Origin of the sequence: Pseudomonas fluorescens, from assembly GCF_005938625.1 — a bacterium.
Classification (GTDB): Bacteria; Pseudomonadota; Gammaproteobacteria; order Pseudomonadales; family Pseudomonadaceae; genus Aquipseudomonas; species Aquipseudomonas fluorescens_BD.
Genome location: NZ_VCNJ01000049.1, coordinates 1 through 55,589, shown reverse-complemented (window position 1 = coordinate 55,589; position 55,589 = coordinate 1). Strand labels below are relative to the sequence as shown.

The window sequence follows — 55,589 nt, the reverse complement described above, 5'->3', positions numbered from 1 at the left end:
CCGCTTCATACAACACCCAATTCACACACCACCCCTTATGTAACCCGAAAACACGCCGATAGCGTCCAGCAGCATGGAAGCACCGCAGCAGCAATGACTCCCTAGAAGGCAGGAACCCGAACAATGTTGGAACACCTCTGGCGCAGCATCCATTCCCCGGACTACTTCCCCAACGTACTGGAGTGGATGCTCCATATTCTTCTCAGCCCGTTCATGGTGATCATGTGCCTGATGGTCGGGGCGTTGGCCGGTAAATGGTGGAGAGCCCTGCCCTATGGCAGCCTGACTTGTTATGTGGTCTTTCTGAGCCGGTCTTCTTTCTATCGGTGGGAAAGCATTTTCCCCCTAGCCGGTCTACCTGCGCTGGCGATCGATGGCGCGCTGTTGGCGCTCCTTGGTTTTTATTTGAAAGGCGTACTCAAAACCCGCGCAGACGCAAATCCCGAAGGCCATTGGCTGCGCAGGCTTTATCAAGGCCTTAAGGTCGTCCTGCTGACAGTCATGGTGATGTTCTGGGGAGTCGTCGCGCTGTTTGTCGTGGTCTTCACTGTCTCGGTCGCGACCCAACCGTCATTGGCGCATTGAGCAGCCTTCTGCTCGATCAGACAAATCGCGACTCCGGATCGCCGGAAACAGCGCTCGAATGAGCTGCCGGTTCGACAAGGTGAACTTCCGTGGCATTGCGCCCCGCCAGCCAGGCCAGCACAGACGCGGCGACCAGGACCGCAGCACTGAGCTCGAACGTGGCTTTGTATCCGCTCAGGTCAAAAGCCAGACCGCCAATGATTGCGCCTCCGGCGATCGCCAGCTGGACAATGGCGACGAGCAAGCCGCCTCCGGCCTCGGCATCATCCGGAAGCGTCTGCGCCAGCCATGTCCACCAGCCGACCGGCGCGGCGGTGGCAACCAGTCCCCAGAGGCCGAGCAACACGGCGGTCAGCAGCGGTGATTTGCCGAAGCTCACTAAGGCCAGCGCGATGGCCGCCATGATCAGCGGGATGATGGTCAACGTGCGGTAGAGGCCGCGCCCCATAAACCTTTCGATCAGAAAGGTACCGATAAAACCGGCCAGTCCCAACCCCAGCAGCATCAAGGACAAGGTTGAGACACTGACGCCAGTCACACCCTCAAGAAAGGGACGCAGGTAGGTGAACAGCATGAACTGGCCCATGAAAAAAACGCTGACGGCGACCATGCCCAAGGCTACCGGCGGCTGCTTCATCAGGCGCAGAACGTTGCCGCTACCGGCATGGCGCTCAGCCTTGAAGGATGGGAGGCTGATCAGCAGCCAGACGGCGGCAAGCACCGCGACCGGAACCACACAGAAGAATGCACCACGCCAGCCGATCAGCGAGCCGAGAAAGCTCCCCGCCGGAGCGGCGATGACCGTCGCCAGCGCGTTACCGCCATTGACGATAGCCAGCGCTCGCGAAACCTGTGCAGGCTGCACCAGACGCATTGCGGTCGCCGCCGACAATGACCAGAAACCACCAATCGCAATCCCGATCAACGCACGCCCGAACATGAATGACGGGTAGCCCGGCGCGACCGCGACGACCGTACCAGAGACGATCATCAGCAAGGTAAGGCCCAGCAGCAGCTTCTTGCGTTCGACGCGAGCGGCGACCGAGGCAATCAACAGACTGGTGATCAATGCAAAGGCACCGGACACGGAAATGCCCTGCCCGGCCTGACCTTCGGTGATGTGCAGGTCTGCCGCAATCGGCGTCAGCAGGCTGACCGGCATGAACTCTGAAGCGACCAAAGCGAATGCGGCCAACGACATCGCCAGCACGGCGCTCCAGCCGCCTGTTCTTTTAGAGGGATCTGTAGAAGGAAACGTCATGGGAACTACCTGTGATGCGAAAAACCTGTGGATGTGATGCGCAGGGGCAAGCAGTTTTTTGCCCATCCGGGCACTGCCCCTGTAACAGATAGACACATTCTCCCGGTCAATCCGCCCCTTCCCTAGCGCATTCCTCTTGAATGCTTGCCTGATCCTCTGAGGATGCAGGGTGATGGATAGGAAACGTCTCGCGCGCGGATTAGTGTTCGGTCAACAGGAGTGACCCGCCATGATCGATACCCCACTGCGCCATGAATCACCGCTGGCGTTGAACATTGACCCGCGCGTGAGCGCACCGGGTGACTTCGCCACGGCCATCCCCGGCTTGTCGTTGTTTCGTCGCGACCAGCCGGCGGCGCCCGTGGTGTGCATGATCGAACCCAGCCTGATTCTCGTCGGTCGTGGTGAAAAGCGCTTATGGGTGGGTGGCGAGGGTTACAGCTATGACCCTTCGCGGTTTTTGGTCACCTCACTGGATCTGCCCGCCAACTCCGAGGTGATGCTCGCCAGTCCCGCACAGCCCTGTGTCGGCCTCGTACTGAAACTGGATGTCAGCATGCTCGCCGAGGTCATCACCAGGAGTGGTTTGCCGGCCAAGCGGCAGCCATCGACGGGCACGGGCGCCGCGATTGGCAGCCTGTCGTCTGCGCTGGAAGGCGCGCTTGATCGCCTGCTGGCATTACTGGATGAACCCGAGGCGATCCCGGTGTTGGCGCCGCTGATTCTGCGGGAAATCCACTATCGGCTGCTGCATACCGATCAAGGCACACGGCTGCGGCAGATTACTGCCGTCGATGGTCAGGGTTACCGCATCGCCAAGGCGATTGACTGGCTCAAGGTCAACTACACCAATGCCTTGCGCATCGACGACCTGGCCGCGCGAGTGCAGATGAGCGCGCCGACCTTTCACCATCATTTCCGCCAGCTCACCGGCATGAGCCCGCTGCAGTACCAGAAATGGCTGCGGCTGAACGAAGCGCGTCGACTGATGCTGGTCGATCGCCTGGACATCTCGCGGGCGGCGTTTGCGGTCGGCTATGAAAGTCCTTCGCAGTTCAGCCGCGAATATGGCCGCCTGTTCGGCACCGCGCCAAGTCGTGACATCGCCCTCCTGCGCGGGCAGCCATTCGAGGCAGAAGCCCTCGGCACAGTAGCGAATTGAACGAAAAACGCTGATGCGCCTCGCCGCGTGTCACTGAACATAACAATGCACGTCAACCGATGATCAGCGGGTGAACCATGGAACTACGAATCAACCAGAAGACCTATCAGGTCGATGCCGACGCCGATACGCCCTTGCTGTGGGTGATCCGCGATGATCTGGGCATGACCGGCACCAAGTACGGCTGCGGCCTGGCGCAATGCGGTGCCTGCTCAGTGCTGGTGGACGGCAATGTGGTGCGCTCCTGCGTCACGCCGGTGGCGGGTGTGGTTGGCCGCGAGGTCACCACCATTGAGGCCATCGAAAGCGATGACGTGGGCAAGCGAGTGGTCTCGACCTGGGTCGATCTGCAGGTCGCGCAGTGCGGCTACTGCCAGTCCGGGCAGGTGATGGCGGCCACCGCACTGCTTAAACAGAACCCCAAGCCAAGTGATGCGCAGATCGAGGCGGCGATGGTCAATCTGTGCCGCTGCGGCACTTACAACGCGATTCATGCCGCCATGCATGAGCTTGCCGGCAAGGGGGAAGCGTGATGAACGTTCGTATCGACCCTTCACTGCAAGCCTCAGCACTGGATCTGCACGAACCAATCAATGTATCGCGCAGGCGTTTTCTGACCGGGACCGCCGTCGGCGCACTGGTGCTCGGTTTCGGCCTGCCGCTGGGTGCGACACGCGTGCAAGCTGCCGTTGCGGCAGCGACGGCCGAGCGCGGCACGCAGGTCCCGGCGTTTCTCGAGATCCGCCCGGACAACCGCGTGCGTCTGCTCTGCCCGTTCATGGAAGGCGGGCAAGGCACGTTCACCGCGATGGCGCAGATTGTCGGTGAAGAACTGGATGCCGACCCGTCGACCTTTCTGGTCGAAGCCGCACCGCCCGGTGAAGCCTACGTGGTGTTGGAAAACGGTATGCGCATCACCGGCGGCAGCATGTCGGTGCGCATGAGCTACCCGGTCATGCGCCGCCTCGGCGCCCTCGCCCGCGCCATGCTGCTGCAGGCGGGCGCGCAACAACTTGGCGTGCCAGTCAGCGAGTTGAGCACCGAGCCCGGCAAAGTCGTGCATGCCAAGTCGGGCCGCTCGCTGGCCTACGGTGAACTGGCCGAGCGGGCGATGGATCTGCCGGTTCCTGATCCGGCCTCTGTGAAGCTGCGTGATCCGAGCCAGTTCCGCTGGATCGGCAAACCGGTGAAGCGCCTCGATGCCTACGACAAGTCCACGGGCAAAGCGCTGTACAGCATCGATCTGAAGGTCGACGACATGCTCCATGCTGCTGTTCAACATGCCCCGCGACTGGGAATGACCGTGGGCAATCTGCGCAACGAAGATCAGGTCAAGGCAATGAAAGGCGTGCATTCCGTGCACCGTCTGCCGGGTGCCGTGGCGGTGCTCGCCGAGCGCTGGTGGCACGCCAAACGTGCGGTCGAGGCGATCCAGGTCGACTGGCAAGAGCCAACGGCCGACAGCCAGGTTCGGCCGATGCCCGCCGACTTTTCCAGCGATGCCTGGTTCAAGCGCCTCGCTGAAGATAAAGGCCCGGCCAAAGATGATGAAAACCAAGGCGACGTGACGTCGATCCTCAAGGAAACCAAGACCCGGATCGACGCCACTTACCACAACCAATACCTGAACCACGGGCAGTTGGAGCCCCCTTCAGCACTGGCCCGATTCAACCCGGACGGTTCGCTGGAAGTCTGGTTACCGAATCAGGCGCCGGACATGTACCGCGCGGACATCGCCAAGCGTACGGGCCTCGATCTTTCACGCATCACCTTGCATTCGCCGCTGCTGGGCGGTTTTTTTGGCCGGCATTTCCTCTACGACTCGGCCAGTCCCTATCCCCAGGCGATTGCGCTGGCGAAAGCGGTTGGCCGGCCGGTCAAACTGATCTGGAGTCGCGAAGAAGAGTTCCTGCGTGACGTGCTGCGCCCGGTTGCTGCAGTGAACTTCCGTGCCGCGCTGGACAACGACGGCTGGCCGCTGGCAATCGAAGCGATCAGTGCCACCGAAGGCCCGACCGAAGCCCTCGCCGGCAAGCAAGGTGAGAAACTCGACCCGACGGCGCTTGAAGGCTTGTCTGGCAAGTCCTACTCGATCCCCAACAAGCGCATCGCGCAGATCTACGTCAAAGGTCCGGCGATGCTCGGTTATTGGCGTTCGGTGGGCAATTCGCTCAATGACTTCTTCTATGAATCGTTCCTTGATGAACTGGCCGACAAGGGTGGCAAAGACCCGTTCGACCTGCGTCTGCATCTGCTGCGTGACAACCAACGCCTGACCACGCTGCTGCAAGCGGTGGGTGAACTGTCCGGCGGCTGGAAGCGCGGGCCGTTTACCGCCGAGGACGGCAGCAAACGTGCGCGCGGTGTGGCCATGGCTTCACCGTTCGGTACAGAGACGGCGGTGATCGCCGAGGTCTCTATCGAGAACGGTCAGGTCAAGGTGCATGACATCTGGCAGGCGATTGACCCGGGCAGCATCGTCAACCCGGCGATTGTCGAGGCCCAGGTCAATGGCGCCGTGGCGCTGGGACTGTCGCAAACGCTGGTGGAGGAAGCCGTGTGGGTGGATGGCAAACCCCGGGCGCGCAACTACGACTTGTATCCGATCCTGCCGCCTGCGCGGATGGCCCGGGTCCATGTGCGTGTGGTCGAGAGTGGAGAAAAAATGGGTGGCATCGGTGAACCGCCGCTGCCTGCGGTCGCGCCCGCCGTCGCTAACGCAGTGGCGGCGCTAACCGGTCAGCGGGTGCGTAGCCTGCCCATGAGCCGACACACCTTCACTTGATCAGCGCCGGAGCGTCCATGAATAACAGCCGATTCGCAAGAACCGCTGGCTGGCTGGCAGTGCCGTGCCTGGTCGCGGCAGGCCTGCTGGCCTGGTATGTCACCCGCGAGCCCGTCTCGCGCCTGGAAACCCATCAGATCGCCGTGGCCGGCATTGACCCGGCACTGGTCGCCCGTGGCGAATACGTCGCCAGGCTCAGCGATTGCGTGGCCTGTCACAGCGTGCCGGACGGCGCGCCATTCGCCGGCGGCCTGGAAATGGCCACGCCGCTGGGCTCGATCCATGCGACCAATATCACCCCGGACACGGACACCGGCATTGGCCACTACAGCCTGGCGGACTTCGACCGAGCGGTGCGTCACGGCATGGCCCCCGACAGTCGCCGTTTGTACCCGGCGATGCCCTACCCGTCCTACGCCAAGCTCAGTGACGATGATGTGCGTGCGCTGTATGCGTTCTTCATGAAAGGCGTGGCGCCGGTCAAACAGGCGAACATCCCCAGTGCGATTCCGTTTCCGCTGAACCTGCGCTGGCCGATTGCACTGTGGAACGGCGTGTTTGTCGACGCCGAACCCTACGTAGCCAAACCGTCGCAGGATGAACAGTGGAACCGTGGCGCTTACCTCGTTCAGGGCGCCGGGCACTGCGGCAGTTGCCACACGCCGCGCGGCCTGGCGTTCAACGAGAAGGCACTCGATGACACCGGTAAACCGTACCTCGCCGGCGCCTTGCTCGATGGCTGGTACGCGCCGAGCCTGCGCGATGACCACAACACCGGGCTGGGCCGCTGGAGCGAACCAGAGATCGTGCAGTTCCTCAAGACCGGTCGTAACCAGCACGCGGTGGTCTACGGCTCGATGACCGAAGCGTTCAACAACTCCACGCAGTTCATGAGCGATGACGATCTGAGCGCGATTGCCCACTACCTGAAGTCGCTTCCCGGGGATCGCGAACGGGACGGCGCGCCGTGGCAGTATCAAGCGGTTTCGGCAGCGCAACGTCTGGACTCGCCCGGTGCGCATACCTACGTGACGCGCTGCGCTTCGTGCCACGGCCTGGACGGCAAGGGTCAACCTGAATGGATGCCGCCGCTGGCGGGCGCCACCTCGGCACTGGCCAAGGAGAGCGCTTCGGCAATCAACATCACCCTGAATGGTTCGCAGCGTGTCGTCGCGGCTGGCGTACCGGACGCTTATCGCATGCCGGCCTTCCGCGAGCAGCTGTCAGATCAGCAGATCGCCGACGTGCTGACCTTCATGCGCAGCACCTGGGGCAATCAGGCCAGCGCTGTCGATGCGCAGACCGTGGGCAAACTGCGTGAGCACACCGATCCGGCCAGCAGCAGCCCGATCATCCTGCAGATGCGCTAAGAGGAGACACTGATGGAAAGCATCGACTTGCTGGTCTTGCGCACCGCGCGGGACTGGCTCGCCGCTGGCGAGCGTGTGTTGCTCGCCACGGTGGCGCGCACCTGGGGTTCTTCACCGCGTCCGACGGGGTCGATGATGGCGTTGCGTGACGATGGTCGCGTGGTGGGCAGCGTGTCCGGCGGCTGCATCGAAGACGATCTGATCCATCGCTACACCACGGCCCATGGCGGCAGCGCTTTTAGCGACAGCGCGCCGCAAGGGGTGCGCTATGGCGTCAGCGCCGATGAAGCGCATCGCTTTGGCTTGCCATGCGGTGGCACGCTTGAATTGATCCTTGAGTTCAACCCGGCGTGGCAGTCACTCGACGCTTTGCTGGTGCAACTGGACGCCGGGCAACTGGTTCGCCGTCGCCTGACGTTGGAGTCGGGTCAAGTCATGCTCGAACCGACTGCGACGCCGGAACAGTTCAGCTTCGATGGCGCGCAGATGCTCAACACCTTGGGGCCGGGCTATCGGATGCTGATGATCGGTGCCGGCGCTCTGGCCGAGTATCTGGCGACCATGGCCTTGTTCAACGGTTTCAAAGTGGCGGTGTGCGATCCGCGTCCCGAGTACATCGAGACCTGGGCGGTAGATGGAGTGGAACGTATCGTCGGCATGCCGGATGATGTGGTCCGCGACTTCGCGGTCGATCTGCGCACCTGCATCGTCGCCTTGAGCCATGACCCCAAACTCGACGATCTGGCCCTGCTCGAAGCCCTTCACGGCCCGGCGTTTTACATCGGCGCCATCGGCTCGCGGCGCAACAGCCAGCTGCGCCGCGAACGCCTGATCGAGCATTTTGGTGAAAGCGAGGCGTCACTTCAGCGCCTGCACGGACCGATCGGCGTCTACATCGGCAGCAAGACGCCCGCGGAAATCGCCGTCAGCGTGATGGCCGAGATTCTTGCAGCCAAGAACGGCGCAAACTTGCCGAGTGAACTCAGCATCGCCCAGGCTAAACATGCCATCGAATGGGCGCCCTCGACGTCCTAGATCTGTAGTTGCAAGATCCGATTGTTGCGAGGTCTGCGGCAAGCCGCACTATCAGATTTCGATCGAGCAGATGACGCAGGCATCCTGATGGGCTTTTGTTACTCTGGCGCCTCAATTGCTTCGGGACGTACGGCACATGGAAATTGCCCCGCACTTCATTGTTCATGAAACCGACCATTGGATAATCAACCACCACTTGGCAAGCGCGCTCCCGGGCTATCTGATGCTGGGGACGAAGATCGACACCACGTCGCTGGCTGAGTTATCGCTTGATGCCCTGGCCGAGTTGGGAGGTTTGCTCGCCAGGACTCAGCAGGTTATCGAGCGGCAGTTGAAACCCAAACGCCTCTACATCAGTCGTTTTGGGCATGAGCCGGGATTACCCATCCACTTTCATTTCATACCCGTCTACGCCTGGGTCGAAGACCTGTTCTGGAAGGACGATCGGTACCGGGCACTGGAAACGTTTGCCTATGCGCAAGGTGGGGTGTCAGCGACTGACGGTGCAGAGCTGACGTTGTTTATCTGGCGAGAATTTGGGGAAAATCCGATACCGCCGAAGGTTGAAGGTAAAGCAATTGCGGAAGTGATCGAAGACCTTCGTCGTGCATTCCTGTCGGACTGATTTGAGTAGAGGATCGAGGTAGTTGGGAGAGTGGCCGCTTTCGTCCAGGAGCGGTAGCCCAACTGCTTCACCCTCGCTTAAGGATTAGCCAAGCGATATTCCGCGCTTGCGTCTAATACATCACAAAAACAGGCGTTCTCATAATGCGATTTTCAATTTATAGCGGACTGGTTTTGGTGGGCTACTCGGCGCTCGATTACGGAGATCCCTCGATGGGCGTTGTTTTCGGTCAATTCGAACCTGCCGATGGGTACACAACTATCCAGAACCAGTGCTCCACGAACCATCATGACCAGACCGTTCTGGATCTTTCTGTTCAGACCGAGGCGGGTCTGGTCATTCCATGTGCGGGTCTGGCCATCTTGGATTACTCCGAAGAGCTCGCGCCACCGTGCATCGAAGTGAACATTTTCGGCATTCCACATCCACACTATGGCGAGCTGTTTCCTCATCACGTCACCCTGTATGAGCGTCGATTCAGCTAGTCGAAACGTCCCGCCGATGTCCGCTTCGGGTAGTGGACTCAACCGGCCTTTTGCCGCCATTCGAGATCGACAGCAGTTGGCCATTCGCTGAACAGCTTCTACTGTTGAAGCCGTTACCCTGCGGGTTGAACGAGGTCTCGTCGCCAAAATCGCAGACACCGGCGGCGCCGCAGTCGGATGCTGCGCCTGTCGCGACAACTGTCATCGTTTGGCGCAGTTTGATGCTGATGCAGTAGACACCGCATCTGGCGCGAGCATGACACGGTACGCCTGCGCGTCAGGTCCGGCTGAAAGGAACGTTGTGCGATACCGGCGGAGAAAAAAAATTAACCCGCGCCGGTCGCCGGCTATAGTGAGACATCAAAACGCCATAGGGAGCGCTTTATGCGCAGCGAAAAGGACAATTCATTCCAAGTCGTGCTGTCCCATCGAGAGGAGAAGGAAGGTCACGATCAGTCAAAAGCGGCGGTTTTCTGGGAACCCTTCCTGAGCGCTGCGAGGGACTATGATCGCAATTCATCCACTGAGTTGACTCGACAAGCAATGGAGTCGCGAATCAGACGTGATTTTCCTCTTCGACTGAAGCACTGGATCAAATCACTGGTTTCGCGGGGAGACATGGTAGAGAACTCTGAGCGTGCGAGGCTTGCCGATCGGCTCATAGTTCGAGTTAACGATATTTCCTACAACAGCATAGACGTGTCGGTTTCTATCGAACCGCTCGATGCGCTGGTTACGTTATTCGAAGGTCACTTCGAATACTTTGAAGCGTTTCTGCAGACGTATGTGCCAATCGCTTTTAGAGAAGCCTTACATTCAAGACACGAGGAGTATTACGGAGAATGGTCCGACATTGTGAATCAGGCGAATCTATCGATTCATCCCAGCGTGGGTCTGATTCAGGCGTTCGGTGCTCCCCGCCACATGCAGACGCCACTTGGTGCGCCTTACCCCGACAATTCGAAACGGCGGAACGCACAATGGCTATGGATTGCTGCAAATACCAGCCTGGTGGTTCCGACAATTCTGGCGGCGTTTTTTCTGTACCTCGGCTGGCAAACCATCGATAAGCGGTTTGCTGCCATTGACAGCGTATCCGTCGAAAGGATGAAAGCGTTGTTACCGGATAAAGCGGCGCCGAGCCCGACTTCAACGCCTGCCGCGACGCCCGCATCCGGCGCCGCTACAGGGACCAAGCCATAAGGCGGCTTCCGGGCGTTTGCAATCACCCATGTCGTTCAAAACGAGGGCAGTCCGTTGATAGGCAACTACGCCTCACCGGCAAGTTTGCCGGCCAACTCGACGTTGACCTCGAATTGTTCACTCACCTTGACCATCGTACGGTTGCTCTGCGCAATTGAGCCTTCCTGAGTCCAGAGAAACGGAAAGAATGAAAAGCACTGATCGGCTTTCAGTGCTTCCATGTCACTGCGCCAGCCTTCCCAACGCAGACCGTCGTAGAAGGTTGCAAGGTTGTCGCTCAAGGCCCAGCCCAGAAAATCGGTATACCCAATCTCCAACGGTTCCCAGCGCAACGTGTCGGGTGCACAGTAGTACATCGCACCTGCGTCGTCGCCCAGGCCGCCGCCGTTGATGGCAAAGAACCCTCCAGCAGCATCGTCGGCGACCAGCAGATAACCCTCTGCACGTCCGGCGTTCCAGTCGAGCAGATTTCTCGGCAACTGTGGATGTCCAGAGCCAAGCACGCGCAGCCAGCCATGATCGATAAGAAGCCCGCCGGTGTCGTAGGCGATCGAGCCCAACGTCGATCGGGTCGATACCTGAAGGCCGGACAGCACCCTGGTATTTTCAGAGGATGGTGGCAGTAACTGAACGTCCAGCGAGGTTTCTCCCAGCATCTTTTCAATGAGGGGCAACGCAGGGTCGCGGTGATCTATCAGGTCTTCCAGGCTTTTCATTTGCCGATCCTTGGGAAAAAAGCGTGATTGTAACGGCTGCGGCTACACACCCGATTGATTGGTTTGACTCAGGTATTTTTTCAGCGTGTCTTACCGGCTGACCTTGATGTAATCGTTCAACCTTGAGCGCTTCCACGCAGGCGCACCAGCAACACCTGGACTTTCCCCGAGCCCAGCGCAAGCGCACTGAGAACCAACAGGATCAGCGCCCAATTGGACAGGCCAGGGTTCTGGCCAAGAATGATCATCGAACCAACGATGCCAAACACCGGGATCAACAGTGACAACGGCGCAACGTGTGAGACCGGATACTCGCGCAACAACAGGTTCCACCCCCAAGCGATGCCAAGATTGATCAGGGCCCACATGGCAACACCGAAAATCATCCCGTAAGCGGCCAGCCATCGGAACGCAACACGTGGCCGCTCGACAAAAAACACCCAAGGCAAGCCGGCCAAGGTGAAGCGCAACGCGGTCAGCAACAGCGGATCGATGTCGGCAAGGCCGAGCTTGGTCACGGGGAAGCTCAATCCCCAGACAGCCGTCACCAGAACGGCGAGTAAAAGATGTTTCTTCTGCATGTCAGACATTTCCCGGAGCCGAGCCTCAGTGCTCGTACTAGAGAAATATGCCGACATCCAACATGGCCCGCTTTCAGTCACAGGCCAACCTTCATTAGGATCGGGCCATGCGAGAAATTACCCTGCCGCCCTACCCGCATACAACCCGCGATGCCGTCGTGACCACTCATGACTATGCGGATGGAATGCTGTTCCCGACTCACGATCACCCACGCGGGCAATTCGCCTATGCGGCTAAAGGCGTGATCACCGTTTTCACTGATGAGGGCAACTGGGTGGCGCCCCCCGAACGCGGCATCTGGGTTCCGGCCCAATGTTGCCACGCCATGCAGATGCGCGGCCCGGTCACCCTGCACAACACCTACACGCTCATACGCTGAGCGCAACGCTACAACCGAGCATTATGCTTAAAATGCACACATATGCTTTTCAGCAGGACTATCACTCAATGCCCAAGAAAATGCCGGCCACTCAACAGGCCGCGAGTGCAGCAGATATCGAACGCTCGATCCAGGCCTTGAACAAAATGGCCGAACGCCTGTGGGGCGATGGTCGCGAAGCGGAGGCCAAAGCCCTGCTCGATGCCCTTGATGCACTGAACCGCGCGCTCGACCGGATCAGGATTGGCGAGAGTCGTCGGGTTGTGACGCTGCATTGAACAACCCACCTGACCCCAGCTCAGTAACAAGCCCTGCCAATGTGCCAGGGCCAAGGAAGAACATTGATGCGCGTGATTAAAATTTTCTTGGGTTTGCTGTTATTGCTTAGCAACGCCGATTTCACTTACGAAAAGCCTCGCAGGGTTTTCACGGCGGGTTTTGTCAGAGTCTGCGTAATAGTCGCCATCACTGAGCTAATGTTTCTTTGGATGTTTTATTACGGCCCGCCGCACTGACTCTAAGGTTTGAGAATCAGCAGTGGCTCGCCCTTCTTGACGATGTAAGTCGCCAACTCCGAAGCCTTCTGCGTGCCAACATTCCTGGCGACATGCGCCACACCCGCCGGAATAAAAAACGAATCACCCGCCTTCAGCGTCACGGGCGCCCTGCCCTCAAGTTGATACTCAAAAGTGCCGCTGATCACGTACGCGACCTCCACGCCCGGATGGGCATGCCGTGGAGAAGTCACACCGGGTTCGAAATCAACCCGAGCCTGAATAACTTCACGGTTATCGGCATCGAGGTCCTGACGAACCAGATCCGTGCGGCTCAGGCCTTGTTGCCAACTCTTGGGTTGCGTGTCAGCAGCGTGCGCGATACCGATCATGGACGTGATAAGTGCTGCGGTAGCCAGAAACAATGGACGGCGCATGATGTTGCCCTCTGGTGAGTAGTGGTGTGAAGGCTACTTTGCACAGGGCATGTATGGCTGATGTGTCGTAAACCCGGCGTTTGTTATTGGCGTGTATGCCCGGGCGGGATTGATACACGCTTATACAAACATCTCGCTGTTTTGCCGCTGCACCAGCAGCCAGGTCCTCAGGGCGACGACTTTTTTCGAGTCCGCCGTTTCATGGGGCGTCACCAGATAAAAGCCCAGTTCATCCTTCAAGCGCAGATCGAAAGGCGCCACCAAGCGCCCCGCACGCAGATCCTTGTCGACATAGGTCGAGCGCCCGATACACACGCCCTGCCCGTCCACTGCAGCCTGCACGGCCATCATCGCCAGATCGAAGGTTAACCGTGGCCCGTCGGCCAGTTTTGCTGGCTGTCCCGCCACGCTGAGCCAGGCGTTCCAGTCACTGGCCGTCATGCCACTGACTTGCAGCATCGTGTGTCTGGCCAGATCGGCCGGCGTGTGCAAGGGGTTTGCCCCTTGGAGCAATGCCGGGCTGCAAACCGGAAAAATCTCGTCGGACATCAACCAGTCTGCCCGCAAGCCTTTCCAGTCACCGCGACCATAACGAATCGCCGCATCAATCCCGCCCTTGCGAAAATCCACCAGTTCGGTGGAGGCGCTGACCCGTACATCAATATCGGGAAAGGCTTGCTGAAAGGCCGGCAAGCGCGGCAACAACCACTTCGACGCCACCGAGACCAGCGTGCTGATGGTCAGGACGCTGGTGGCGTGTGAGGCATGTAGTTGCTCGGTCGAATGACGCAACTGGTGGAAGGCCGAACGGATGCCGAGCAAATAAGACTGGCCCTCTTCAGTGAGCGCCAAGCCACCCTTCAATCGTAAAAAAAGCGGCACGCCAAGCTCCGCTTCGAGCCGGCGAATCTGATGACTGATGGCGGTTTGCGTGACGTTCAACTCCTCGGCGGCCTGGGTAAAGCTCATGTGCCGAGCAGCGCATTCGAAGGCTTTTAATCCGTTGAGAGAAGGTAATCGGGTGACCATATGAGGTGCAATGCTCATGAGATTTTGTCATACGCTACCACTCAAAATGACCTTTGCGAATCCCCCGCAGACCTTGGATTCTGGCGGCTTATTTCAGCAAGGAAGTGCCATGAAACTGTATTTCGCGCCCATGACCTGTTCGCTCTCCCCACACATCGTGCTGCGGGAACTGGGCTTGCCCTTCGAACTGATCCGGGTCAATAACCAGACCAAGCGCACCGCTGACGGGCGCGACTTTCGCGAGATCAATCCGAAGGGCTATGTTGCTGCGCTGCTGCTGGATGATGGAGAAGTGCTGACCGAGGGGCCGGCGATCCTTCAATACCTGGCCGATCAGGCACCGGAGCAGGCGTTGGCTCCGGCCAATGGCAGTTGGGAGCGCTCGCGTTTGCAGGAGCACCTGAACTTCATCAGCAGCGAAATCCATGGCGGCAGTGCACCGCTGTTCAACAGCGACATACCGGAACCGATCAAGGCGATTTTCAAAGACAAATTGTTCAAGCGTCTGGATTTCCTGAACCACACACTCGCAACACAGGATTATCTGATGGGCACCTTCGGTGTCGCCGATGCCTACCTGTTCAGCGTGCTGACGTGGCTGCCCAGCTTCAATATCAATTTGCAAGACTGGCCGGCGCTGGCCGCCCACTCCCGGCGTATCGCCACCCGTCCCAGCGTCGTTGCGGCCATAACGACTGAAGCGGCGACGCAGCCGGTTTGATCGCCCTCTACGCTTTCACTGCGGTGGCGGCTGATCATTTGTCCGTTGGCCGTGAATCTGTAAACTGGCGCGATTTACTCGCTCAAACAAGGGATCCGCATGGCCAACCAAGACATCACCTTTACCCCCGATCCAGACGCAGACTCGATTTCGTCGGACGTCACCACGTTCAACGGGATCATGATGTCCACGCAGATCCCGACCCATGCCGATGGCAGTCTGGAACTGGGCGATATCACCCTGCAAAGCGAATGCACCCTGCAAGCACTGAAAGCTGCACTGGAACGCGCCGGCAGCTCGATGGACCGGGTGATGCATCTGACCATCTACCTGACTGACATGGCCGATCGCGCGGCATTCAACGAGGTTTACAAGCGCTACTTCGCCAAGCCATGGCCGGTGCGTGCGGCGGTAGGTGTGGCGTCGCTGGCGGTTGAAGGCATGCGCGTGGAAGTGACTGCGATGGCGGCCAAGGCCTGACCCACCACCCCAGCCCCTGTAGGAGCTGTCGAGTGAAACGAGGCTGCGATCTTTTGATCTGAGCTTCAAGATCAAAAGATCGCAGCGTGCCGCAGCTCCTACAGGTCCGAAGTGGAAGTTCACCATCGGGCAGCACGGGCGTGCCGGGCGCGCGTTTCACGGGTAGAATGCGCGCCTAACCGTGACAGCCTGACTAAAAAAACTATGTCCTTGCCCAAGCATCATCTGGAATTGCTCAGCCCTGCCCGCGATGTCGCTATCGCCCGTGAGGCGATCCTGCACGGCGCTGACGCCGTGTACATCGGCGGCCCGAGCTTCGGCGCGCGCCACAACGCCTGCAACGAAGTCGGCGAAATCGCTGAACTGGTGGAATTCGCCCGCAAGTATCACGCGCGCATCTTCACCACCATCAACACCATCCTGCACGACAACGAACTGGAACCGGCGCGCAAGCTGATCCATCAGTTGTACGACGCCGGGGTCGACGCGTTGATCGTTCAGGATCTGGGCGTGATGGAGCTGGACATTCCGCCGATCGAGCTGCACGCCTCGACGCAGACCGACATCCGCACGCTGGAGCGGGCGAAGTTCCTTGATCAGGCCGGTTTCTCGCAACTGGTATTGGCCCGTGAGCTGAACCTGCAGGAAATCCGTGCGATCGCCGATGAAACCGACGCCGCCATCGAATTCTTCATTCATGGTGCGTTGTGCGTGGCCTTCTCCGGCCAGTGCAACATCTCCCATGCGCAGACCGGGCGTAGCGCCAACCGTGGCGATTGCTCGCAGGCGTGCCGTTTGCCGTACACCCTTAAAGATGAAAAGGGTGGCGTGATCGCCTACGAAAAACACCTACTGTCGATGAAAGACAACAACCAGAGCGCCAACATCCGCGCCCTGGTTGAAGCCGGTGTGCGCTCGTTCAAGATCGAAGGTCGCTACAAGGACATGGGTTATGTGAAGAACATCACCGCCTATTACCGTCAGCGCCTCGACGACGTGCTCGAGGATCGCCCGGACCTCGCTCGCGCCTCCAGCGGCCGCACCGCGCACTTCTTCCTGCCGGATCCGGAAAAGACTTTCCACCGGGGCAGCACCGACTACTTCGTCACCGATCGCAAGATCGACATCGGTGCCTTCGATTCGCCGACGTTCACCGGTCTGCCGGTGGGTATCGTCGAAAAAGTCGCCAAGCGTGACATGCAGGTCGTGACCCACGAGCCGCTGTCCAACGGCGATGGCTTGAACGTACTGGTGAAGCGCGAAGTGGTCGGTTTCCGCGCCAACATCGCCGAAGCCAAAGGTGAATTCGAAGAAGACGGCGAGAAGCGCTACCGCTATCGCGTCGAGCCGAACGAGATGCCCGAAGGCCTGTACAAGCTGCGCCCGAACCACCCGTTGAATCGCAACCTTGATCACAACTGGCAACAGGCGCTGCAGAAGACCTCTTCAGAGCGTCGCGTGGCCCTGAGCTGGGTCGCACGCCTGCGTGAAGAGCAGTTGGAAGTGACCGCCACCAGTGAAGAAGGCATCAGCGCCAGCGTCACCCTCAACGGTCCGTTCGGCGCAGCCAACAAGCCTGAGCAAGCACTGGAACAGTTGCGCGATCTGCTCGGCCAGCTCGGCACCACGCAGTACCACGCCACCGACATCAAACTGGATGCGCCACAGGCGTTCTTCATCCCTAACTCGCAGCTTAAATCCCTGCGCCGTGAAGTGATCGAGAACCTGACCGCCGCCCGTGTCGCTGCGCATCCGCGTGGCGGCCGTAAAGCCGAAACCAGCCCGCCGCCGGTGTACCCGGATTCGCACCTGACCTTCCTCGCCAACGTCTACAACCAGAAGGCGCGCGACTTCTACCACCGTCACGGCGTCAAGTTGATCGACGCGGCGTACGAAGCGCACGAAGAGCCGGGTGAAGTGCCGGTGATGATCACCAAGCACTGCCTGCGCTTCTCCTTCAACCTGTGCCCGAAACAGGCGAAAGGCGTGACCGGTGTGCGCACCAAGGTGGCACCGATGCAGTTGATCCACGGCGATGAAGTGCTGACGCTGAAGTTCGATTGCAAACCGTGCGAGATGCACATCATCGGCAAGATGAAAGGCCACATCCTCAACCTGCCGCAACCGGGCAGCGTGGTCGGCCACATCAGCCCCGAAGACCTGATGAAAACCATCCCGCGCGCACCGCACTGAGTGGATGACGTGCGCGGTGCTTCGGCGCCGCGCACGCCTGCCCTGCACCACCGGGCTAAATCGCAGGCATAAAAAAACGCCAACTTCTTGCGAAGTTGGCGTTTTTTCGAATATGGCAGGGGCGGCTGGATTCGAACCAACGCATGGCAGGATCAAAACCTGCTGCCTTACCGCTTGGCGACGCCCCTACTGCTCTGTCCAGCTACTTCGTTAGGTTCGCTGTGAGAACGGGGCGCAATTTACCAAGGTTTTTTGGCTTTGGGAAGCGCGAAGTGAAATATTTTTTGTTTTAAAACAGCTACTTATTATTTTGGCCTGAATCAGGTCCATGCTGAGTCGGGTTCGCCGCCGTGTATCACACTGTGTACGAACCCTACCGCGACACATCGACTTTCAACAAAGCCGTTTTACGACACAGGCCAGATACGTCCCTACGCTCAAATGCACTCAAGGTTTCAGGTGTTCATTCAGGACCCTTGGCCAAAGGCTCGCAAAGGAGACGTCACCATGAAAAAGGCACTGCACACCCGCAAAACCGCGTTCGGTTTGTCGATTCTGGCGCTGTCATTGTTCGGCGCTTTTGGCACCACCCAGGCGCAAACCACTGAACCTGCCGCCGCCAGTTATTCCGCGCCCTCGCCTTTCGGCCCGCTCAAGCATGTGAAGGCCGGCGTGCTCGACGTCGCCTACGCCGAAACCGGCCCCGCCGATGGCCCGGTGGTGATCCTGCTGCACGGCTGGCCCTACGACATTCACAGCTACGACGAAGTCGCACCGTTGCTCGCGGCCAAGGGTTACCGGGTGTTAATGCCGTATGCACGCGGCTATGGCGATACGCAGTTCCTCTCTAAAGACACCCTGCGCAATGGCCAACCGGCAGCGCTGGCCAGCGACGTCATCGACTTCATGGATGCGTTGAAGATCAAGCAAGCGGTGCTCGGCGGTTACGACTGGGGCGCGCGTTCGGCGGACATCGTCTCGGCGTTGTGGCCAGAACGTGTGAAAGCGCTGGTTTCGGTCAGCGGTTACCTGATCGGTAATCAAGCCGCCGGGCAAAACCCGCTGCCGCCCAAGGCTGAATTGCAATGGTGGTATCAGTTCTACTTCGCGACTGACCGTGGCCGTGCCGGGTATGAGAAGAACATCCACGACTTCGCCAAGCTGATCTGGCAAACCGCGTCGCCGCAGTGGAAGTTCGACGACGCCACGTTCGACCGCAGCGCCAAGGCACTGGAGAACCCCGATCACGTCGACATCACCGTGTTCAACTACCGCTGGCGTCTGGGCCTGGTGCATGGCGAAGCGAAGTACGCCGCGCTGGAGCAGAAACTCGCTACCGCACCGTCGATCAACGTGCCGACCATTACCCTTGAAGGCGATGCCAACGGTGCGCCGCACCCGGCGCCTGAGGATTACGCCAAGCGCTTTACCGGCAAGTATCAGTTCCGTTTGATCAATGGCGGGATCGGGCACAACCTGCCGCAGGAAGATCCGCAGGCGTTTGCCAAGGCTGTGATCGACGCTGACCACCTGTAGAAACAAAAAAGCAGTCAGCCGCAATGGCTGACTGCTTGATTATTTGAGGGTGGGATTGAGGCTTGAGGGATGCTCACGTTTTGCAGATTCCTTGCCTGAACGGACGCCATCGCGAGCAGGCTCACTCCTACAGGGGGAACGCATTTCAAATGTAGGAGTGAGCCTGCTCGCGATGACGCTAGAACAGACAACATCAACCCCAACTAACGTGCGCGATCACTCGGTTGGCACAACCAGATCCAACGCCTTGTTCACCGCCAACTCCCCCAACATGACCACTTGCGCAATGCCCAGCAAGGTATGACGGTCCGCCCCCTCCAGCATTCCGGCAAAATTACCGAGCATGACCGACGCGGACGCCAACGACCCGCAAGCATTGGTCAGCAGCGACTCGGTGTCTGCTTGCGGGTTGGCCATGAACAGAGCGTTTGGCGTATAGGGTTCGGCCATGATCGCGGCAGGCAACAGGTAATGGTCAAGCGCCCGTTCTGCCGCTTCGTGGAGCTTTCTTGAATTGGGCGATGCGTACGGGGACACCAGGTCTGTGACCGGTGGTTCGGGTGGCTGAGACATCAGCTGAAACTCCAGACAAGAACCGCTTCAGGTTCTTTGATAGAAGGCGTGAAGCGCCGTGATCGCGGACGCTTCCGTGCAAATGAGGGCGCGAGCGCCCTCACCCATCTGCATCGCGACTAGTGCGGCAAGCGCTGGTTATCCAGGACTCGACCGACCACCAGCTCGCTGAGCATGATCACCTGTTGCAGGATCAGCATCTTTTTGCGCTGTGAAGAATCAATTGAATCGGCGAGATCGCGGGCCATGTCAGTGGCTGAGGACAAGGTTTCAGTGGCTTCGACGAGCAGGGTTTCATTATCCACTGTGGGGTCGATGAGGTAGATCTTGACGGTCTTGCGGGTGGGTATTGAGGTCTTCAGCGCGGAGGGATTGAGGTAGAAGTTGATCGCGCGGTCGGCGGCCTCTTTTATGTTTTGAGGTTCGAGTGCGGCGTCGTAGGGGATTGGATCGGTTTCTGGCGGGTTTGGCGTAATTTTGAACATAGCTGGCATTCCATCTTTAAAGATTGAAAAGCCGTCACTTTCGCTACCAAACGAAGGGTGGCGGCCACGAGTGGGTTGGTAGACCGGTCAAGATAGAAAGAACCCCGGCGCCCCCGAAAGGGCCCCACTCATGGCCACCATATAAAACTGCGCCTCAAAAAAGAGACTGCAATAAGGTGACGCGGTACAACTATCAAGAAAACGGGCTACCAAACCCCATCACTGTTTTGAAGTGACAGGGAAACGGTACAGCCCGCCTCAAGGCGCGTAAGCCGGCGGATTCTGGCGTACGCGTAGGCAACGGCGCAAGGTGTTGTAGCCGTTATGGCGTAACAGTGCGTGTAAGTTAAACGTGTGTGGGTGATGACGTTTAAAAGCCCCTCACCCTAGCCCTCTCCCAGAGGTAGAGGGGACCGACCGTGGTGTTTGGGCGAGGTACGCCGACGTGGGATACCGAGGTGAACTCTGGTGAGGAAGCGGTTGGTGCCGCCTACAAATTCCCTCACTCTGGCCTTCTCCCTGAGGGTGAGGGGACTGAACGGGGTGTTTGGGAGAGGTACGCCGACGTGGGATATCGAGGTGAACTCAGGTGGGTGACGGCCTGGGTTATTTGACCAGGCGTTTTTCTTTGGAAGGTCTGTAGCCGAAATATGAGCTGTAGCATTTGCTGAAATGACTCGGCGAGACGAACCCGCAAGCCACCAGCACTTCGACTTGCGACAGCTCGGTGTGCTGCAACAACCGTCGCGCTTCGGTGATGCGCAATTCCAGGTAATAGCGCTGCGGCGTGGTACCCAGTTGCTCCTTGAACAAACGCTCCAACTGGCGACGGGATCGGCCGGCGTACACCGCCAGTTGCTCCAGCTCCAGCGGCTCCTCGAGATTGGCGTCCATCAGCTTCACCACTTCACGCAACGGCGCACTGACGCAGATGTTTTCATCCGGTTTGATTCGTCGGTAGCGCGATTCCTCGAAGGCGAGGATGTCTTCGATACCTTCGACCAAGGCTTTGCCGTGCAAACCCTTGATCCAGTCCAATGCCATGTGGAATGCACCGGACGGACTCGACGCCGTCAGCCGGTCGCGATCAATCACGTAGGGTTCACTGCTGACGTGGGTGGCTTTGGCGATTTCAGTCAGCGCCGGACGGTGCTCCGGGTGGATCGCGCAGCGATAGCCATCGAGCAGCCCGGCCCGGCCGAGAAACCACGAACCATTCCATAAACCGGCGAGACTGACGCCCCGCTCCGCTGCGGCCCGGAGCAAATGAATAAACTCATCACTCGCGCGCAATTCGGTGCGATACCCGCCACACACCACCAGCAGATCCAGCTGCTGAAGCGCGGCCAAATCCAGACGTGCATCAGGACGAATAACCAGCCCCAGATCACTGATGACTTCACCGTCGCCCAAACCAAACGTGCGCGAGGAAAACAACCCCGGACGCAACAGGTTGGTAGTGACAACGGTGTCCAGCGCTTGGGTAAACGCCGGCAGTGAAAAATGTTCCAGCAGCAAAAAACCGGTGCGGGTCATGCGCGTTTCATCCGCGCTTTGCTCATTCAGATAGCGGAGGTTTTTCCCCTTCATGCCTCCGCTGAATTGGCGTCGTTCGATCAAGTTGTGGTCCATCGGTCATGTTGTTATGCGCCGATAGTTGGCTTGATCCGCGTCAGAGTCAATCACGCCTGTGGCTGATGGCTGGTGACGCAGTGAATTCCACCGCCACCGGCGGCGATTGCATCGATGTTGAGCTGGATGATTTCGCGCTGCGGGTACAGTTTCGAAAGCAAGTCGAAAGCCTTTTTGTCCGCCGCTTTATCGCCGAACTCCGGGGCGATGATCGCACCGTTTATCACGAAGTAATTGATGTAACCGGCGGCAAAGTCCGGGTTGTTCTGGTTGAACTTGCTTTTGCGCGGTTTCAGCGGCGGCGACATCGTGTGGACCTGGAGTTTGCGACCGTCAGCATCGGTGGCGTTCTTGAGGATTTCCAGGTGCGCCAAAGTGACCTTGTGATCATAGGATTCAGGGTCGGTGTCGAGGTTGGCAATCACCACGCCGGGCTTGATGAAGCGCGCGTAAAAGTCGACGTGGGCATCAGTGATGTCCTTGCCCCTGATCCCAGGCAGCCAGATGATTTTGCGCAGGCCCAGGCGCTCTTTCAGTTCGGCTTCGACATCGGCCTTGCTCCAGTCGGGGTTGCGGTTGCGGTTGATCCAGCTGCTTTCGGTCATGATCCCGGTGCCGTGACCGTCGACCTCGATGCCACCGCCCTCGCCCACCAGATCGGTGCGGATGTAGGTGGCTTGTGCGTCGTCGGCGACCAGTGCGGCGATCTTCGAATCTTTACTGTGCTGCTGTTTGCCGCCCCAACCGTTGAAGTTGAAGTCCACCGCGCCCAAACCACCCTTATCGTCGATAACGAAATTGGCGCCGATGTCGCGCATCCAGATGTCGTCGAGCGCGGCGGTGACGTAAGTGATGTTGTGCGTGCCGCAGAGTTCTTCGGCGATGCTGCGTTCGTTCTTGCGGCAGAACACGGTGACCGGTTCAAACCGGCCAATGGCGCGGGCGATGCGGCCGAGGGCTTCCTGGACGTCTTCGGTGAACTCTTCCCAGATCGCGTCCTGCGCACCGAAAGCGATGTAGGCGCGCTCATGTTTGTCGCCTTCGTCGGGCATGAACCAGCGGCCTTGCGCGGCGGCGAACACTTTGCCAGGCGACAGGCCAAGGCCTATAAATGCCGCGCCGACACCGGCGGCGACCGTGACTTGTTTGATGAATTCACGACGAGTCGACATCTTGCTATTCCTGTAGAAAAAAGGGCCGGCGCAACACCCCGGCCATGGATCATTGGCCAGTGGCAGTCTTGAATTTGGTCCAGGTGCGCATGCGCGCTCGCATGTCGGCCTGGGGAATGTCCTTGCCCGGAATCAATCGAGCATAGGTCGCCTCGTCTAGGTAGATATCCGGGTTGTCACGCATGCTGGCATCGACGTTCGCCCGCGCCTTGGCGTTGGAGGTCGGGTAACCGGTGAAATTGCTGATCGCCGCCATGTTCTCGGGGCGCATGACGAAGTTGATGAACATATAGGCGTATTCCGGGTGTTTGGCGTCGACCGGAATCGCCATGGTATCCATCCACACCGTGGTGCCCTCACGCGGCACGCGATACTGGAAACGCGTGTGTTTGCCGGCGCTGTCCGAGGTGCGCTGGGCCTGGGTCATGTCGCCGCTGTAGCCCAGCGACAGGCACAGGTTGCCATTGACCAGATCGGTCACCGGTTGCGACTGGAACTTGCGGATGTACGGCCGCAGCTTCATCAGCAACTCACTGGCCGCTGCCAGGTCCTCAGGCTTAGCGCTGCGCGGATCACGTTTGAGGTAATTGAGCACCACCGCCAGCACTTCATCCGGCGAGTCGATCATCGAGATGCCGCAATCGGCGAACTTCGCCGCCAGTTCGGGTTTGAACAGCATGTCGAGGCTGTTGACCGGTGCATCGGCCATGCGTTTTTTGATCTGCTCTTCGTTGTAGGTCAGGCCGATGGTGCCCCAGGTGTAAGGCACCGTGGCTTTGCTGGAGTGCTCGTAATGACCGCGCAGCTTCTGCAAACCGGGTTCGATGTCGACCAGCTCGGTCAGCTTCGCTTGATCCAGCGGCATCAGGCTGCCAGCGCGCATCAAGCGTTCGGCGACGGTGTCGCCGGGGAATATCAGGTCGTAGCCGCTGCCGCCGGAGAGCATCTTCGCTTCAAGGGTTTCGCTGCCATCCATGACGTCATAAATCACTTTGATCCCGGTTTCGGCGGTGAAGCGGCTCAAGGTGTCTTCGGCAAAATAATCGGCCCAGTTGTACAGCCGCAGGTTTTTGTCTTCGGCGTGCAGCGACGGTATCAAGCAGATCAGCGCCAGGCCGATCGCGCCGCGCAAGCGTTTGTGATGGGTAGCCATGTCAAACCCCTTGGGTGTTCCAGCGTGCATGAAGGTGGCGACCGTCCTGACTGAGCAACGGCCCGTACATGTCCGGACGACGATCTCGATAAATGCCCCAGCTCAAACGCTCTTCACGCATCGCCGCCAGATCGACGCTGTGCACCTTCACGCCGCTGCTGTCGCGGTCCGCGCTGGCGAGCAATTGACCCTTGTGATCGCTGATGAACGACGAGCCATAGAAGCTCATTTGCAGGCTCGGATCGGTAGTCGCGACTTCTCGCCCGACCCGGTTCGCCGCCACCACCGGCAGCAGATTGGCCGCCGCGTGACCGCGCATGGTCATCTGCCAATGGTCGCGGGAATCCAGCGCCGCGCAGCCCGGTTCCGAGCCAATCGCAGTTGGATACAGCAACACCTCAGCCCCCATCAACGCCAGGCACCGCGCGGTTTCCGGGAACCACTGATCCCAGCAGATGCCCACGCCGAGGCGGCCGAACGCGGTGTCCCAGACTTTGAAACCGGTGTCGCCGGGGCTGAAATATTCTTTCTCCTGGTAGCCGATGGCGTTGGGAATATGGGTCTTGCGATACACACCCAACAAACGCCCGTCGGCATCGGCCACGCTCAGCGAGTTGAAGTAGGCGTTGCCGGCCTTTTCAAACCAGCTCAGCGGCAACACCACGCCCAACTCGCGGGCCAGGGCGGCGAAACGTGCGAGTACGCGGCTGTCACGGTATTCCTCAGCAAGGGCCATGTGTTTATGGCTTTGTTCGATGCAGAAATACGGTGTGGCGAACAGCTCCTGCAACAGGATCACTTGCGCGCCCTGCTGCGCTGCGTCACGGACGAGCTGCTCGGCGCGATCAAGGTTGCCGGGTAAGTCCCAGGTGCACGGCATCTGGGTGCTGGCGATGGTCAGAATGCTCATGCTTTCAACCTCTCAGCGGCCAGGCTGGCTGTTGTTGCGTGATGCAGTGCACCCCGCCGCCGCCATGGGCTAGATGATTGATGCGCACCGGCACCACTTCGCGGCCGGGAAAGGTATGCTCCAGCACTTTGGCGGCGACGTTATCAGCCTCGATGCCATACGCTGGCATGATGATCGCGCCGTTGGCGATGTAGAAGTTGGTGTACGAGGCGCAGAACACTTCGGCTTCGGTGTCGACGGCGTCGGAGGCTTCGAACAGTTCGATCAGCTCGAATTTGCGGCCCTGCGCATCGGTGGCCAGTTCCAGCGCACGGCGATTTTCCCGCGCCACTTCGGCGTACACCGAAGATGTGTCGTGAGTGGCATCCACCAACAAGACGCCAGGCCGGGCAAAGGCGCAGACGCCATCGACGTGGCCGTCAGTCATGTCGCCGGTGACGTAATCCGGATCGCCCGGCAACCAGATGGTTTTCTTCACGCCGAGCAAACGGCTGAAGATCTCTTCCATCTCGGCTTTGCCAATGCCGGGGTTGCGATTGGGGTTGAGTAGCACCGATTCAGTGGTGATCAGTGTGCCTTCGCCGTCGACATGAATCGCCCCGCCCTCGTTGCTCAGCGGCGTGCCGAAGCATTCCAGGCCGAGGTTATTGAGCGCACGACGCGCCAGACTTTCGTCCAGATCATGCGCCGACTTGCCACCCCACGCGTTAAAGCGCCAGCTCACCCCGGCCAGCCCCTGTTGCGGATGACAGACAAACGTCGGGCCGGAATCGCGGCACCAACTGTCGTTGACCGCCAACGGAATCAGCTCGATGTTCGGCCCGCACAACGCCTTGGCGCTGGAGACCGCCGACGGATCGACCACCAGTTTCACTGGTTCGAAGCGGGCGATGGCGTTGGCCACGCGCGCAAAATCTTCCTGCACTTGCGCCAGGGTCACACCCCAGCCCGACTCCCACAGCGCTTTGTTGTGCGGCCAGACCATCCACGTCGCGGCGTGGGTCACCCACTCTGCCGGCATCATCCAGGCGCTGTTTTTATTGTCGTTGTGCTGCATGATAAGCCTCGTTAGTTAAGCCAATGTGTTCACGCCGCCAATGCTACGGACGCGCAAACAGGCAAACAAACGATGGATTTAGCGCACAACTGATTAGAGGAACTTATCGATATGCTCAAGCACTGGCCGCCACTCAGCTCTCTGCGTGGCTTTGAAGCCGCCGCCCGGCTCGGCAGTTTTCACAAGGCCGCCGAAGAGCTGAGCCTCACCCAATCGGCGATCAGTCAGCAGATCCGCAGCCTTGAGGCCTACCTCGAACAGCCGCTGTTTTTCCGCAGCGGGCGCAGCGTGGCGTTGACCGATGCCGGGCACGATTTGCTCAGCACCACGCAAGCGATGTTGCAGCAATTGGCGGTGGGGATTCGGCGGCTGGGGCAGTATCAAAAACCCAATCAACTGGTACTCAACACGACGCCGGCGTTTGCCCGGCATTGGTTGTTGCCGAGGTTGGCCAACTTTCGCGATCAGCATCCCGATGTGGATCTGTGGATCTACAGTACCGACGAGGTGCCGGACATGGCCACGCAGACCATCGACCTGGCGGTTCGCGACGATATCAGCGCGCAGGCTGAGTGCAGTTTCAAAGTGCTGCACACCGATCGACTCTATCCGGCTTGCCATCCGCGCCTGCTGAACACGCCAACAGCGCAACGCAGCACCTTGCACGGCGAGCGGGAGATGGACTGGAGCCATTGGGCGGTCGAGGCCGGTATCGATGTCGGCCAGCAGGCTCAGGGGCTGAATTTTTCCGACCCGGGGCTGCTGCTGGACGCGGCTTGCGCGGGGCTTGGGATTGCGCTGGTGAGTCAGTTACTAAGCCGTCAGGCGCGCGCTGACGGCTTGTTGCAACCGCTGGTCGAGGCGACTATTCGCGGGCCAAACTGGGCACTGTTGACCCACCGCGACAGTGAAAATGACCCCATGGCGAGGTCTTTTATCGATTGGTTATCCGCCAACCTGAACCTTGACTCAAACGGCCGAGAAAACCCCGGCACCTAGTCGTCCCTCAAGCCGACCACAGAGCACGTAGTGCTGATAGGCGCTGGAGAAGCCTCCCTGGGCGACCGCGATCCTGACATCGTCATTCAATCGAAGGTATTGGGCTTCATCAAAGTTTTCTGCACTGACTTCGCCGGCACGCCCCAGTTGCTCGCTTTCCACCGGCAGACCCTGGCTGGCACGCTGCTCGAAATCAATGATGCGATTCACCGCGTGCCGTTCCAGCACCCCCTGATTGGGATGCATCGAGTAGATATGCAGGCCTTTATTGGCGCAGCGGTCGCACATGTCGACACAGTTTTTCTGCGTCGATTTGCGCCGCGTCAGTTCTGCAAGCGGCATGTCGAGGTACTTGCCGACCTGATATTCGGTCTGATTGAAGATCGTGCAGCACAGCACCGTGTTGCCATTGCAGTCGATGACCAGCCAGTCATCCTTGAGCGTGCACGCCATCTTGGGAAAGTTCTGGATGACGTTGACGAGATCGTCGTACGGCGGCAGTGCGAGGCGTTTCAGGGTGTCAATGTCCGTAGCCGTGACAGACGGGTCACGCTCGACAATGGCCAGTGTCTTCTCCAGCGGCATCATCACGGAATACCCGGTGGTGAACATGAAGCCAAGACGCTCACTGAACTCGCGCATCAGTGATTCTTCTTCGATGTTATCCAGGTAGCGGTGATAGTAAACATCAACGCGGGTCCTCAGACCGAGGCGCTGTTTGATTTCCTGGAGGGCGATCATGTTTTGTTTTACAACTTCGATATCGCCGCCGACATGGCCCTTTTCGTAGGTCTCCTGGTAAAAACCCGAGAGCGAAATACGGAAGTAACTCGGCTCGGCCATCAAGGCCTTTTCCATATTCTTGGCGAGGTTCAGGTTGGTGCTGATGCCGCTGCCCATGCCGGCAGCATTGATGACCTCGATAAACTCGCCAATTTTTGGATGAATCAGCGGCTCGGTCCAGTTATAGAGGTAGATCGTGTTGACGCCCTCTGTCTTGGCCTTATCGACAATCTGCTTGAACATCTCGAGCTGCATGGCTTTTTTGAAATTGAGATTTTCCGAGTTGCCCATTGGGCAGGACGGGCAGCTCAGATTGCACGCACCGACGATATCGATGTACATATTCATGCGGGTGAAGCTCCTAGAATTGAAAGCCATGCATCTCATCACTACGGGCTTTCAAGTCGCCTGATTGTGTTGGTATTTTGACGGCACTGGCACAGCAGCTAGCAATAACTGCACCACAATGCTGCTACGCCATCAATTCAACGACCCAATCGATGAACACACGCAATTTCAGACTGACATGCCGGTTCGGCGGATACGCGATGTAGAGCGGCATCGGCGCGAGTTTCCAGTCTTCGAACAGCGGCACCAGTTCACCGCGCGCCTCGTGGGCGGCAGACATGTACTTGGGCAGCCACAGTACGCCCATGCCCGCCAGACCTGCCGCGAGATAAGCGTTGCCGTCATCGACTGCCAAGACGTGACGCCCCTTGATTTGCAGGTTTTCGCTGGCGTTGTGCAAGGCGTACGGTACCGGTCTGCCGGTGCGTGCCCAGAGAAAAGCGACGACCCGATGATGGCTGTCTTCCAGGTCCCGTGGGTGCGCAGGCGTACCGGCGCGGGCCAGGTATTGCGGCGCGGCAAACACCCCCAACTGCAGATCGGCGACCTTGCGCGCCATCAGCGACAGGTCCATGAGTTCGCCCCCGCGCACCACGCAGTCGACGTTCTCATCAATGATGTCGACGATGCGGTCGCTGACGCCCATGTCGATCTGAATGTCCGGATAACGCGCGTGAAACTCAGGCAGCGCCGGCACCAGAATCAATCGTGCGAACGGACTCGGCACATCCACGCGCAGCCGGCCAGAAGGCAATGTCGCTGCACCCGGCAAGCTGCTTTCGGCATCGTCCAGATCGGCGAGCAACTTGATCACCCGCTGGTAATACGCCGCGCCATCGGCGGTGACGTTGACCTTGCGCGTGGTGCGATTGAGCAATTTCACCCGCAACCGTGCCTCCAGTTGCTGAACCAGTTGAGTCACGGTGGTCTTGCTCATGTGCAAGGTTTCCGCCGCTTTGGTGAAGCTTCCCGCCTCGACCACCCGGGCAAAGGCCTGCATTGCGTCAAAACGGTCCAAGCTGCGCCCCCCGATTGTTTGGATTTAACAAACAGTGAACGCCAAGCTTGCGCGTTTATCGGTCGGCTGCAAATACCTAAAGTGGCCCCATCAACTCACTGATGGAGATATCCCGATGACACAACGCGATGTGGTTTTCCCACCCGCACGACGCACGCTCTATGAACGCCATCGCTACTCGCCGGCGATTCGTTCCAACGGATTCCTGTTTGTCTCAGGGCAAGTGGGCAGCACCGAGGACGGCACGCCCGAACCGGACTTGGAGAATCAGGTGCGCCAGGCCTTCAACAACCTGAATGCGATCCTCGCTGAGGCCGGATGCAGCTTTGACAACGTGGTCGACGTCACCGTGTTCATCGTCGACCCGCCATCGAAGTTCGAGACGATCTGGAATGTTGTGCTGACAGAGTTCTGGGGCGATGCACCGCATCCGACGGTGACGGCTGTTGGCGTGACCTGGCTGTATGGGTTTGATTTTGAGATCAAGGTGATTGCCAGGCTGCCTGAAGCGGACTGATCGTCAGATCGATTTGCGGCATGGGTCGGCTGTCTTCAGACTGTCCGGCCCTTAGCCTTTTCCGACACCCCTATGGCTGATTCATTGCTCAAACCCGCCCTGCCCGGCATCGCACTGCGACGATGGCGCTTGTTGCACCGGGTCAAACAAAGCCACGCTGCCGAGATGTTCAACGTCACCCAATCGACCATTTCCCGTTGGGAAAGCGGCGTGCAGGCGATGGATCCGGCTGCACATCTGCAATTTGAGCACCTGTTGGCCGCGCGTCTCGACACGGCTGCCGATCAAGCCCTCGCTCGGCTGGTGTGCGAAAGCGCACGACCGGTGCATCTGGTCTGTGACCTGACCCACCGTTTGCTGGCCTGCTCACCTGCCCGTGCCGCGCAATTTGCCAGTCCACTGAGCCAATTGCTCGGGCAATCGCTGTGGCGTTTCGTGACGCCGGAAATTGCCAGCAACGAACTGGCGCTCGACACACTCGGCTGGCGTGAACTACAGGCACCACCGGCTCTGGAGTTCGTCACTGGCAGCAACGACTCCAACCTCGTGCCGATTCGCCAAAGCCTGTGCCGCTGGACCCGCATTCCGCTGTCCGACGGCACTGCGGCGCGGTTGGTCGAGACGCTCTGAACGCATATTTTATGCGTGGACGCTCGACACCATCAGCTCTAGGCTTGCTTCTCGGCTCTACCACCGGGCAAGTTTATGGACCTCGAAAAAATCAGCGGACGCCTTGAATTCCTCCGTGAAGCGGAAAAACTCAAGGACGTCCTCAGAAGCGCACACACCTCCAGTGGCCGCACCGAAAGCACCGCCGAACACAGCTGGCGCCTTTGTCTGATGGCGATTGTTTTCGCCGATGAACTGGTCGGACTCGACCTGCTTAAAGTGCTCAAGATGTGCGTGATTCACGACTTGGGCGAAGCGATCAATGGCGACATCCCGGCGGTAAATCAAGCTGCGTTCCCCGACAAGGGTGAGCAGGAGCGTAACGACCTTCTGCTGCTCACCCGCGCGCTCGATGAAACGCTGAGAAACGAAATTCTCGCATTGTGGGACGACTACGAAAACGCCCGGTCTGCCGAAGCGAAAGCGGTCAAGGCGCTGGACAAACTCGAGACCCTGCTGCAACACACTCAGGGCCAGAACCCGGCGGGTTTTGACTACCGTTTCAATCTGACTTATGGCAAGAAACACACCAGCGCCGCACCAATTTTCGCCACACTGCGCGCACTCATCGATCAAGACACACAAGGAAGAATCGATAAGCAACAGGTGTTGTCATTCGAGGCGGATTTGCCTGCAGGCGACGTTAAATATCACGATGCGTTTGATGCCACCCAGTAAGCAGTGGCCAGCGCAGGTTGCTCGTAAATATCCGGACACACCCATTCGTTTGCCATTTCAGAGGTCGTCTGTTTGCATGCTCTCCCACATCAGCATTCAGATCAGGGAGAGGATCGATGAACATTTTGGTGGTGGGTGCCAGTAAAGGCTTGGGCCGAGCTTTTATCGAAGGTTTGGGTAACGCAGGAGACACTTTGATTGGTGTTTCCCGCACGCGTCCCGAAGGTTTGGTGTCCGAGGCTGAGCGCCCTGTTCGCTGGGTGGAAGCCGATCTGATGAACCCGGCCAAAGCCGCGCACGCCATCGAGCAGGCAGTCGTCGACGATGGGCTGGATACGCTGATCTACAACCTTGGCATTTGGGAAGTGTCGGCTTTCGATCCAGCCTATGACTTTCTCGACAGCCCGGACGACGAATTGCAAGCCATCGTCAGTTGCAACATCAGCGCAACGATCCTGATCATCAAACGCCTGCTTCCCCTTCTGCTGAAAAGCCCCCATCCCAGAATCATCCTCATCGGTTCAACCTCGGGCCTGCCACAAAGTGGGCGCCCGGAAGTCGCTTTCGGCGCCTCGAAATTCGCCCTGCGCGGGATCGCCGATACATTGCGCGAAGGCTACCGACAGCAGCGTCTGGCGGTGACTTGCCTGAATCCGGGGTATCTCAACACCGAGGATCCGCTGAGCACGCCGCGAGATCTGGCTGCGCAGCGTGGTGAGGGTCAGCTGATTCCGGTACACGATGTCGTTCAGGTGGTGCGCATGGTTCTGAGTCTGTCTTCGGCCAGCTACGTCAGGGAACTCACCCTGCCGGCAATACTCGACGAACGCTTTTGACCGTTCCTGCCCTGATGGCGCTGGCCTTTACGCGTGCGAATACGTATAACCTCGCCGATTCGGCTACCCTCACGTAGCGCCCTATTTCAGCTCTTCAAACTTTTTGACGCTTACGAAACGGAGAATTCCATGCTCAAACGAACCCTGGCACTGACCGCCGGCCTGGCCCTGTCCTTTTCTACTTTGATGGTGCAAGCCGCTGACGTTTTGCGGGTCAGCGCGATTCCCGACGAAGCCCCGACCGAGTTGCTGCGCAAGTTCGAACCGCTGGGTGCCTATCTGGAACAGCAACTGGGCATGAAGGTGCAATTCGTCCCGGTGGCCGATTACCCGGCAGTGGTTGAAGCCCTGGCGACCGATCGCCTCGACATGGCCTGGCTCGGCGGCTTCACTTTTGTCCAGGCGCGCTTGAAGACCGACGCAACCACGCCAGTCATTCCGTTGGTGCAGCGTGAACAGGATGCGCAGTTCACCAGCAAATTCATCACCGCCGACCCGAATGTGCATAGCCTCGCCGACCTGAAGGGTAAAACCTTCGCCTTCGGCTCGGTGTCATCGACCTCCGGTAGCCTGATGCCGCGTTACTTCATGCTGAAAAACGACAACATCAAGCCTGAGGCGTATTTCAGTCGCGTCGCCTACTCCGGTGCCCACGATGCCACCGTGGCCTGGGTGCAGGCCGGCAAGGTTGACGCCGGTGTACTGAACGCCAGCGTCTGGCAGAAACTGGTCGACGCCGGCAAGGTCGACACCAACAAGGTCAAGGTCTTCGCCACCACCCCGACCTACTTCGATTACAACTGGACCGTGCGCGGCACCCTCGACCCGGCTCTGGCGGTGAAAATCAAAAAAGCCTTCCTCGATCTGGACCCGGCCAACCCGGAGCAGAAGAAGATTCTTGATCTGCAAGCGGCTAGCCGTTTTATCGACACCAAGCCTGAGAACTACAAGGGCATCGAGGAAGCCGCCCGCGCTGCCGAACTGCTGAAATGACCCTGAGCCTCAACCAGGGCAGCCTGCGCCACGCCAATGGAGTCGACGCCCTGCGTGGTGTCGATTTGCAGATTGGCGTCGGCGAACAGGTCGCCATCATTGGCCCGTCCGGGGCCGGTAAATCGAGTTTGCTCAACCTGCTGGCCACCGCATTGCGGCCCAGCAGCGGCGACATTGAAGTGCTCGGCGAACGTGCCTGGCACTTGTCTGCCCGCCAGCGCCAACGCTTGCGCGCACGAATCGGTCTGGTGCATCAGGCGCCACCGTTGCCACCGCGCCAGCGTGTGATCACAGCGGTGCTGGCCGGCAAGCTCGGCCAGTGGAGTCTGGGTAAAAGTCTTTTGAACTTGTTGCATCCGCTGGATGTGGCCGGTGCACGCGCGGCGTTGGCGCGGCTGGATCTGGGTGACAAATTGTTCACCCATTGCCAGCAACTGTCTGGCGGCCAGTTGCAGCGTGTCGGCATCGCTCGTGTGTTGTATCAGGCGCCGGAGATTCTGCTGGCTGACGAACCGGTGTCCGCCATGGACCCGGTCATGGCCGGGCACACCCTGTCGATCCTCTCGCGCCACGCTCGCGAGCACAACGTGACGCTGGTGGCCAGCCTGCATGCGGTGGATCTGGCGTTGTCGCACTTCCCTCGGATCATCGGTTTGCGCGACGGGCAGATTCTGTTCGACAGCCCTTCAGCTCAAGTCAGCCATGCAATGCTCGATGCGCTGTACGCCAACGAAAAACTGCAATCGCCGACGGCTGCGGTGGCGCCTCTGACTGTGCAGATTCCACGATGCTGAAAGCCGATTCACGGGATCCGGCGGCGTGGCCGCGATTGTTGCTGACGTTGCTGGCGATTGCTTTGCTGTGGCCGGGCATTGATCTTAGCGAACTGAATCTGGGCGTGCTGCTGCCCGACAGCCAGAATGAAATGGGCCGTTTTGTCGCGCAATTCTGGCCCCCTGCGCACGACGAAGCATTTCTTCAGTTACTGCTCAAAGCCACCCTGCAGACCCTGGCCATCGCCACCGCCGGCATGGCCTTGGCGCTGTTGCTGGCGATACCGGCGGGCCTGATTGCCAGCCGCGCGCTGTCGCTGTCCGCCGCCTCGCGCGGTGGCGTACCCAGTCGCCTGGGGCGTCTGCTGCGCTGGCCGGTGCGCGGTTTGCTGATCTTTTTACGCAGCGTGCCGGAAATCGTCTGGGCGTTGTTGTTTGTCCGCGCCGTCGGGCTGGGTCCAGCGGCGGGGGTACTGGCCATTGCCATTACCTACAGCGGCATGCTCGGCAAAGTTTACGCGGAGATTTTCGAGTCGACTGACCAGCGCCCGGCGCATGCATTGCTGCAGTCTGGCAGTGGTCGTCTCGCGGCGTTTGCTTACGGCACGTTGCCCAATGTCGCGGCGGAACTGCTGTCGTACACGGTTTATCGCTGGGAATGTGCGATTCGCGCGTCAGTCGTGATGGGGTTTGTCGGCGCCGGAGGTCTGGGTCAGCAGATTGATCTGTCGATCCGCATGTTCGCCGGCGGTGAAGTCGCCAGTATTCTGCTGTGCTTCCTGGTTCTGGTATTGGCCGCCGACCAACTCAGCCGCTTGCTGCGCTGGAGGCTGACATGAATCGGCTGATCAACCTGCTGCTGATCGCCGGCATCGCGCTGGCCGTCATCGCCTCGTTCACTTATCTGGGGCTCGATCTCGGTGAACTGGGCAGCGCCACCAGTCTCAAGCAGATGGGCGCGTACGTGCAGCGTTTCCTCAGCCCGGACTTGAGCGCGGATTACCTGAAAGCCATCTTGCAGGGTTCGATGGAAACCCTGGCGATGTCGGCCCTCGGCACCCTGCTCGCCGCAGTATTCGGGATCGTCCTCGCCCTGCCCGCCGCCGGACGGTTCGGCTGGCCGCTGCAAAGCGCCTCGCGCCTGCTGCTCAATGCCTTGCGGGCGATTCCGGAACTGGTCTGGGCCGCGCTGATGGTACTTGCCGCCGGCCTCGGCCCGAACGCCGGCACCCTCGCCCTCGCCTTGCACACCACCGGTGTGCTCGGTCGATTATTCGCCGAAGCCCTGGAAAACACCCCGCCGCAACCGGCCGAAGCGATTCGTTTGCAGGGTGGCAATCCGCTCCTGGCTTTCTGCTACGGGACGTTGCCGAACCTTGCGCCGCAGTTGCTTGCGTACATTCTGTATCGCTGGGAAAACAACATCCGCATGGCCAGCGTGCTGGGATTTGTCGGTGCCGGCGGGCTCGGGCAGATGCTCTATGTGAGCCTCAGCCTGTTTCAGGAAGCCCAGGCCAGCACGGTGATTCTGGCGATGCTGGTGCTGGTGTTTGTGGTCGACTGGCTGAGTGCCTGGAGCCGGCAGCGCTGGGTCAAGGCCTAGTAGGCAGGCCGGCGGCTGGATATCTGGCAGAAGCTGATTATGCTTCAGGAAAGCTTGCACAAATGCGCGATGGCGACACTGTGCAAGCTTCACGCGACAGCGCTTCCGGCATATGCCACAAGGCCAGAGTAAGACAAGCAATAACGGGGGACTCCGGCCTACAACAATAAGCACGACGGAGAACACCCATGGCCACAATCGACACAGCATCCACCGGCAGTCCACCGCGCAGCGGCGGCATCACCAAGGAGGAACGCAAGGTCATCTTCGCGTCTTCCCTGGGCACGGTTTTCGAGTGGTACGACTTTTACCTCTACGGCTCACTGGCGGCGATCATCGCCAAGCACTTCTTCGCCGGCGTCAACGAAACCACCGCGTTTATTTTTGCCCTGCTGGCGTTTGCAGCGGGGTTTGCGGTGCGGCCGTTCGGGGCGATCGTGTTCGGCCGGCTCGGCGACATGATCGGGCGCAAGCACACCTTCCTCATCACCATTGTCATCATGGGCGTCTCGACGGCTATTGTCGGTCTGTTGCCCGGCTACGCAACCATCGGCGTCGCCGCACCGGTCATTCTGATTACCCTGCGCTTGCTTCAAGGTCTGGCGCTGGGCGGCGAGTATGGCGGTGCAGCGACGTATGTGGCTGAGCATGCGCCACGCAACAGGCGTGGTTTCTTCACATCGTGGATTCAGACCACCGCGACGCTTGGCCTGTTTCTATCGTTGCTGGTGATCCTCGCCTGCCGCACCGCGCTGGGCACTGAAGCGTTCGAAGCCTGGGGCTGGCGAATTCCGTTTCTGCTGTCGATCCTGCTGCTGATCGTCTCGGTGTACATCCGCCTGCAACTGAGCGAGTCGCCGGTATTCCAGAAGATGAAGGCCGAAGGCAAGGCGTCTAAAGCGCCGCTGACCGAATCCTTTGCGCGCTGGGACAACCTCAAAGTGGTGATCATGTCGCTGCTTGGCGGCACGGCCGGGCAAGCAGTGGTCTGGTACACCGGGCAGTTCTACGCGTTGTTCTTCCTGTTGCAGACATTGAAGATCGACCCGCAGACCGCCAACCTGCTGATCGCCGGTTCGCTGTTGATCGGCACGCCGTTTTTCGTGATTTTCGGCAGCCTTTCGGACCGCATCGGGCGCAAGCCGATCATCATGGTCGGCTGCATACTGGCCGCGCTGACCTACTTCCCGATCTTCCATGCGCTGACCCAGTACGGTAACCCCGACGTGTTTATCGCTCAGGAAAAGAACCCGGTCAAAGTGATCGCCAACCCTGATCAGTGCTCGTTCCAGTTCGACCCAGTGGGCAAGGCCAAATTCACCAGTTCCTGCGACCTGGCGAAGACCCTGCTGGCAAAACGGGCGATCCCTTATGAGAACGTGATCGCCGAACCGGGCACCGTCGCGCAGGTGCGCATCGGTGACAAAGTCGTCGAGAGCTTCGAAGGCAGCGCCCTGCCAGCCGCCGACTTCAAAACCCGCAACGATGCGTTCACCGCGACCCTCGGCACTGCACTCAAGGACGCCGGTTATCCGGAGAAAGCCGACCCGGCGAAAACCAACTACCCGATGGTGCTGCTCCTGCTCACCGTGCTGGTGATCTACGTGACCATGGTTTACGGCCCGATTGCGGCGTGGCTGGTCGAGCTGTTCCCGACCCGCATCCGCTACACCTCGATGTCGCTGCCTTATCACATTGGTAACGGTTGGTTCGGCGGCTTCCTGCCGACGGTGGCGTTCGCCATGGTTGCCGCGACCGGGGACATCTATTACGGCTTGTGGTACCCGATCGTGATCGCGGTGATGACGGCGGTACTGGGCACGTTCTTCCTGCCGGAAACCAAGGATCGCGACATTCTCAAGGACTGAACCGATACGTGCAGGCGCTGCCGCAGGCTGCGATCTTTTGATCGGCAAAACAAGATCGCAGCCGTTGGCAGCGCCTGCTCGTTCCAGCGCAACTTAGAAATATCGAACGCTCGCCGCTGTGACGCTTCCAACGTTTACACCCCTTGGAGGTCTGCGATATGAACAGCAATGACGATAAAGCCCCAAATGCCCCGCCCACCGATACCTGCGGCAAACCGGTAAATGTGGTTGAGCGTGATCTTGAAGACCGGGACGATGACACCGAAGCCGTTGATGAGGTGATCACCCCTTCGTCCACCCGAGTGAAGGAACAGGATGCCGAGACACTGCAGCGCAAGATCGATGAGATAGAACGTAAAGTGGCCGACGGCAATTAGCGGTTTGTCATGACCATCGCAGACAGCATCGCTTTGCTGTTTGCGATTTTTTTGCTCGCGTTTCAATTGGCTGTAAGCATGAATTTTTTTATTTCGAACAGATCCACGGCGCCTTGAATGCCATTGAACAACGGCGCAATTTTTATCTAATTCATGGCGTTAGAATCGATAGCCTGCTTGCCATAGACCTGCCGCCAGTACCCTGCCCGACAGCGGCGATGACCGTTCGGCGCTTTTTCTGGCAGACCCGCAAAATCGGATCTAGGGTTGCGTGGCTGGCGATATGCCAGCCAACAGATCGGGCAAGTGCCCGGTACATTGCCGGTAGAGAAACAGGGATGGTTTTTTGCGTTTTACAATCGCTTGTGAGCGCTTTCGAGTGCCCGACTGATCCCTGTGTTTCGTTGTTTTCTATCAAGGAAAGAATGATGACCAACGTACAGGCGAATTTCCTCTGTCTGCCCCTGTGGCAACCCTCTTCAATCACGCCGCGAGCGAAACCCGACGGGTTCGGCTGACGACGCTGGCGCCTCGTTCGACATTCATACGTCGTCTTTGCGCGAACTGATCGCATGACTTAAACAGATCCGGACGGATCAGGCTGACGCTATGCCGGGAAAACCCCCAATGGGTTTGCCTGATCGCCGCTGCCTGTCTGTCAGGAAAGGCGCCTCTTTGCCAAAAGGGGCTGTTGAGTAGCACCTGCGAGGAAACCCTCGAAATGTCCAGATCCGCACACGTAATCCCGCCGTATGGCGTCGCCATCCAAAGCTCGATCAAGGGTGGCGATGTGCAAGACATGAAGACTTTGTTGAAACAGCGCGACTCGACAAAGCCCGAAGCGCAAGAGCTCAAGGACGCGTACGACAAACTGGCTCAGGAAATTTCCCGTCTGGAAAAGAAATAAAGCCATTTCCCACATTGCAATGGAGGCAATCACTATGTCCGGTTCCACTCAGCAAAATGTCGGTCTGTTCCCGGTGTGCTATCGCATTGGTACAGGCGCGTCAGGCGCACAATCGCTTTCGCTAAACCTGTTGGTTTCCACGCCCCAGCACGAAGTCAGCGGCACCGCGGCGATCACTCAAGCGACTAACCCGCCGCTCGACGTACACGCCGATGTCTGGGGCAAATACACCTACATGACCGTGATGTCGCCCGGGGTCAGCAAAATCCTGATCACTGCGCAGGGCAATCATGGCGGTCCCGGTTCCAACTCGATCATCGGTTTCAAACTGCATTTGGTGGTCGACACTGACTGGAAGGACGGTGTGGCCAACTACCAATACTTCGATGGCCAGCGCTGGCATGAGGTCAACAACGCCCCGGCGCAACTGGTTGAATCGGTGTCGTCGGTGGTGTTTCCACCGTTCGAACCCGGCCCGGTGATTCTCCCGCACCCGCCGATCATGCCGCTGTACGCCGCGCCGATTCAGAGCGCGATTGCCAGTGGAGATCTGGCCCAGATGAAAAATCTGGCGAAACTGGCCCAGCAACAATTGGACCAGCAACCGCAACTGCAAGGCGCACTGGAAGCGGCGAAGAGCGAAGTCAGCCGTCTGCAAAGCCGCTGAAAGCGTTCATTGAATCCGCCAATCACGTTAGGGAGTAGCACCATGTCGATCGGACTTTTTCACACCCGTCTCAACGTCAGCAATTCACTGCTCGGCGCCCCGGTTCTGACCCTCGATCTGTTGGTCGATACCGTCAATAAAAACGTCAGCGGAATCGCCAGTCTCTTCCAGGCTACCTGGCCCACCGTCAACTTTCGTGCGCGGGTCTGGGGCGATTATTCGGAGGCCAAACTGACCGCGAAAGTCGAGAACCACATCATCCTGACCCTTGCTGGCAGCCCGAGCGGCCCGCTTAGTCAGATTGCCCAGACGTTCGACCTCAAAGGCATTCTTGCCGGCGACTGGGCCAGTGGTTTTGTCGATTATGGCTATGAGGAGCAAGGCCAGTGGCACGAGGTGAAACACGTCGCCGTGCATCAGGCACCGACGGTGGAGCCGCAACCTGTCCCGCACCCGCACCTGCCGTTGTACGCAGTGGCGGTGCAAACGGCGCAGACCAGCGGTGATCTGGCGCAGCTCAAATCGGTGGTGCAACAAGGGGAGCAGCAATTGGCCCACCACGGCGCGTTGCGCAGTGCGCTTGAGCAACTGAAAGCGGAAATCGCGCGACTGGAAGCGCACTAACCGGCCGGCCCCGGGCGGGATCGAACGTGATATCGCCCGGGGTTTTGCCCAATCGAGGTCAATCCATTCGTGCCGCGCACAGGACCGTGCGCAAGGATTTCCCATGTCAGACGCCCGCCCTGCCCGCTACCTCAGCGAAACCGACCTCAAACGCTACGTGCCAGTGCACGTGGTTTGGGAAATCACCCTGGCCTGCGACCTCAAATGCCTGCATTGCGGCTCCCGCGCGGGGCATCGCCGGCCGGATGAACTGAATACCCGCGAGTGCCTGGATGTCATCGACTCGCTGGCTGCGCTTGGAACCCGCGAAATCACCTTGATCGGCGGCGAAGCCTACCTGCGCAAGGACTGGACGCAACTGATCCAAGCCATCCACGACCACGGTATGTACTGCGCGATCCAGACTGGCGGACGCAATCTCACCCCGGCGAAAATGCAGGCGGCGGTCGACGCCGGGCTCAATGGCGTCGGCGTTTCCCTCGACGGCCTCGCCCCGTTGCACGACGCCGTGCGCAACGTCCCGGGCTCGTTCGACAAAGCCGTGGACACCCTGCGCCGCGCCAAAGCCTCAGGCCTGGCCGTAAGCGTCAACACGCAGATCGGCGCGGCCACTCTGGCCGACTTGCCGGAACTGATGGACACCATCATTGAACTGGGCGCGACCCACTGGCAGATCCAGATCACCGTGGCCATGGGCAATGCCGTTGACCACCCCGAACTGCTGCTGCAGCCCTATCAGTTGCTGGAAGTGATGCCACTGCTTGCACGGCTCTACCGCGAAGGCGTTGATCGCGGCCTGCTGATGAACGTCGGCAACAACATCGGCTACTACGGCCCTTACGAACATCTGTGGCGCGGTTTTGGTGACGAGCGCGTGCACTGGAGCGGCTGCGCGGCCGGGCAAACCGTGCTGGCACTGGAAGCCGACGGCACGGTGAAAGGCTGCCCGTCGCTGGCCACTGTCGGGTTCTCCGGCGGCAACGTGCGCAACATGAGCCTGCACGACATCTGGCATTACAGCGAAGGCATGCATTTCGGGCGCCTGCGCTCGGTCGATGACATGTGGGGCTATTGCCGTGCCTGCTACTACAACGACGTCTGTCGCGGTGGCTGCACGTGGACTTCGCATTCGCTGCTGGGCAAGCCCGGCAACAACCCCTATTGCCATTACCGCACGCTGGAACTGAACAAGCGTGGGCTGCGTGAACGCATCGTCAAGGTTGAAGACGCTGCGCAGCAATCGTTCGCCGTCGGGCGTTTCGATCTGATTACCGAGCGCATCGACACAGGAGAAAAAGTCAGCAGCGTCAGCGACAGCGGTCAGGTGATCAAACTGGCGTGGATCAATCAGGGCCAGCAATCGCCGGAGGAAGGACGCATCCCGGTGCAGCTCAGCCTGTGCCGCAGTTGCTTGCAGTACATCTATCCGCAGGAGGTGATTTGCCCGCATTGCCAAGCGGATGTAGCGGCGGCGCAGGCGGTATATCTGGCGGACCGGGCACGGCAACAGGCGATCATGAATACCTTGACCGGGTTGTTGGGGGTGGCGCCGAGTACGTTGGTTTGAAGTACCCCCTCACCCCAGCCCTCTCCTCCAAGGGGCGAGGGGGAAAGGGAGCCGATCTCCGGGCTTTTAAAGACCTGGGTTCGACGCGCAATTGCACGTCGGCGTACCTCGCTCAAACACCTCGGTCAGTTCCCTCTCCCTCTGGGAGAGGATTAGGGTGAGGGTTGCATTGCTGATGGGACCCGAGGGCAGGTTTATCACCGGCAGCGATTTCTTGATGGATGGCGGCGTCACCGCAGCGTACTGGTACGGTGATCTGGCGCCACCATAATCAGCGCTTGGGCCAGAGTCAAAGCGTTGCCGGTCGCTGCGCCGCTGGCGGTGTTGTCGAAGATGCACCATGTCGCGGCACCTGCTGCGGCTGCTGATTGCAGGGCTTGTGCAAGGTCTAGCAGATAAGTTGAATCGTAGGCGCTGTGGTAGATGCGCGGCGAACCGTGCAAGCGCCAATACGGTGTGCCGCTCCAGCCCTTCGGGGACGAATCATTGCTGATACGCGAGGGATCAACGGCGGCTTGAGCAATCTGCTGAGTGATCAGTAGCGGCTCGGCGCTGATCCACGATTCATGCCTTGGCTCAAGCATCACGGGGCCGGAGTAGCGCTGACGCACTATCATGAAAAAGGCTTCGGCGATGGCTTCGTCGAACGCCAGTGATGGCGGTAATTGCACCAGCAAGCAGCCCAGGCGTTCGCCCAAACCGCCGCACTCAGCCAGAAATTTGTCCAGGGCCGCTTCGCAGCCTGCCAGACGCAATTCATGGGTGATGTGTTTGGGGATTTTCACTGCAAAGCGAAAGTCATTCGGCACCGAATCCGCCCAGCGTTCGTAGGTCTGCCAGCGATGGGGGCGATAAAACGAGCTGTTGATTTCCACGCAATTGAAACGCCCGGCATAACGCTGCAAGTGCGTGCCTTCTGCGGGAAACTCCGGCCAATGCTCGCGCCCTAGACTCCAGCCTGCACAGCCCACGAAAATCATCAACTTACCTCTTGTCGTGCCCACTCGATCGGTGATCGTTCCCACGCGCAGCAAAGGAATGCAGCCCGTGACGCTCCGCGTCACTGGACGCAGAGCGTCCCTAGAGGCGTTCCCACGCAAAGCGTGGGAACGATCAAACCTGTGCGTTAACCGGTTATTTCTTCCCGGGTAAAACCGCACCCAGCACCTGCTTGGCGGTTTGCATGATCACCCCGGCCTCATCCGGGTCGCCCTTGAGCAGCGTCGTGGCGAACTTCTTCGCCTGTTCAAGCTTGATGTGCGGCGGCAATGGCGGCACGTTCGGGTCGGTCTTGAACTCGATGACCACCGGCACCTCCGAGGCCAGTGCCTGTTCCCAGGCAGCGGCGACGTCCTCTTCGCGATCGACAAAAATGCCTTTCAGGCCAATGGAGATGGCGAACAAGTGGTAAGGCACATCGGGAATGCTTTGCGAGGCTTCGAACTTCGGATCGCCCTCCATCACCCGCTGCTCCCACGTGACCTGATTAAGGTCCTCGTTGTTGAACACCGCGCAGATCCATTTCGGGCTCGCCCACTGTCGCCAGTATTTGGCGACGGTTATCAGTTCGGCCATGTTGTTCATCTGCATCGCACCGTCGCCCACCAGCGCAATGACTGCCCGCTCGGGGTGAGCGAATTTGGCGGCAATCGCGTAAGGCACCGCCGCGCCCATGGACGCAAGTCCGCCGGACAAGGAGCATTGCATGCCACGGCGGATTTTCAGGTCACGGGCATACCAGTTGGCGCAGGAGCCGGAGTCGCTGGTGATGATGGCCTGATCGGGCAGGCGCGGCGACAACTCATACACCACCCTTTGCGGGTTGACCGGGTCAGCCTTGGCCATCGCGCGTTTTTCCAGGGTTTTCTCCCAGCTGCCGCGCCAGCCTTCGACTTTCTTGCGCCACTTGCCGGAGGTTTTCTGTTCGAGCAATGGCAATAACGCGGCGAGGGTTTCCGCCGAATCGCCAACCAGATTGACCTCCATCGGGTAGCGCAGGCTGAGCATGTCGGGTTGCAAGTCGATCTGCACGCCACGGACCTGACCTTCCTTGGGCAGAAACTCCGCGTAGGGAAAACCCGAACCGATCATCAGCAAAGTGTCGCATTCGTTCATCAGTTTGTAGCTCGGTTCGGTGCCGAGCAGGCCAATGCTGCCGGTGACCCAAGGCAGATCGTCGGGCAGCGCGGCTTTGCCCAATAACGCCTTGGCGACGCCGGCGCCGAGTTTTTCCGCCACAGCGATGACTTGATCCGTCGCCTGCAAAGCCCCGGCGCCAACCAGAATCGCGACCTTTTCTCCCGCGTTCAAAACATCGGCGGCACGCTGCAGATCCACGTCATAAGGCACCACTTTGGGTTTCGTGTACCCGACACCGGAATGCGCCGTGCCATGGGCGCGCGCCGGCGCCTCGTATGCAAGATCCTGCAAATCGTTGGGCAGAATCAGCGCGGTCACCCGACGTTCACCCACTGCGGTGCGCACTGCGCGATCAAGCAGATGCCGTACCTGCGAAGGCGCCGAAGCCTGCTGCACAAATGCCCCGGCGACATCCTTGAACATCGACACCAGATCAAGCTCTTGCTGGTAGTGACTGCCCAGCGCCGTGCGCGCCTGCTGGCCGACGATGGCCAGCACCGGCATGTGGTCCATGCGCGCGTCGTAGAGGCCAGTAATCAAGTGTGAAGCGCCCGGGCCGGAAGTGGCGATGCACACCCCCAGCTCACCGGTGAACTTGGCATGTGCCGAAGCCATGAACGCGGCCATTTCTTCATGCCGCGCCTGAACGAATTCGATTTTCCCCTTGGCCCGACTGAGCGCGCCGAACACGCCGTTGATGCCGTCACCCGGGTAACCAAAAATCCGCGTAACGCCCCATTGGCTGAGCCGCTCAACCAGAAAATCTCCCACTGTCATCGTCATCTTGATCCTCGCCTTTCTCCGCTGCATGGAGCTATCCCGGCAGAACATCTGCCGGGAGGTGTAAGGGTCTGGACAGTTGGGTGGTTGGCGAAGTTTCGATTGATTGCTCGACGAGTTTTTCTGAGACAAGTGCGCGCTGTGGCTGTCCACCCTTTAGCCGTTGAATAAGCGGCGCGGCCATTCGCGAGCAGGCTCGCTCCCACAGGAAATCGCGGTCTGAATGTGGGAGCGAGCTTGCTCGCGAAGGCGCCGGAACAGTCAATACGCCAGATCAGGAGAACAGCATGCCCAAGCCCGTACAAACCCTGCAGCTGGAACGCAACGACTGGGTCCCGAACAACCCGCGTCTGCCGGTGTTGATCTATCCGCAAGCGCTTGAACTCAAGGGCCGCGATCCCGCCGCCCTGTTCGAGCAAACCTTCAGCGCCAACGGCTGGCCGCCGCAATGGCGCTACGGGGTTTATGACTTCCATCACTACCACACCGAAGGTCATGAAGTGCTGGGCGTTGCGGCTGGCCATGCGCAATTGATGCTGGGCGGGCCCGACGGGCATGTTGTGCGGGTCAGCGCCGGTGACGTATTGCTGCTGCCCGCCGGCACCGGCCATTGCAACCTGAGTTGCAGCGACGACTTTCTGGTGGTCGGCGCCTATCCACCGGGCCAGCACGCCGATATCTGTCGCGAGTCACCCAGTCGCGGGCAACTGGACAGCATCGCGAAATTGACCTTCCCGCAGACCGATCCAGTGCAGGGAGCGCAAGGCGCGGTCGGGCAATACTGGCGCGAATAATCCTCAACGATGCGGGTGCACCGTCAACGCCACCAGCTTCACCACGATCGGCCGCACGACGAGGATGCACAGGAACGCCACGGGCATCGCCAGTTTGTAGGCATGCAGGGCATTACTCAGGTATTGGTTATCAATGCCTGAGTTGGCAGCGGTGATCACCAGCGACATCAGAAACGCCATGATCGTCGCCATGTACAACGCAAACACATACGGCGTGGCACGTGGCGACAGCTTGCGGCGGCTGATGATCAGGGCATCGGCGTTTGTTGGTTGATTCATGGGGGCATTTCCATCCATTGACAGGGACGCCGCACGTTAGCAAAGCCGAACCCGCGCAACTAGACGCTCAATCGCAGGTACTTTATAAAGCAGAACTTACGAATCAACCCTCAACGGGGCATGGATGAATCTGTTAGCGGCGATTGCCAGTTTTATCAAAGTGGTCGAAACCGGCTCGATTGTCGGCGCCGCCAAGACCCTGGGCGTGAGCGCGGCAGCGGTGAGCCAGACGCTCAATCGGCTGGAAGCGCACCTCGGCGTACGTCTTTTGCAACGCACCACGCGCAGCATGGCACTCACCGAAAACGGCGCGGTGTACTACGAAAAAGTGCAGAGAATTGCTGCGGATCTGGAATCGGCACAAAGCTCGATCAGCAGCGATGAAACCGAACTGCAGGGCCGACTGAGCATTGCCTCGACGTCTGCGTTCGGCCGCCATGTATTGGCATCACTGATCGCCGGTTTCGCCGCGCTGCACCCGCGCCTGCTCATCGAACTGTCGACCACCAATGGCAAGATCAATCACATTCAGGACGGCATCGATCTGAGCCTGCGGATCAAGCCGCAACTGGAGGACGGCATCGTCGCGCGCAAGATCGTTTCGCTGCCGTTCATCATGTGCGCCGCGCCGGCCTATCTGCAGCGTGCCGGGTGGCCGCAATCGCCAGATGATTTACACAACCATGCCTGCCTGGCTTTTCGTTACCCGTTGGACGGGCGTTTTCTGCGCTGGAGTTTTATCCGCGACGGCCAGCGTTTCGACGCCAACATCAATGCCACCGCCATCAGTGATGACATCGATGCGCTGGCGCAAATGGCGGTCCAGGGCGCCGGGGTCACCCGTTTGGCGGAGTTCGTCGCCGCACCTTTTCTGGCGAGCGGGCAATTGGTGCAGTTGCTGGAACACAGCGACGCCGTCATCGAACCGATGGACATCTACGCCTGCGTTCAGGAGCGCGCGGCGATGACGCCGAAGGTCAAGGCCTTCCTGGATTATCTGAGCGCGCATCTGGCGACGCGCTGGCCGATGGAAAATGTTTAAGACTGAGGCTCGCTGAAGCGCGCGAAATCGGGCAAAGTTCGCCTCGCCCATTCGGCCCATCACGGAAGATAACAACAATGAAAAAGTCTCTCGGTGTCCTGATACTGCTCTGCCTGAGCAGCCCCGTATTCGCTGATACTCGGCCCGTCGGTTTCCAATACGCCACGCTGGCCGATCCGCGCAACGAACGCGCGCTGGAAATGGTCGTCTGGTACCCAAGCTCGACTACCGCTGCGACGCCACAATTGTTCGGCGACAACCCGGTCTTCGTCGGTGCCCCTGCCGTGCTCGACGCCCCGGCCGCCAGCGGCGCGCATCCTTTGGTGGTAATTTCCCACGGCAATGGCGGTAGCTGGATCAACCAGACGTGGCTGGCCAGTGCACTGGCCCATCAGGGTTATATCGTCGCGGCAGTCAACCACCCCGGCACCACCAGCCGTGATCGTAGCGCGCAGGCAGCGGCGCAGCTGTGGCAACGCCCCGTCGACCTGAGTCGCGCCATCGATGCCGTGACGGCTCAGCCGGAAAAATTCGGCGCGGTGGCGAAGGATCGAATTGCTGTTGTGGGCCATTCTCTCGGCGGCTGGACAGTGCTCGAAACCGGCGGCGCGCGCTTCGACCCCGAACGTTTTGCCAAAGACTGCAAGGTCCACACGCAACTGGCCAGTTGCACCGCCTACCAACAAATGAACACTGCAAGCACCGCGCAAGCGAAAGCTCAATTGGCCGCCGACTGGCGTGACAAACGCGTCACTGCCGTGGTGTCTCTGGACCTGGGGCTGTCGCGCGGGATGACCGATGCAAGCCTCGCGGCCTACCCGGTGCCGATCCTGGTGATCGCTGCCGGTGTACCGTCGAAAGAGCTGCCTGCTCAACTGGAGTCCGTCGACCTCGCCAGACGCCTGCCAAAAAACTCATCGCGTTATGTCGAGATCAGCGATGCCAGTCACTTCAGTTTCATGGCGATCTGCAAACCTGGCGCCGTGGCCATGCTCGACAAAGACGTACCGGGCGACAGCATCATCTGCACCGATGGCGACGGCGGTCGTCCACGTGCAGTGATTCAGCAGCAGGTGATTTCCCTGATCACCGGGTTTCTGGCGCAGTCACCGGCCCCCTTGAAACAAGCCATCACCTACAAGGATCCGCAATAACAATGCTCACGCCCTCCCCTCAGACCTTCCGGGGCAGTTGCCTGTGCGGAGCGGTGAAGTACCAGATCCGTTCACGGCCCAAGGCGCTTTCGCATTGCCATTGCAGCCAGTGCCGCAAAAGCCACGGCGCGGCGTTTGCCAGCTATGGCAGCGTGCAGCGCCAGAACCTGGAATTGCTGGAAGGTGCTGACCAGCTGAAGTCGTATCAATCGTCTGAATCGGTACAACGCCAGTTCTGCACGCACTGCGGCTCGTCGCTGTTCTGGGCAAGCAATCAAGGGGAATTCAACGGCTGGATCTCGGTCGCACTGGGCACGCTCGACACGACGTTCACCACCGAAAAACAGCAGCATGTGGAAGTCACGTCGAAGGCGCCGTGGTTTGAAATCAAGGATCAATGGCCGCAGCGCTGACCTGAAAGATTCATTCATCAGACGTTGTTTCACCCTTTGGAGATCAGATGAAACGCTCAAAAATTGCGCCGTTGCCTGCGCTGGTACTGGCCGCAATAACCGTCATTTCACTGCAGATGTTTCTGTACGACGCCGAAATAACCATGGCTGAGGCATCCATGGGCAGCGTGCCTGTTCAATTGGTCGCACAAATCCTGATCACCATTGCCACTCATCTGTTCGTCGTCCTGATGGTGCCGATGCTCTTGATCGCCTACAGGAAGTACCTCGCCGGCTATGCGGTGCTTGCCCTGTCCCTCGCTGCCTACGCCCAGATGACCACAGGGCTGGGCCTGATCGGGCCGATGATCGCGGTCATCGCCGTCTCGATCCTGGGTATTCATGGCTTCAGAAAAGCCAGCGAATGGGTACGTTATAGGCGCACGAAATGAATGACGCGGCCGCTCAATCGCACAGCAAATCACCGTCGAGCTGACGCGAGCAAGCACTCATCGCTTCGCTCAGCCAAGTCCTGAAGGCTGTGCTATTGGCGCAGTTCTCAAACGGCCGTGGTGATAGCAGGCAATAAGTCGAACCGTCCTGGATAAAACCAAACGGCGCGATCAACTGCCCGGATTCGAGCTCGTTCTGCACCATCAGAAAGGACGCCATAGCGATGCCCAACCCGGCCAGCGCCGCCTGAATGCATAGATAAAAATGTTCGTAATCGACGCGACTGACATCCGCTGCGCCCCTGCCGACACAGCGCAGCCAGTTGTCCCATGCCAGCGGACGCGTCTTGCTGCGCAGTAAGCATGCGCCGTGCAGTTCAGTGGATTCAGGACTTTTCGAGGGCAGAGAAACCGGGCCGATCCACTCCTGGCAAATCGTCACGGCATGAACCGTTTCGTCCCAGAGAAAATCATCCCGGCGGATCGCCAGATCGGCGCCTGAGCGGGCGAAATCGATCGGCCCTCCGGCGGTCAGTAGTTGCACCTGAATGTGCGGATGGGCGCTGTGAAAATCCGGCAGTCGCGGAATCAGCCATTTCATGGCGATGGTCGGCTCGCAGGACACCACCAGTACATCGTTGTGGCGCTCTTGCTGCAGGCGATAAACCGCCCCTTCCAGTTGCTCGAACATCGGCCGTGTAACCTCGAACAACAGACGGCCGGCCTGATTGAGAAAGATTGCCCGGTTGCGCCGCTCAAACAACTCGACCCCGATCGCCTCCTCCAGCAAGCGCACCTGACGGCTCACCGCGCCGTGGGTGACGTGCAGCTGTTGCGCGGCTTTGACAAAGCTCTGGGTCTGCGCGGCGGTGTTGAAAAAACGAAAGGCAGCTAATGGAGGCAGGTTCATATAGACGACGATTACTCACAGATTTCGACGACTATAAATCGTTTTTTCTGCTGACGACAATTGATCATCATGTACGCCAAGCACTGCCTTGTACGCTGCTCCTGGCGTTTCAAGCAGTTCGACATCTGTGAACTTACGTAGCGCAAATACAGGTTGGAGAACGTTGATGAATGAGTTGTTTCTGATGATCGCCATTACGATGCTGGCGGTGATCAGCCCCGGCCCGGACTTTGCCATGGTCACCCGCAACAGCTACGCGTTCGGGCGGCGCAGTGGCTTGATGGCGGCGCTGGGCATCGCCTGTGGCGTACAGGTTCATGTGTTCTACACGGTGTTTGGCGTGGCCGTGATCATCACGCAGTCGCCCTTGCTGTTTATGGCGATGAAACTGCTGGGCGGCGGATACCTGGTTTATCTGGGCATCAAGTCGATCACCAATACTTCGATGTTGACTTTTGCAGAGGCTGGCGGCTCGGCGCCCTCATCCTGGGCAGTGTTTCGCAGCGGTTTTCTGACCAACGCGCTCAATCCGAAAACCATGCTGTTTGTCGTCGCGGCGTACAGTCAGTTTGTTCAGGCCGATAGCTCGCTCACCATTAACTTCGCCTACGGATTGTTTATGTCACTGGCCCACTGGGTGTGGTTCAGTCTGGTCGCGCTGTTCTTTTCTACTGAGGGATTGCGCCGGCGCATGCTGGCAAAACAGCGAGCCATTGACCGGGTCATTGGCACCGCCCTGATTGGCCTTGCAGCGTGTCTGCTGATTCCGGGGATTGGCCAGCCTTGAATGCAGCGGGCAATTGGCCCATCGCCCTCTGGAATACACAGCGGGTTCTGTGGTGTGCTGTCTATGATCAGCGAGTTATTTTTTCCACTTGCCAAGATGAGGCCCCTTAGATGAGCAAAGCGCCGTACGTTCCGCCCCAGGTCTGGAAAAACGAAGCCCCGTCCGGTGGCCAGTTCGCCAGTATCAATCGGCCGATTGCCGGCCCCACCCATGACAAGACTCTGCCAGTCGGCAAGCATCCATTGCAGCTGTACTCGCTGGCCACGCCCAACGGCGTCAAAGTGACGATTCTGCTGGAAGAGCTGCTGGCGCTGGGGCACCGCGCTGCCGAGTACGATGCCTGGCTGATCCGCATTGGCGAGGGCGATCAGTTCTCCAGCGGATTTGTCGAGATTAATCCGAATTCAAAAATCCCGGCGCTGCTGGACCGTAGCGTTGAACCGCCGATTCGTGTGTTCGAGTCCGGTTCGATCCTGCTGTATCTAGCCGAAAAGTTCGGTGCATTTCTGCCGAAAGACCCCGCTGGCCGTACTGAAACGCTGAACTGGTTGTTCTGGCAAATGGGCGCCGCGCCCTATCTGGGTGGCGGTTTCGGGCATTTCTATGCCTATGCGCCGGAGAAGATGGAGTATCCGATCAACCGCTTCACCATGGAAGCCAAGCGCCAACTGGACGTGCTGGATCGGCGCCTGGCCGAAAGCGTCTACCTGGCCGGCGACAGCTACACCATTGCCGACATCGCGGTCTGGCCGTGGTACGGGCAACTGGTGCGCAACAATGTTTATTCGGCGGCCGAGTTTCTTGCGGCGCACGAATACACCCATGTGCAGCGCTGGGCAGAGGACATTTCCAAGCGGCCGGCGGTCATTCGTGGGCAGCGCGTCAATCGCACATGGGGCGATGAAGCGACTCAAGTGCCCGAGCGGCACCAGGCCGAAGATCTGAACTGAAGCCCCTGAATCACCCTCGTCAGCGAGCCGATCACACGCTTCTGTGATCGGCCCGCTGCGCCTCGAATGGCCCCTCGCTCGCCCCCAAAAAAAACCAGGACCCTGCGCCAACCCCCGACGCAGAGCGCCTAGTCAATTGTGAAAAAATCGTTAACTAACTGAGCCGTACGGCTTTCTTCACCCGGAATGATCTGACACACTAATGCGAATAATTCCTACACGCACTCGCACTGGATTCGTTTTCGTATCATTTGGGGAAGCAGATTGATGTCGTTTCACACCCTACACCGCCGCGCAAACCTCTCGCCCAACCTGTTGGCACTCGCCATTTGCATGGCCAGCGTCGCACCCGCACTGGCCGATGAAACAACGCCCGCCACGCCTGAAAAAACCGCGGCGACCGGCACGCTGGAGCTGGACGCAACCGAAATCGGCGCCACCCAGATGAGCAGCACCACCGAAGACACCCAGTCCTACACCACCGGCCCGATGAGCACAGCGACCAAACTGTCGCTGACCATGCGTGAAACGCCTCAGGCGGTGACGGTGATTACCCGTCAACGGATGGACGACCAGAACATGACCAGCATCAACGACGTGGTGAAAGGCACGCCGGGACTGTTCCTCAGTCAGGCCAGCGGTCCGGGTCGGCAGACGTACAGTTCGCGCGGTTTCGACATCGACACCATCATGTACGACGGCTTGCCGAGTTCGTACTCGCCCTTCTCGATGGCGGTGCAACCGAACCTGGCGATGTTCGACCGCGTTGAAATCGTCCGTGGTGCGACCGGCCTGGTCACCGGTGCCGGCAATCCTTCGGCGGCGATCAACCTGGTGCGCAAACGCCCGACTGCCGACCAGCGCGTCACCCTCACCGGCGGCGCCGGCAGTTGGGATGACTACCGTGGTGAAATCGACGCCTCCAGCCCGCTGAACGAAAGCGGCACCTTGCGTGGCCGCGTGGTCAGCTCCTATCAGGGCGCCGACAGTTTCCGCGACAAGGAAGAAAACGACCACGGCTTGTTTTACGCCATCGGTGAAGCCGACCTGAGCGACAGCACCACGGCGACCCTGGGCTTCTCGCGGCAGAATGAACAAACCAACTATTTCTGGGGCGGCCTGCCAATCGGCACCAACGGCCACCACCTCGATCTGCCCCGCTCCACCTACCCGGGCACCGACTGGGAAAACCGCAAGCTGCAAATCGACACCGTGTTCGGTGAAGTGGAGCATCGCTTCGACAACGACTGGAAACTGCACGTCGCCGGCTCGTCCTCGACCCTCGACGGCGAGTTCTCCGGGACTTACCTGTCGCGTTACGCGGGCCCGCTGGAAACCACCGCTTATCAATCCCATCACACCGACAAGCAACACTCGCTCGACGTGTTTGCCAGCGGCCCGTTCGAAGCGTTCGGCCGCAGCCACGAACTGGTCGTCGGCGCCAGCAACCGCGTATATGACGCGACCACCAAGGAATACGATCCGTACACCACGGCCTGGCCGATTGGCGCACCCAAGCCTGACTTCGTGCGTGACGGCAAAACCCGCACCGTCACCACTCAGGATGCCGTTTACCTGACACCCGCCTGAGCCTGGCCGATCCGCTGACGCTTATCCTCGGTGGCCGTCTCGACTGGTATGACAACGATGATCGCTCCGGCGATGGCGACTACAAGGTCACCCGTAATCTCACCCGCTATGCCGGCCTGATCTACAAGCTGGACGACCATCACTCGGTGTACGCCAGCTACACCGACATCTTCACCCCGCAAACCCAGAAGGACCTCGGCGGCAAAGTGCTCGAGCCGATCGTCGGTGAAAACTACGAAGTCGGCATCAAGGGCGAGTACTTCAACGGCGCCCTCAACGCCAGTCTGGCGGTGTTCCAGATGGACCAGACCGGTCGCGCCACCCAGGCCGACACTCAGTTCGGCTGCCCGGTGCTGACCTGCTACGGGTCATCGGGCAAGGTACGCAGCCAAGGCGTGGACATGGAACTGCAAGGCGCACTGACCGACAACTGGCAGGTCGGCGCCGGCTACACTTACACCCGCGCGCACTACATCAAGGACGAGAACCCGGCGAACAACAATCAGCGTTTCGATACCGACACGCCTGAGCATCTGTTCAAAGTATCTACGGTGTACCGCTTCCAGGGCCCGCTGCAGAATCTGCGCGTGGGCGGCAACGTCTACTGGCAGAGCCGCATGTACAACGACGTCGCCCTGGCCAATAACGGTAGCTACCGCCTCGAACAGGGTGGCTATGCGGTCACCGACCTGATGGCCGGCTACGAAGTCAGCAAACACCTGGATCTGCAGGTCAACGCCAACAACATCTTCGACCGCGTCTACTATTCCGCCATCGGTTCCGATGTGACCTGGGGTTCCAACGACAACTACGGCAACCCACGCAGCTACATGCTGACCGCCAAATACAAGTTCTAAGTCGCTGACGTTCTGATCAGCAGCAAAAAGCATGGGCGCCGGGGAAATCCACGGCGCCCTTGTACTTTCTGGCCTCTTGATTAGTCATGAGCAGCAATAACCGTTAGTCTCTGAGCGAACTCTTCACGAAGCATCGCGCCATGACCAATCCGGCCTTTACCCCTGACATTGACGCGATCCGCAGCATTGACGCGGTGCCGGTCATCCTGAGCATGGTCAAACACCTCACCGGCATGCGCTTCGCGGCGGTTGCGCGAGTCACTGAAAGCAACTGGGTGGCGTGTGCTGTCGATGACTCCATTGATTTCGGGCTCAAACCCGGTGGCGAACTGGTGCTTGAATCAACCATCTGCCACGAGATCCGCCAGCATCAACAACCGGTAATCTTCGGCCACGCCAGTGCGCACCCGGTCTTTTCGCTTCACCACACGCCGAAAACCTATGGCCTGGAAAGCTACATTTCCATTCCCATCGTCAAAGCCAATGGCGACTTCTTCGGCACGCTGTGCGCCATCGATTCGGTCCCGGCTAATATCGATGAACCGGCCATTATCAAAACACTGACCTTGTTCGCTCAATTGATCGCCATGAACCTGGACACGCAACGCCATCTGGAAGCGACCCAAATCGAGCTGAACAACGCCAATGAACTCGGGCGCCTGCGCGAGCAATTCATCGCCGTACTGGGTCATGACTTGCGCACGCCGCTGAGCGCCATTCGCATGAGCGCTGACCTGCTGGAAAGCAAAACCGAAGAAAAGCGCTCACTCAATCTGATTTCGGCGATTCGCACCAGCTCCGTGCGCATGGGCGTGTTGATCGAAAACATCCTCGACTTCGCCCGAGGACGACTGGGCGGCGGGATTCCGGTGCAGCGCAAGCTGGTGGATGACTTGCAACACACCCTGCAACTGACCCTTGCCGAGGTTCAGGCGTCCCATCCGCAGGCGAATGTCATCCATAAACTGGATGTGCCGGCAGGCGTCTATTGCGATGCGCTGCGGATCAGCCAATTGCTCTCCAATCTGCTGGGCAATGCGGTTACCCACGGCTCGAACAGCACACCGATCATCCTCAAAGCCTATGCGGAAAACGACGAGATCGTGATTTCCCTGACCAATCAGGGCACGCCGATTTCAGCACAGCTGATGCCCCTGCTATTCGAACCCTTTTCCCGCGCCGAAGCCGGGCAACGTTGCGAGGGTTTGGGACTGGGGCTTTATATCGCCTCGCAGATAGCGATGGCGCACAACGGCACGTTGAGCGTTACCTCAAGCGTCGAGTCGGGAACCTGCTTTGTGGCGAGATTCCCGGCCCGGTTCAAATGGGTTTAAGCCGTCTGCCGACGCATCGTCAGAATCGCTGCACCAAAACCGATAAAGGTCGTACCGACCACACGACTGACCCAACGGGACAAGGCCGGACGAGTCAACACACCCTTGGCCCGGGACGCCAGCGCCGCATAAACGCTCAGTGAAGACACCGACAACGCCATGAAAATCGAAGTCAGAATCAGAAACTGCGGCAACAGCGCGGCGCCCTGATCAATGAACTGCGGAAACAGCGCAGTAAAAAACATCGTCGCCTTGGGGTTGGTCACCGCCGTCAGAAACGCCGACTTGTACAACTTGCCCCGCGTCGGCCGCCCCCTGCTCGCATCCCCCTCGACACCCTCCGGGAGCATCGGGCCCTTTTTGAACAGCTGCTTGACGCCGAGGTAGAACAGATACCCGGCACCGATGACCTTCACCGCATTGAACAGCAGTTCCGAACTGGCCAACAACGCCCCCAACCCCAACATCGCCGCCGCCGACAGACAGAACAAACCACTGGCGTTGCCCAACGACGACCAGATCGTGCTGCGCTGCCCATGAGCGAGACTATTGTTGATCGCCATCAACGTCGCCGGCCCCGGGCTGGAGATGGCAATTGCGGCGACCAGAGTGAAGGTCAATATCGAGTGAGAATCCATTTTCGCTGCTCGCAAGGTTGAAGATGCCGCATCTTACAACAACCGGCTGCATAGCCCAGATCAAAAGCCCCTCACCCTAGCCCTCTCCCGGAGGGAGAGGGAACTGACCGAGGTGATTGCGAGAAATACACCGACATGAAATACCGAGCCGTACTCAAATCCAGAAACAAATCAAAAGCCCCTCACCCTGGCCCTCTCCCGGAG

56 protein-coding genes, 1 tRNA gene and 3 pseudogenes are annotated in these 55,589 nt (G+C 59.4%); 40 read left to right on the top strand and 20 right to left on the bottom strand.

The annotated features are described in order from the left end of the window. Positions 1-123 precede the first annotated feature (123 nt). On the top strand, positions 124-585 hold the full coding sequence (locus FGA82_RS25570) for a hypothetical protein (protein ID WP_141129234.1): 462 nt from the start codon (positions 124-126) through the stop codon (positions 583-585). A 16-nt stretch (positions 586-601) separates the two neighbouring features. Here FGA82_RS25570 and FGA82_RS25565 read toward each other — a convergent pair whose 3' ends face one another. Further along, positions 602-1,846, bottom strand: coding sequence for an MFS transporter (locus tag FGA82_RS25565; RefSeq protein WP_141129233.1), 1,245 nt, complete (start codon positions 1,844-1,846; stop codon positions 602-604). Between the two features lie 229 nt (positions 1,847-2,075). On the opposite strand from FGA82_RS25565, the gene FGA82_RS25560 reads away from it, so the two are divergent. The 8 genes from FGA82_RS25560 (at position 2,076) to FGA82_RS25520 (ending at position 10,511) form a co-directional block, all read left to right on the top strand. Further along, positions 2,076-3,008: an AraC family transcriptional regulator gene (locus tag FGA82_RS25560; protein ID WP_141129232.1), complete on the top strand. Its 933-nt coding sequence runs from the start codon at positions 2,076-2,078 to the stop codon at positions 3,006-3,008. A 77-nt stretch (positions 3,009-3,085) separates the two neighbouring features. After that, complete coding sequence (locus FGA82_RS25555) at positions 3,086-3,541, top strand: (2Fe-2S)-binding protein (protein ID WP_141129231.1); 456 nt, start codon at positions 3,086-3,088, stop codon at positions 3,539-3,541. Then, positions 3,541-5,793: a xanthine dehydrogenase family protein molybdopterin-binding subunit gene (locus tag FGA82_RS25550; RefSeq protein WP_141129230.1), complete on the top strand. Its 2,253-nt coding sequence runs from the start codon at positions 3,541-3,543 to the stop codon at positions 5,791-5,793. The genes FGA82_RS25555 and FGA82_RS25550 overlap by 1 nt, the downstream gene beginning before the upstream one ends. Before the next feature lie 17 nt (positions 5,794-5,810). After that, positions 5,811-7,163: a c-type cytochrome gene (locus FGA82_RS25545; RefSeq protein ID WP_141129229.1), complete on the top strand. Its 1,353-nt coding sequence runs from the start codon at positions 5,811-5,813 to the stop codon at positions 7,161-7,163. Positions 7,164-7,175: 12 nt separating this feature from the next. After that, on the top strand, positions 7,176-8,198 hold the full coding sequence (locus FGA82_RS25540; protein WP_141129228.1) for an XdhC family protein: 1,023 nt from the start codon (positions 7,176-7,178) through the stop codon (positions 8,196-8,198). Between the two features lie 136 nt (positions 8,199-8,334). Then, positions 8,335-8,823, top strand: coding sequence for an HIT family protein (locus FGA82_RS25535; RefSeq protein WP_141129227.1), 489 nt, complete (start codon positions 8,335-8,337; stop codon positions 8,821-8,823). A 143-nt stretch (positions 8,824-8,966) separates the two neighbouring features. After that, a complete protein-coding gene (locus tag FGA82_RS25530) occupies positions 8,967-9,308 on the top strand; it encodes a hypothetical protein (RefSeq protein WP_249384287.1) in 342 nt (113 codons plus the stop codon). A gap of 384 nt (positions 9,309-9,692) precedes the next feature. Then, positions 9,693-10,511, top strand: coding sequence for a hypothetical protein (locus FGA82_RS25520; RefSeq protein WP_141129225.1), 819 nt, complete (start codon positions 9,693-9,695; stop codon positions 10,509-10,511). Positions 10,512-10,576: 65 nt separating this feature from the next. Here the strand turns inward: FGA82_RS25520 and FGA82_RS25515 are convergent, their stop codons facing one another. Together FGA82_RS25515 and FGA82_RS25510 are read right to left on the bottom strand one after the other, a co-directional pair. Continuing rightward, positions 10,577-11,227: a DUF2625 domain-containing protein gene (locus FGA82_RS25515; protein WP_141129224.1), complete on the bottom strand. Its 651-nt coding sequence runs from the start codon at positions 11,225-11,227 to the stop codon at positions 10,577-10,579. Between the two features lie 116 nt (positions 11,228-11,343). Further along, positions 11,344-11,808 (bottom strand): EamA family transporter, encoded by a 465-nt coding sequence (locus tag FGA82_RS25510; protein WP_141129223.1) that lies wholly within the window; start codon positions 11,806-11,808, stop codon positions 11,344-11,346. Positions 11,809-11,915: 107 nt separating this feature from the next. On the opposite strand from FGA82_RS25510, the pseudogene FGA82_RS25505 reads away from it, so the two are divergent. Further along, positions 11,916-12,173, top strand: a pseudogene (locus tag FGA82_RS25505) (AraC family ligand binding domain-containing protein); the annotation flags it as partial. 83 nt (positions 12,174-12,256) lie between these two features. Further along, complete coding sequence (locus tag FGA82_RS25500) at positions 12,257-12,466, top strand: hypothetical protein (RefSeq protein WP_141129221.1); 210 nt, start codon at positions 12,257-12,259, stop codon at positions 12,464-12,466. Between the two features lie 239 nt (positions 12,467-12,705). On the opposite strand, the gene FGA82_RS25495 is transcribed toward FGA82_RS25500, so the two are convergent. After that, positions 12,706-13,119: a cupin domain-containing protein gene (locus FGA82_RS25495; RefSeq protein ID WP_141129220.1), complete on the bottom strand. Its 414-nt coding sequence runs from the start codon at positions 13,117-13,119 to the stop codon at positions 12,706-12,708. 120 nt (positions 13,120-13,239) lie between these two features. After that, entirely contained in the window at positions 13,240-14,148 is a 909-nt protein-coding gene (locus FGA82_RS25490; protein WP_141129319.1) for a transcriptional regulator GcvA, read from the bottom strand. A gap of 109 nt (positions 14,149-14,257) precedes the next feature. Between FGA82_RS25490 and gstA the strand changes: the two genes are divergently transcribed. The 3 genes from gstA to FGA82_RS25475 all read left to right on the top strand — a co-directional run bounded on the left by gstA (position 14,258) and on the right by FGA82_RS25475 (position 17,542). After that, positions 14,258-14,869 (top strand): glutathione transferase GstA, encoded by a 612-nt coding sequence (gstA, locus tag FGA82_RS25485; protein WP_141129219.1) that lies wholly within the window; start codon positions 14,258-14,260, stop codon positions 14,867-14,869. A 99-nt stretch (positions 14,870-14,968) separates the two neighbouring features. Further along, positions 14,969-15,349: a RidA family protein gene (locus FGA82_RS25480; RefSeq protein WP_141129218.1), complete on the top strand. Its 381-nt coding sequence runs from the start codon at positions 14,969-14,971 to the stop codon at positions 15,347-15,349. 204 nt (positions 15,350-15,553) lie between these two features. Further along, entirely contained in the window at positions 15,554-17,542 is a 1,989-nt protein-coding gene (locus tag FGA82_RS25475) for a peptidase U32 family protein (RefSeq protein ID WP_141129217.1), read from the top strand. 113 nt (positions 17,543-17,655) lie between these two features. On the opposite strand, the gene FGA82_RS25470 is transcribed toward FGA82_RS25475, so the two are convergent. Next, positions 17,656-17,730, bottom strand: a tRNA-Gln gene (locus FGA82_RS25470). Positions 17,731-18,049: 319 nt separating this feature from the next. On the opposite strand from FGA82_RS25470, the gene FGA82_RS25465 reads away from it, so the two are divergent. After that, entirely contained in the window at positions 18,050-19,078 is a 1,029-nt protein-coding gene (locus tag FGA82_RS25465) for an alpha/beta fold hydrolase (RefSeq protein WP_141129216.1), read from the top strand. Positions 19,079-19,294: 216 nt separating this feature from the next. Here the strand turns inward: FGA82_RS25465 and FGA82_RS25460 are convergent, their stop codons facing one another. From FGA82_RS25460 to FGA82_RS25430, 7 genes are all read right to left on the bottom strand, one after another. Beyond that, positions 19,295-19,651 carry a DUF6124 family protein gene (locus tag FGA82_RS25460; RefSeq protein ID WP_141129215.1) on the bottom strand — a complete coding sequence of 119 codons (357 nt, stop codon included), beginning with the start codon at positions 19,649-19,651 and terminating at the stop codon, positions 19,295-19,297. Positions 19,652-19,770: 119 nt separating this feature from the next. Then, on the bottom strand, positions 19,771-20,136 hold the full coding sequence (locus FGA82_RS25455; RefSeq protein ID WP_141129214.1) for a DUF6124 family protein: 366 nt from the start codon (positions 20,134-20,136) through the stop codon (positions 19,771-19,773). 606 nt (positions 20,137-20,742) lie between these two features. Next, the gene (locus tag FGA82_RS25450) at positions 20,743-21,768 is read right to left on the bottom strand and encodes a GlxA family transcriptional regulator (protein ID WP_141129213.1); all 1,026 of its coding nucleotides are present in this window, start codon (positions 21,766-21,768) and stop codon (positions 20,743-20,745) included. Positions 21,769-21,818: 50 nt separating this feature from the next. Further along, positions 21,819-22,940: an agmatine deiminase family protein gene (locus FGA82_RS25445; protein ID WP_141129212.1), complete on the bottom strand. Its 1,122-nt coding sequence runs from the start codon at positions 22,938-22,940 to the stop codon at positions 21,819-21,821. Between the two features lie 49 nt (positions 22,941-22,989). Further along, positions 22,990-24,093, bottom strand: coding sequence for an extracellular solute-binding protein (locus FGA82_RS25440; RefSeq protein WP_141129211.1), 1,104 nt, complete (start codon positions 24,091-24,093; stop codon positions 22,990-22,992). Position 24,094: 1 nt separating this feature from the next. Then, the gene (aguB, locus tag FGA82_RS25435) at positions 24,095-25,003 is read right to left on the bottom strand and encodes an N-carbamoylputrescine amidase (protein ID WP_141129210.1); all 909 of its coding nucleotides are present in this window, start codon (positions 25,001-25,003) and stop codon (positions 24,095-24,097) included. A 4-nt stretch (positions 25,004-25,007) separates the two neighbouring features. Further along, positions 25,008-26,060 carry an agmatine deiminase family protein gene (locus tag FGA82_RS25430; RefSeq protein ID WP_141129209.1) on the bottom strand — a complete coding sequence of 351 codons (1,053 nt, stop codon included), beginning with the start codon at positions 26,058-26,060 and terminating at the stop codon, positions 25,008-25,010. Between the two features lie 111 nt (positions 26,061-26,171). On the opposite strand from FGA82_RS25430, the gene FGA82_RS25425 reads away from it, so the two are divergent. Continuing rightward, positions 26,172-27,059 (top strand): LysR substrate-binding domain-containing protein, encoded by an 888-nt coding sequence (locus tag FGA82_RS25425; RefSeq protein ID WP_141129208.1) that lies wholly within the window; start codon positions 26,172-26,174, stop codon positions 27,057-27,059. Here the strand turns inward: FGA82_RS25425 and FGA82_RS25420 are convergent. Further along, complete coding sequence (locus tag FGA82_RS25420; RefSeq protein ID WP_141129207.1) at positions 27,030-28,190, bottom strand: radical SAM/SPASM domain-containing protein; 1,161 nt, start codon at positions 28,188-28,190, stop codon at positions 27,030-27,032. The two genes, FGA82_RS25425 and FGA82_RS25420, sit on opposite strands and share 30 nt — an antisense overlap. A 124-nt stretch (positions 28,191-28,314) precedes the next feature. Next, a complete protein-coding gene (locus tag FGA82_RS25415) occupies positions 28,315-29,208 on the bottom strand; it encodes a LysR family transcriptional regulator (protein ID WP_141129206.1) in 894 nt (297 codons plus the stop codon). A 115-nt stretch (positions 29,209-29,323) separates the two neighbouring features. Here FGA82_RS25415 and FGA82_RS25410 point away from each other — a divergent pair, with 115 nt between their 5' ends. The 15 genes and pseudogenes from FGA82_RS25410 to FGA82_RS32325 form a co-directional block, all read left to right on the top strand. Further along, a complete protein-coding gene (locus FGA82_RS25410; protein ID WP_141129205.1) occupies positions 29,324-29,725 on the top strand; it encodes a RidA family protein in 402 nt (133 codons plus the stop codon). Positions 29,726-29,797: 72 nt separating this feature from the next. Beyond that, positions 29,798-30,355 carry a helix-turn-helix domain-containing protein gene (locus FGA82_RS25405; protein WP_141129204.1) on the top strand — a complete coding sequence of 186 codons (558 nt, stop codon included), beginning with the start codon at positions 29,798-29,800 and terminating at the stop codon, positions 30,353-30,355. 75 nt (positions 30,356-30,430) lie between these two features. Next, positions 30,431-31,072, top strand: coding sequence for an HD domain-containing protein (locus FGA82_RS25400; RefSeq protein WP_249384286.1), 642 nt, complete (start codon positions 30,431-30,433; stop codon positions 31,070-31,072). A gap of 116 nt (positions 31,073-31,188) precedes the next feature. Then, positions 31,189-31,908, top strand: a complete 720-nt coding sequence (locus FGA82_RS25395; RefSeq protein ID WP_141129203.1) for an SDR family oxidoreductase — start codon at positions 31,189-31,191, stop codon at positions 31,906-31,908. Between the two features lie 129 nt (positions 31,909-32,037). Next, a complete protein-coding gene (locus FGA82_RS25390; protein WP_141129202.1) occupies positions 32,038-32,901 on the top strand; it encodes a putative selenate ABC transporter substrate-binding protein in 864 nt (287 codons plus the stop codon). After that, a complete protein-coding gene (locus FGA82_RS25385; protein ID WP_141129201.1) occupies positions 32,898-33,695 on the top strand; it encodes a phosphonate ABC transporter ATP-binding protein in 798 nt (265 codons plus the stop codon). Before FGA82_RS25390 ends, FGA82_RS25385 begins: the two co-directional genes overlap by 4 nt. Further along, positions 33,689-34,513 carry a PhnE/PtxC family ABC transporter permease gene (locus tag FGA82_RS25380; RefSeq protein ID WP_141129200.1) on the top strand — a complete coding sequence of 275 codons (825 nt, stop codon included), beginning with the start codon at positions 33,689-33,691 and terminating at the stop codon, positions 34,511-34,513. The genes FGA82_RS25385 and FGA82_RS25380 overlap by 7 nt, the downstream gene beginning before the upstream one ends. After that, positions 34,510-35,277 carry a phosphonate ABC transporter, permease protein PhnE gene (phnE, locus tag FGA82_RS25375; RefSeq protein WP_141129199.1) on the top strand — a complete coding sequence of 256 codons (768 nt, stop codon included), beginning with the start codon at positions 34,510-34,512 and terminating at the stop codon, positions 35,275-35,277. Before FGA82_RS25380 ends, phnE begins: the two co-directional genes overlap by 4 nt. Before the next feature lie 188 nt (positions 35,278-35,465). After that, positions 35,466-37,145 carry an MFS transporter gene (locus FGA82_RS25370; protein WP_141129198.1) on the top strand — a complete coding sequence of 560 codons (1,680 nt, stop codon included), beginning with the start codon at positions 35,466-35,468 and terminating at the stop codon, positions 37,143-37,145. 158 nt (positions 37,146-37,303) lie between these two features. After that, on the top strand, positions 37,304-37,522 hold the full coding sequence (locus tag FGA82_RS25365) for a hypothetical protein (protein WP_141129197.1): 219 nt from the start codon (positions 37,304-37,306) through the stop codon (positions 37,520-37,522). Between the two features lie 721 nt (positions 37,523-38,243). Beyond that, entirely contained in the window at positions 38,244-38,429 is a 186-nt protein-coding gene (locus tag FGA82_RS25360) for a DUF1843 domain-containing protein (protein ID WP_141129196.1), read from the top strand. Between the two features lie 34 nt (positions 38,430-38,463). Beyond that, entirely contained in the window at positions 38,464-39,096 is a 633-nt protein-coding gene (locus FGA82_RS25355) for a DUF1842 domain-containing protein (RefSeq protein WP_141129195.1), read from the top strand. Positions 39,097-39,138: 42 nt separating this feature from the next. Further along, positions 39,139-39,720 carry a DUF1842 domain-containing protein gene (locus FGA82_RS25350; protein WP_141129194.1) on the top strand — a complete coding sequence of 194 codons (582 nt, stop codon included), beginning with the start codon at positions 39,139-39,141 and terminating at the stop codon, positions 39,718-39,720. A 103-nt stretch (positions 39,721-39,823) separates the two neighbouring features. After that, positions 39,824-41,287 (top strand): GDL motif peptide-associated radical SAM/SPASM maturase, encoded by a 1,464-nt coding sequence (locus tag FGA82_RS25345; protein WP_141129193.1) that lies wholly within the window; start codon positions 39,824-39,826, stop codon positions 41,285-41,287. Positions 41,288-41,453: 166 nt separating this feature from the next. Then, positions 41,454-41,558, top strand: a pseudogene (locus FGA82_RS32325) (SDR family oxidoreductase); the annotation flags it as partial. On the opposite strand, the gene FGA82_RS25335 reads toward FGA82_RS32325, so the two are convergent. Both FGA82_RS25335 and FGA82_RS25330 read right to left on the bottom strand, forming a co-directional pair. Next, positions 41,518-42,267, bottom strand: a complete 750-nt coding sequence (locus FGA82_RS25335) for a DUF72 domain-containing protein (protein ID WP_141129192.1) — start codon at positions 42,265-42,267, stop codon at positions 41,518-41,520. The pseudogene FGA82_RS32325 and the gene FGA82_RS25335 overlap by 41 nt on opposite strands. A 154-nt stretch (positions 42,268-42,421) precedes the next feature. Then, positions 42,422-44,209, bottom strand: a complete 1,788-nt coding sequence (locus FGA82_RS25330) for a thiamine pyrophosphate-requiring protein (RefSeq protein ID WP_141129191.1) — start codon at positions 44,207-44,209, stop codon at positions 42,422-42,424. A 284-nt stretch (positions 44,210-44,493) separates the two neighbouring features. Between FGA82_RS25330 and FGA82_RS25325 the strand changes: the two genes are divergently transcribed. Then, positions 44,494-45,000 (top strand): cupin, encoded by a 507-nt coding sequence (locus FGA82_RS25325; RefSeq protein ID WP_141129190.1) that lies wholly within the window; start codon positions 44,494-44,496, stop codon positions 44,998-45,000. Between the two features lie 3 nt (positions 45,001-45,003). Here the strand turns inward: FGA82_RS25325 and FGA82_RS25320 are convergent, their stop codons facing one another. Next, positions 45,004-45,279, bottom strand: coding sequence for a DUF2798 domain-containing protein (locus tag FGA82_RS25320; protein WP_141129189.1), 276 nt, complete (start codon positions 45,277-45,279; stop codon positions 45,004-45,006). A gap of 124 nt (positions 45,280-45,403) precedes the next feature. On the opposite strand from FGA82_RS25320, the gene FGA82_RS25315 reads away from it, so the two are divergent. From FGA82_RS25315 to FGA82_RS25300, 4 genes are all read left to right on the top strand, one after another. Further along, positions 45,404-46,321, top strand: coding sequence for a LysR family transcriptional regulator (locus tag FGA82_RS25315; protein ID WP_141129188.1), 918 nt, complete (start codon positions 45,404-45,406; stop codon positions 46,319-46,321). Between the two features lie 77 nt (positions 46,322-46,398). Next, positions 46,399-47,475 carry an alpha/beta hydrolase family protein gene (locus FGA82_RS25310; protein ID WP_141129187.1) on the top strand — a complete coding sequence of 359 codons (1,077 nt, stop codon included), beginning with the start codon at positions 46,399-46,401 and terminating at the stop codon, positions 47,473-47,475. Between the two features lie 2 nt (positions 47,476-47,477). After that, complete coding sequence (locus tag FGA82_RS25305; RefSeq protein WP_095049960.1) at positions 47,478-47,888, top strand: GFA family protein; 411 nt, start codon at positions 47,478-47,480, stop codon at positions 47,886-47,888. A gap of 47 nt (positions 47,889-47,935) precedes the next feature. Then, positions 47,936-48,319: a hypothetical protein gene (locus FGA82_RS25300; RefSeq protein WP_141129186.1), complete on the top strand. Its 384-nt coding sequence runs from the start codon at positions 47,936-47,938 to the stop codon at positions 48,317-48,319. A 13-nt stretch (positions 48,320-48,332) separates the two neighbouring features. Here the strand turns inward: FGA82_RS25300 and FGA82_RS25295 are convergent, their stop codons facing one another. After that, positions 48,333-49,229: a LysR substrate-binding domain-containing protein gene (locus FGA82_RS25295; RefSeq protein WP_141129185.1), complete on the bottom strand. Its 897-nt coding sequence runs from the start codon at positions 49,227-49,229 to the stop codon at positions 48,333-48,335. A gap of 166 nt (positions 49,230-49,395) precedes the next feature. Here FGA82_RS25295 and FGA82_RS25290 point away from each other — a divergent pair, with 166 nt between their 5' ends. The 4 genes and pseudogenes from FGA82_RS25290 to FGA82_RS25275 all read left to right on the top strand — a co-directional run bounded on the left by FGA82_RS25290 (position 49,396) and on the right by FGA82_RS25275 (position 54,747). Next, positions 49,396-50,016 carry a LysE family translocator gene (locus FGA82_RS25290; RefSeq protein ID WP_141129184.1) on the top strand — a complete coding sequence of 207 codons (621 nt, stop codon included), beginning with the start codon at positions 49,396-49,398 and terminating at the stop codon, positions 50,014-50,016. Between the two features lie 110 nt (positions 50,017-50,126). Further along, positions 50,127-50,966 (top strand): glutathione-dependent disulfide-bond oxidoreductase, encoded by an 840-nt coding sequence (gene yghU / locus FGA82_RS25285; RefSeq protein WP_141129183.1) that lies wholly within the window; start codon positions 50,127-50,129, stop codon positions 50,964-50,966. Between the two features lie 267 nt (positions 50,967-51,233). Then, positions 51,234-53,413: pseudogene (locus tag FGA82_RS25280) on the top strand (TonB-dependent siderophore receptor). 140 nt (positions 53,414-53,553) lie between these two features. Continuing rightward, positions 53,554-54,747 carry a GAF domain-containing sensor histidine kinase gene (locus FGA82_RS25275; RefSeq protein ID WP_141129182.1) on the top strand — a complete coding sequence of 398 codons (1,194 nt, stop codon included), beginning with the start codon at positions 53,554-53,556 and terminating at the stop codon, positions 54,745-54,747. Here FGA82_RS25275 and FGA82_RS25270 read toward each other — a convergent pair. Further along, a complete protein-coding gene (locus FGA82_RS25270; protein WP_141129181.1) occupies positions 54,744-55,385 on the bottom strand; it encodes a LysE family translocator in 642 nt (213 codons plus the stop codon). The genes FGA82_RS25275 and FGA82_RS25270 overlap by 4 nt on opposite strands. Between the last annotated feature and the right edge of the window lie 204 nt (positions 55,386-55,589).

Bases quoted from the DNA above. Each gene is read 5' to 3' on its own strand.
- FGA82_RS25355 (WP_141129195.1), top strand. From the start codon at position 38,464: ATGTCCGGTTCCACTCAGCAAAATGTCGGTCTGTTCCCGGTGTGCTAT.
- FGA82_RS25345 (WP_141129193.1), top strand. From the start codon at position 39,824: ATGTCAGACGCCCGCCCTGCCCGCTACCTCAGCGAAACCGACCTCAAA.
- FGA82_RS25455 (WP_141129214.1), bottom strand. From the start codon at position 20,136: ATGTTCAAAATTACGCCAAACCCGCCAGAAACCGATCCAATCCCCTAC.
- FGA82_RS25295 (WP_141129185.1), bottom strand. From the start codon at position 49,229: ATGAACCTGCCTCCATTAGCTGCCTTTCGTTTTTTCAACACCGCCGCG.
- aguB (WP_141129210.1), bottom strand. From the start codon at position 25,003: ATGAGCATTCTGACCATCGCCAGCACCCAGATGCCGTGCACCTGGGAC.
- yghU (WP_141129183.1), top strand. From the start codon at position 50,127: ATGAGCAAAGCGCCGTACGTTCCGCCCCAGGTCTGGAAAAACGAAGCC.
- FGA82_RS25270 (WP_141129181.1), bottom strand. From the start codon at position 55,385: ATGGATTCTCACTCGATATTGACCTTCACTCTGGTCGCCGCAATTGCC.
- FGA82_RS25405 (WP_141129204.1), top strand. From the start codon at position 29,798: ATGGCTGATTCATTGCTCAAACCCGCCCTGCCCGGCATCGCACTGCGA.
- FGA82_RS25425 (WP_141129208.1), top strand. From the start codon at position 26,172: ATGCTCAAGCACTGGCCGCCACTCAGCTCTCTGCGTGGCTTTGAAGCC.
- FGA82_RS25550 (WP_141129230.1), top strand. From the start codon at position 3,541: ATGAACGTTCGTATCGACCCTTCACTGCAAGCCTCAGCACTGGATCTG.
- FGA82_RS25460 (WP_141129215.1), bottom strand. From the start codon at position 19,651: ATGTCTCAGCCACCCGAACCACCGGTCACAGACCTGGTGTCCCCGTAC.
- FGA82_RS25545 (WP_141129229.1), top strand. From the start codon at position 5,811: ATGAATAACAGCCGATTCGCAAGAACCGCTGGCTGGCTGGCAGTGCCG.
- FGA82_RS25390 (WP_141129202.1), top strand. From the start codon at position 32,038: ATGCTCAAACGAACCCTGGCACTGACCGCCGGCCTGGCCCTGTCCTTT.
- gstA (WP_141129219.1), top strand. From the start codon at position 14,258: ATGAAACTGTATTTCGCGCCCATGACCTGTTCGCTCTCCCCACACATC.
- FGA82_RS25535 (WP_141129227.1), top strand. From the start codon at position 8,335: ATGGAAATTGCCCCGCACTTCATTGTTCATGAAACCGACCATTGGATA.
- FGA82_RS25410 (WP_141129205.1), top strand. From the start codon at position 29,324: ATGACACAACGCGATGTGGTTTTCCCACCCGCACGACGCACGCTCTAT.
- FGA82_RS25325 (WP_141129190.1), top strand. From the start codon at position 44,494: ATGCCCAAGCCCGTACAAACCCTGCAGCTGGAACGCAACGACTGGGTC.
- FGA82_RS25310 (WP_141129187.1), top strand. From the start codon at position 46,399: ATGAAAAAGTCTCTCGGTGTCCTGATACTGCTCTGCCTGAGCAGCCCC.
- FGA82_RS25510 (WP_141129223.1), bottom strand. From the start codon at position 11,808: ATGCAGAAGAAACATCTTTTACTCGCCGTTCTGGTGACGGCTGTCTGG.
- FGA82_RS25570 (WP_141129234.1), top strand. From the start codon at position 124: ATGTTGGAACACCTCTGGCGCAGCATCCATTCCCCGGACTACTTCCCC.
- FGA82_RS25370 (WP_141129198.1), top strand. From the start codon at position 35,466: ATGGCCACAATCGACACAGCATCCACCGGCAGTCCACCGCGCAGCGGC.
- FGA82_RS25445 (WP_141129212.1), bottom strand. From the start codon at position 22,940: ATGTCGACTCGTCGTGAATTCATCAAACAAGTCACGGTCGCCGCCGGT.
- FGA82_RS25430 (WP_141129209.1), bottom strand. From the start codon at position 26,060: ATGCAGCACAACGACAATAAAAACAGCGCCTGGATGATGCCGGCAGAG.
- FGA82_RS25305 (WP_095049960.1), top strand. From the start codon at position 47,478: ATGCTCACGCCCTCCCCTCAGACCTTCCGGGGCAGTTGCCTGTGCGGA.
- FGA82_RS25530 (WP_249384287.1), top strand. From the start codon at position 8,967: ATGCGATTTTCAATTTATAGCGGACTGGTTTTGGTGGGCTACTCGGCG.
- FGA82_RS25465 (WP_141129216.1), top strand. From the start codon at position 18,050: ATGAAAAAGGCACTGCACACCCGCAAAACCGCGTTCGGTTTGTCGATT.
- FGA82_RS25515 (WP_141129224.1), bottom strand. From the start codon at position 11,227: ATGAAAAGCCTGGAAGACCTGATAGATCACCGCGACCCTGCGTTGCCC.
- FGA82_RS25480 (WP_141129218.1), top strand. From the start codon at position 14,969: ATGGCCAACCAAGACATCACCTTTACCCCCGATCCAGACGCAGACTCG.
- FGA82_RS25335 (WP_141129192.1), bottom strand. From the start codon at position 42,267: ATGATTTTCGTGGGCTGTGCAGGCTGGAGTCTAGGGCGCGAGCATTGG.
- FGA82_RS25275 (WP_141129182.1), top strand. From the start codon at position 53,554: ATGACCAATCCGGCCTTTACCCCTGACATTGACGCGATCCGCAGCATT.
- FGA82_RS25475 (WP_141129217.1), top strand. From the start codon at position 15,554: ATGTCCTTGCCCAAGCATCATCTGGAATTGCTCAGCCCTGCCCGCGAT.
- FGA82_RS25350 (WP_141129194.1), top strand. From the start codon at position 39,139: ATGTCGATCGGACTTTTTCACACCCGTCTCAACGTCAGCAATTCACTG.
- FGA82_RS25500 (WP_141129221.1), top strand. From the start codon at position 12,257: ATGCCCAAGAAAATGCCGGCCACTCAACAGGCCGCGAGTGCAGCAGAT.
- FGA82_RS25385 (WP_141129201.1), top strand. From the start codon at position 32,898: ATGACCCTGAGCCTCAACCAGGGCAGCCTGCGCCACGCCAATGGAGTC.
- FGA82_RS25450 (WP_141129213.1), bottom strand. From the start codon at position 21,768: ATGGACCACAACTTGATCGAACGACGCCAATTCAGCGGAGGCATGAAG.
- FGA82_RS25360 (WP_141129196.1), top strand. From the start codon at position 38,244: ATGTCCAGATCCGCACACGTAATCCCGCCGTATGGCGTCGCCATCCAA.
- FGA82_RS25330 (WP_141129191.1), bottom strand. From the start codon at position 44,209: ATGACGATGACAGTGGGAGATTTTCTGGTTGAGCGGCTCAGCCAATGG.
- FGA82_RS25440 (WP_141129211.1), bottom strand. From the start codon at position 24,093: ATGGCTACCCATCACAAACGCTTGCGCGGCGCGATCGGCCTGGCGCTG.
- FGA82_RS25495 (WP_141129220.1), bottom strand. From the start codon at position 13,119: ATGCGCCGTCCATTGTTTCTGGCTACCGCAGCACTTATCACGTCCATG.
- FGA82_RS25320 (WP_141129189.1), bottom strand. From the start codon at position 45,279: ATGAATCAACCAACAAACGCCGATGCCCTGATCATCAGCCGCCGCAAG.
- FGA82_RS25560 (WP_141129232.1), top strand. From the start codon at position 2,076: ATGATCGATACCCCACTGCGCCATGAATCACCGCTGGCGTTGAACATT.
- FGA82_RS25290 (WP_141129184.1), top strand. From the start codon at position 49,396: ATGAATGAGTTGTTTCTGATGATCGCCATTACGATGCTGGCGGTGATC.
- FGA82_RS25420 (WP_141129207.1), bottom strand. From the start codon at position 28,190: ATGAATATGTACATCGATATCGTCGGTGCGTGCAATCTGAGCTGCCCG.
- FGA82_RS25520 (WP_141129225.1), top strand. From the start codon at position 9,693: ATGCGCAGCGAAAAGGACAATTCATTCCAAGTCGTGCTGTCCCATCGA.
- FGA82_RS25540 (WP_141129228.1), top strand. From the start codon at position 7,176: ATGGAAAGCATCGACTTGCTGGTCTTGCGCACCGCGCGGGACTGGCTC.
- FGA82_RS25300 (WP_141129186.1), top strand. From the start codon at position 47,936: ATGAAACGCTCAAAAATTGCGCCGTTGCCTGCGCTGGTACTGGCCGCA.
- phnE (WP_141129199.1), top strand. From the start codon at position 34,510: ATGAATCGGCTGATCAACCTGCTGCTGATCGCCGGCATCGCGCTGGCC.
- FGA82_RS25555 (WP_141129231.1), top strand. From the start codon at position 3,086: ATGGAACTACGAATCAACCAGAAGACCTATCAGGTCGATGCCGACGCC.
- FGA82_RS25395 (WP_141129203.1), top strand. From the start codon at position 31,189: ATGAACATTTTGGTGGTGGGTGCCAGTAAAGGCTTGGGCCGAGCTTTT.
- FGA82_RS25365 (WP_141129197.1), top strand. From the start codon at position 37,304: ATGAACAGCAATGACGATAAAGCCCCAAATGCCCCGCCCACCGATACC.
- FGA82_RS25565 (WP_141129233.1), bottom strand. From the start codon at position 1,846: ATGACGTTTCCTTCTACAGATCCCTCTAAAAGAACAGGCGGCTGGAGC.
- FGA82_RS25315 (WP_141129188.1), top strand. From the start codon at position 45,404: ATGAATCTGTTAGCGGCGATTGCCAGTTTTATCAAAGTGGTCGAAACC.
- FGA82_RS25490 (WP_141129319.1), bottom strand. From the start codon at position 14,148: ATGGTCACCCGATTACCTTCTCTCAACGGATTAAAAGCCTTCGAATGC.
- FGA82_RS25400 (WP_249384286.1), top strand. From the start codon at position 30,431: ATGGACCTCGAAAAAATCAGCGGACGCCTTGAATTCCTCCGTGAAGCG.
- FGA82_RS25380 (WP_141129200.1), top strand. From the start codon at position 33,689: ATGCTGAAAGCCGATTCACGGGATCCGGCGGCGTGGCCGCGATTGTTG.